The organism is Avibacterium volantium, assembly GCF_900635775.1.
GTDB lineage: Bacteria > Pseudomonadota > Gammaproteobacteria > Enterobacterales > Pasteurellaceae > Avibacterium > Avibacterium volantium.
The window spans coordinates 1,844,957-1,902,627 of sequence record NZ_LR134167.1; the positions used below are offsets into that span (position 1 = coordinate 1,844,957).

General features: G+C 40.1%; 44 protein-coding genes and 1 pseudogene (2 of these 45 running past the window's edge). 28 read left to right on the plus strand and 17 right to left on the minus strand.

Translation table 11 applies throughout. The features are described from left to right. From ELZ61_RS08750 to ELZ61_RS08775, 6 genes are all read right to left on the minus strand, one after another. On the minus strand, positions 1-1,040 hold the 5' portion of the coding sequence (locus ELZ61_RS08750; RefSeq protein WP_277870318.1) for a DegT/DnrJ/EryC1/StrS family aminotransferase. Its footprint begins 34 nt before the window's first position; only the first 1,040 of its 1,074 coding nucleotides appear in the window; it begins with the start codon at positions 1,038-1,040; its stop codon lies beyond the left edge, outside the window. After that, entirely contained in the window at positions 1,040-1,615 is a 576-nt protein-coding gene (locus ELZ61_RS08755) for an acyltransferase (RefSeq protein WP_094933687.1), read from the minus strand. The genes ELZ61_RS08750 and ELZ61_RS08755 overlap by 1 nt, the downstream gene beginning before the upstream one ends. A gap of 2 nt (positions 1,616-1,617) precedes the next feature. Next, positions 1,618-2,895, minus strand: coding sequence for a Vi polysaccharide biosynthesis UDP-N-acetylglucosamine C-6 dehydrogenase TviB (gene tviB, locus ELZ61_RS08760; RefSeq protein WP_179255218.1), 1,278 nt, complete (start codon positions 2,893-2,895; stop codon positions 1,618-1,620). Between the two features lie 14 nt (positions 2,896-2,909). Further along, on the minus strand, positions 2,910-3,950 hold the full coding sequence (locus ELZ61_RS08765; protein ID WP_126372995.1) for a Gfo/Idh/MocA family protein: 1,041 nt from the start codon (positions 3,948-3,950) through the stop codon (positions 2,910-2,912). Between the two features lie 154 nt (positions 3,951-4,104). Next, on the minus strand, positions 4,105-4,251 hold the full coding sequence (locus tag ELZ61_RS10855; protein WP_126372997.1) for an IS3 family transposase: 147 nt from the start codon (positions 4,249-4,251) through the stop codon (positions 4,105-4,107). Positions 4,252-4,603: 352 nt separating this feature from the next. Further along, positions 4,604-7,795, minus strand: a complete 3,192-nt coding sequence (locus tag ELZ61_RS08775; protein ID WP_126372999.1) for a VPA1262 family protein — start codon at positions 7,793-7,795, stop codon at positions 4,604-4,606. Positions 7,796-7,870: 75 nt separating this feature from the next. Here ELZ61_RS08775 and ELZ61_RS08780 point away from each other — a divergent pair. After that, positions 7,871-8,500 (plus strand): annotated as a pseudogene (locus ELZ61_RS08780) (IS1595 family transposase). Positions 8,501-8,527: 27 nt separating this feature from the next. Here ELZ61_RS08780 and ELZ61_RS10745 read toward each other — a convergent pair. The 3 genes from ELZ61_RS10745 to pntA all read right to left on the minus strand — a co-directional run bounded on the left by ELZ61_RS10745 (position 8,528) and on the right by pntA (position 12,107). Beyond that, on the minus strand, positions 8,528-8,914 hold the full coding sequence (locus ELZ61_RS10745) for a hypothetical protein (protein WP_206750009.1): 387 nt from the start codon (positions 8,912-8,914) through the stop codon (positions 8,528-8,530). Positions 8,915-9,113: 199 nt separating this feature from the next. Continuing rightward, complete coding sequence (gene pntB, locus ELZ61_RS08785; protein ID WP_126373001.1) at positions 9,114-10,565, minus strand: Re/Si-specific NAD(P)(+) transhydrogenase subunit beta; 1,452 nt, start codon at positions 10,563-10,565, stop codon at positions 9,114-9,116. 12 nt (positions 10,566-10,577) lie between these two features. Further along, positions 10,578-12,107 carry a Re/Si-specific NAD(P)(+) transhydrogenase subunit alpha gene (gene pntA / locus ELZ61_RS08790; RefSeq protein WP_126373003.1) on the minus strand — a complete coding sequence of 510 codons (1,530 nt, stop codon included), beginning with the start codon at positions 12,105-12,107 and terminating at the stop codon, positions 10,578-10,580. A gap of 362 nt (positions 12,108-12,469) precedes the next feature. Between pntA and ELZ61_RS08795 the strand changes: the two genes are divergently transcribed. The 4 genes from ELZ61_RS08795 to sfsA all read left to right on the plus strand — a co-directional run bounded on the left by ELZ61_RS08795 (position 12,470) and on the right by sfsA (position 17,835). Continuing rightward, positions 12,470-13,570 (plus strand): siderophore-interacting protein, encoded by a 1,101-nt coding sequence (locus ELZ61_RS08795; protein ID WP_164550732.1) that lies wholly within the window; start codon positions 12,470-12,472, stop codon positions 13,568-13,570. Positions 13,571-13,590: 20 nt separating this feature from the next. Further along, positions 13,591-15,795: a TonB-dependent receptor gene (locus tag ELZ61_RS08800; RefSeq protein WP_164550733.1), complete on the plus strand. Its 2,205-nt coding sequence runs from the start codon at positions 13,591-13,593 to the stop codon at positions 15,793-15,795. Between the two features lie 5 nt (positions 15,796-15,800). Continuing rightward, complete coding sequence (locus tag ELZ61_RS08805; RefSeq protein ID WP_126373009.1) at positions 15,801-17,009, plus strand: MFS transporter; 1,209 nt, start codon at positions 15,801-15,803, stop codon at positions 17,007-17,009. A 109-nt stretch (positions 17,010-17,118) separates the two neighbouring features. Then, positions 17,119-17,835, plus strand: a complete 717-nt coding sequence (sfsA, locus tag ELZ61_RS08810) for a DNA/RNA nuclease SfsA (protein WP_126373010.1) — start codon at positions 17,119-17,121, stop codon at positions 17,833-17,835. Between the two features lie 184 nt (positions 17,836-18,019). Here the strand turns inward: sfsA and ELZ61_RS08815 are convergent, their stop codons facing one another. Both ELZ61_RS08815 and ELZ61_RS08820 read right to left on the minus strand, forming a co-directional pair. Then, a complete protein-coding gene (locus ELZ61_RS08815) occupies positions 18,020-18,715 on the minus strand; it encodes a GNAT family N-acetyltransferase (protein WP_126373011.1) in 696 nt (231 codons plus the stop codon). A 283-nt stretch (positions 18,716-18,998) separates the two neighbouring features. Further along, positions 18,999-20,627 carry a sulfatase family protein gene (locus tag ELZ61_RS08820; protein WP_103853207.1) on the minus strand — a complete coding sequence of 543 codons (1,629 nt, stop codon included), beginning with the start codon at positions 20,625-20,627 and terminating at the stop codon, positions 18,999-19,001. 300 nt (positions 20,628-20,927) lie between these two features. On the opposite strand from ELZ61_RS08820, the gene tyrS reads away from it, so the two are divergent. From tyrS to hflX, 11 genes are all read left to right on the plus strand, one after another. After that, positions 20,928-22,127, plus strand: coding sequence for a tyrosine--tRNA ligase (gene tyrS / locus ELZ61_RS08825; RefSeq protein WP_126373013.1), 1,200 nt, complete (start codon positions 20,928-20,930; stop codon positions 22,125-22,127). 176 nt (positions 22,128-22,303) lie between these two features. Next, a complete protein-coding gene (locus tag ELZ61_RS08830) occupies positions 22,304-23,233 on the plus strand; it encodes an aminoimidazole riboside kinase (protein WP_126373015.1) in 930 nt (309 codons plus the stop codon). A gap of 11 nt (positions 23,234-23,244) precedes the next feature. After that, positions 23,245-24,696: a glycoside hydrolase family 32 protein gene (locus ELZ61_RS08835; protein WP_126373017.1), complete on the plus strand. Its 1,452-nt coding sequence runs from the start codon at positions 23,245-23,247 to the stop codon at positions 24,694-24,696. Between the two features lie 59 nt (positions 24,697-24,755). Continuing rightward, a complete protein-coding gene (locus ELZ61_RS08840) occupies positions 24,756-25,004 on the plus strand; it encodes a type II toxin-antitoxin system HicA family toxin (protein ID WP_126373019.1) in 249 nt (82 codons plus the stop codon). Next, positions 25,001-25,342, plus strand: a complete 342-nt coding sequence (locus tag ELZ61_RS08845; protein ID WP_103853212.1) for a type II toxin-antitoxin system HicB family antitoxin — start codon at positions 25,001-25,003, stop codon at positions 25,340-25,342. The genes ELZ61_RS08840 and ELZ61_RS08845 overlap by 4 nt, the downstream gene beginning before the upstream one ends. 94 nt (positions 25,343-25,436) lie before the next feature. Then, on the plus strand, positions 25,437-25,913 hold the full coding sequence (tsaE, locus tag ELZ61_RS08850; RefSeq protein ID WP_126373021.1) for a tRNA (adenosine(37)-N6)-threonylcarbamoyltransferase complex ATPase subunit type 1 TsaE: 477 nt from the start codon (positions 25,437-25,439) through the stop codon (positions 25,911-25,913). A 50-nt stretch (positions 25,914-25,963) separates the two neighbouring features. Continuing rightward, positions 25,964-27,310 (plus strand): N-acetylmuramoyl-L-alanine amidase, encoded by a 1,347-nt coding sequence (locus ELZ61_RS08855; RefSeq protein WP_126373023.1) that lies wholly within the window; start codon positions 25,964-25,966, stop codon positions 27,308-27,310. A 22-nt stretch (positions 27,311-27,332) separates the two neighbouring features. After that, positions 27,333-29,294 carry a DNA mismatch repair endonuclease MutL gene (gene mutL / locus ELZ61_RS08860; RefSeq protein WP_126373025.1) on the plus strand — a complete coding sequence of 654 codons (1,962 nt, stop codon included), beginning with the start codon at positions 27,333-27,335 and terminating at the stop codon, positions 29,292-29,294. Continuing rightward, a complete protein-coding gene (gene miaA / locus ELZ61_RS08865; RefSeq protein ID WP_126373027.1) occupies positions 29,294-30,220 on the plus strand; it encodes a tRNA (adenosine(37)-N6)-dimethylallyltransferase MiaA in 927 nt (308 codons plus the stop codon). The genes mutL and miaA overlap by 1 nt, the downstream gene beginning before the upstream one ends. Before the next feature lie 105 nt (positions 30,221-30,325). Beyond that, the gene (hfq, locus tag ELZ61_RS08870; protein WP_103853217.1) at positions 30,326-30,619 is read left to right on the plus strand and encodes an RNA chaperone Hfq; all 294 of its coding nucleotides are present in this window, start codon (positions 30,326-30,328) and stop codon (positions 30,617-30,619) included. A 2-nt stretch (positions 30,620-30,621) separates the two neighbouring features. Next, a complete protein-coding gene (gene hflX / locus ELZ61_RS08875) occupies positions 30,622-32,013 on the plus strand; it encodes a ribosome rescue GTPase HflX (protein WP_241969685.1) in 1,392 nt (463 codons plus the stop codon). A gap of 21 nt (positions 32,014-32,034) precedes the next feature. Here the strand turns inward: hflX and ELZ61_RS08880 are convergent, their stop codons facing one another. Next, on the minus strand, positions 32,035-32,979 hold the full coding sequence (locus ELZ61_RS08880; RefSeq protein ID WP_126373029.1) for a sigma 54-interacting transcriptional regulator: 945 nt from the start codon (positions 32,977-32,979) through the stop codon (positions 32,035-32,037). Positions 32,980-33,171: 192 nt separating this feature from the next. Between ELZ61_RS08880 and ELZ61_RS08885 the strand changes: the two genes are divergently transcribed. The 6 genes from ELZ61_RS08885 (at position 33,172) to ELZ61_RS08910 (ending at position 41,281) form a co-directional block, all read left to right on the plus strand. Beyond that, positions 33,172-33,936, plus strand: coding sequence for an ABC transporter ATP-binding protein (locus tag ELZ61_RS08885; protein ID WP_126373031.1), 765 nt, complete (start codon positions 33,172-33,174; stop codon positions 33,934-33,936). 9 nt (positions 33,937-33,945) lie between these two features. Beyond that, positions 33,946-34,818: an ABC transporter substrate-binding protein gene (locus tag ELZ61_RS08890; RefSeq protein WP_126373033.1), complete on the plus strand. Its 873-nt coding sequence runs from the start codon at positions 33,946-33,948 to the stop codon at positions 34,816-34,818. Beyond that, positions 34,812-36,755, plus strand: coding sequence for a Fe(3+)-hydroxamate ABC transporter permease FhuB (gene fhuB, locus ELZ61_RS08895; protein ID WP_126373035.1), 1,944 nt, complete (start codon positions 34,812-34,814; stop codon positions 36,753-36,755). Before ELZ61_RS08890 ends, fhuB begins: the two co-directional genes overlap by 7 nt. Before the next feature lie 244 nt (positions 36,756-36,999). Beyond that, complete coding sequence (locus ELZ61_RS08900; protein WP_035687185.1) at positions 37,000-37,797, plus strand: DUF4198 domain-containing protein; 798 nt, start codon at positions 37,000-37,002, stop codon at positions 37,795-37,797. 67 nt (positions 37,798-37,864) lie between these two features. After that, on the plus strand, positions 37,865-39,934 hold the full coding sequence (locus tag ELZ61_RS08905) for a TonB-dependent siderophore receptor (RefSeq protein WP_126373037.1): 2,070 nt from the start codon (positions 37,865-37,867) through the stop codon (positions 39,932-39,934). Positions 39,935-40,027: 93 nt separating this feature from the next. Next, entirely contained in the window at positions 40,028-41,281 is a 1,254-nt protein-coding gene (locus ELZ61_RS08910) for a DUF2254 domain-containing protein (protein ID WP_126373040.1), read from the plus strand. A 57-nt stretch (positions 41,282-41,338) separates the two neighbouring features. Here ELZ61_RS08910 and malM read toward each other — a convergent pair whose 3' ends face one another. The 3 genes from malM to malK all read right to left on the minus strand — a co-directional run bounded on the left by malM (position 41,339) and on the right by malK (position 44,962). Next, the gene (gene malM, locus ELZ61_RS08915) at positions 41,339-42,226 is read right to left on the minus strand and encodes a maltose operon protein MalM (RefSeq protein ID WP_126373042.1); all 888 of its coding nucleotides are present in this window, start codon (positions 42,224-42,226) and stop codon (positions 41,339-41,341) included. Between the two features lie 194 nt (positions 42,227-42,420). Further along, positions 42,421-43,692 carry a maltoporin gene (locus ELZ61_RS08920; protein ID WP_126373044.1) on the minus strand — a complete coding sequence of 424 codons (1,272 nt, stop codon included), beginning with the start codon at positions 43,690-43,692 and terminating at the stop codon, positions 42,421-42,423. 151 nt (positions 43,693-43,843) lie between these two features. Next, positions 43,844-44,962: a maltose/maltodextrin ABC transporter ATP-binding protein MalK gene (gene malK, locus ELZ61_RS08925; protein WP_126373046.1), complete on the minus strand. Its 1,119-nt coding sequence runs from the start codon at positions 44,960-44,962 to the stop codon at positions 43,844-43,846. Between the two features lie 365 nt (positions 44,963-45,327). On the opposite strand from malK, the gene malE reads away from it, so the two are divergent. The 3 genes from malE to malG all read left to right on the plus strand — a co-directional run bounded on the left by malE (position 45,328) and on the right by malG (position 49,056). Next, positions 45,328-46,518, plus strand: coding sequence for a maltose/maltodextrin ABC transporter substrate-binding protein MalE (gene malE, locus ELZ61_RS08930; RefSeq protein ID WP_126373662.1), 1,191 nt, complete (start codon positions 45,328-45,330; stop codon positions 46,516-46,518). A 97-nt stretch (positions 46,519-46,615) separates the two neighbouring features. After that, positions 46,616-48,157, plus strand: a complete 1,542-nt coding sequence (malF, locus tag ELZ61_RS08935; RefSeq protein ID WP_126373048.1) for a maltose ABC transporter permease MalF — start codon at positions 46,616-46,618, stop codon at positions 48,155-48,157. A gap of 8 nt (positions 48,158-48,165) precedes the next feature. After that, entirely contained in the window at positions 48,166-49,056 is an 891-nt protein-coding gene (gene malG / locus ELZ61_RS08940) for a maltose ABC transporter permease MalG (protein WP_126373050.1), read from the plus strand. 157 nt (positions 49,057-49,213) lie between these two features. On the opposite strand, the gene malT is transcribed toward malG, so the two are convergent. Beyond that, positions 49,214-51,892: an HTH-type transcriptional regulator MalT gene (gene malT, locus ELZ61_RS08945; RefSeq protein WP_126373052.1), complete on the minus strand. Its 2,679-nt coding sequence runs from the start codon at positions 51,890-51,892 to the stop codon at positions 49,214-49,216. Positions 51,893-52,067: 175 nt separating this feature from the next. Here malT and glgP point away from each other — a divergent pair, with 175 nt between their 5' ends. Further along, complete coding sequence (gene glgP, locus ELZ61_RS08950) at positions 52,068-54,464, plus strand: glycogen/starch/alpha-glucan family phosphorylase (protein WP_126373054.1); 2,397 nt, start codon at positions 52,068-52,070, stop codon at positions 54,462-54,464. Between the two features lie 55 nt (positions 54,465-54,519). Then, positions 54,520-56,592, plus strand: coding sequence for a 4-alpha-glucanotransferase (gene malQ / locus ELZ61_RS08955; protein WP_126373056.1), 2,073 nt, complete (start codon positions 54,520-54,522; stop codon positions 56,590-56,592). A gap of 46 nt (positions 56,593-56,638) precedes the next feature. Here malQ and ELZ61_RS08960 read toward each other — a convergent pair whose 3' ends face one another. Then, positions 56,639-57,199 carry a YtfJ family protein gene (locus tag ELZ61_RS08960; protein ID WP_126373058.1) on the minus strand — a complete coding sequence of 187 codons (561 nt, stop codon included), beginning with the start codon at positions 57,197-57,199 and terminating at the stop codon, positions 56,639-56,641. Positions 57,200-57,368: 169 nt separating this feature from the next. Here ELZ61_RS08960 and ELZ61_RS08965 point away from each other — a divergent pair, with 169 nt between their 5' ends. Next, positions 57,369-57,671 carry the 5' portion of a zinc ribbon domain-containing protein YjdM gene (locus tag ELZ61_RS08965; RefSeq protein WP_126373060.1) on the plus strand. 27 nt of this gene lie beyond the right edge of the window, so only the first 303 of its 330 coding nucleotides appear in the window; it begins with the start codon at positions 57,369-57,371; its stop codon lies off the right edge, out of view.

Sequence of the window (57,671 nt, forward strand, 5' to 3'; positions counted from 1 at the left end):
ATAGTTAAATAAGGATGCATCGGTAAACTCATTACTTCTTGGGCAACCCTATCTCCAACAGGCAAAATTGCATTAGGATCTGCTACAGCAGGCTGTTTATTAAGTGGAATAGGATAATGTACCGCAGTAGGTATTCCTGCCGCTCTTAATTTTTCTTGTACTTGCTCCCGATTGTTGATCCTAATAGTATATTGTGCCCATGCACTAATATTATGAGACTCAACAAATGGTGTGTTATTTATCCCTGCTTCATTCAAAAGTGCGGTATAATTTTCAGCAATTTTGTTTCTTAAGTAGATCTCTTCCTCTAAAATTTCTAGTTTAGGTAATAAAATTGCAGCTTGTAACGTATCAAGACGACTATTTACCCCTACCCGAATATGATGATAACGTTTATCCTGTCCATGGCGTGCTATTTGACGAATGATTTTAGCTAGTTCATCATCATTAGTAAAAATAGCTCCACCATCACCATAACAGCCTAAAGGTTTACTTGGAAAAAAACTGGTACAAGCTATCGTTGATAAGTTACATGACATCCTTCCCTTATAAGATGCACCAAAGCTTTGTGCAGCATCTTCAATAACAGGTAAGTTATATTTTGCCGCAATCGAATTTATCGCATCAAAATCTGCACATTGCCCATATAAAGAAACAGGAATAATCGCTTTAGTTTTATTCGTAATAGCTTCTTCTAATTTTGTCGGATCCAGGTTATAAGTTTTAGGATCAATATCAACATAAACAGGTTTTGCGCCTAATAACGCAACAGTCTCGGCGGTTGCAATATAGGTAAATCCTGGCGTAATTACCTCATCACAACTCGAAATCCCTAATGCCATTTGAGCAATTTGTAAAGCATCTGTACCATTTGCAACGGAAATACAATATTTAGCCCCCACAAAATGTGCTAACTTTTCCTCTAGTTCTATAACTTCTGGCCCCAAAATATATTGACCATGGGATAATACTTTCTGTATATTGCTGTCAATTTTATCTTTTATTCTTTTTTGTTGTACAGCTAAATCAATGAATTGCATTATAGTTTCCTTAATTTATTATCTATAAGTTGATACTGCTCTCCCGTATGGGGGCAAGAAGCTATGGCATTTCCTCTCAAAGGAAGTGCTAACTGCTCTCCATATTCACTCATCCAACCTATTTGTTTTGCTGGCACCCCAACCATTAATGCATAATCAGGAATATCCTGCTTAACTACTGCCCCAGCTCCAATAAAAGCATACTTTCCAATCGTTACTCCACAAACTATTGTGCAGTTAGCTCCTAGGGTAGCACCCTTTTTTACTAGTGTTGTACGATATTCGTTTTTTCTTTCTATTAATGAACGAGGATTATATACATTAGTAAAAACCATACTTGGCCCACAAAATACGCCATCTTCTAAATGTACATTATCATAAACAGAAACATTATTTTGTATTTTACACTGGTTACCAATAGTCACTTTATTTCCAACAAACACATTTTGTCCTAAAGAAACTTTTTCACCAATAACAGCGCCTGCACAAATATGGGTAAAGTGCCATACTCGGCAATCTTTACCAATCTTAGCACCATCATCAATAATAGCAGTTTCATGCTTGAAATAATTCATATTTATAACCTAATATCAGAATCACCTAATGGCAGAACATATTTTACATCATAAAGAATATGAGAATCTTTACCTAAAGCTCGAATAGCCTCTTTTCCCATTAATTTTGTTGAACTATGATCAACAGCTAAAATAATCGCATCATAATAATTTTGTTTCAGCTCTTGAATAAGCTCTATGCCATATTCTTGTTTAACTTCTTCAGAAGATGCCCAATTATCATATACATCAACTTGCATATTAAAATCTTGCAACTCCGTAACAATATCAATGATCTTAGTATTGCGAACATCAGGACAATCCCCTTTGAAAGTAAAGCCTAAAATTAGTACTTTTGCCTCATCAATTTGGATTTTCTGACGAGCCATTCGTTTAACTAATTGAGTTGCAACATATTCTCCCATACCATCATTGATTCGTCTGCCTGCTAAAATAACCTCTGGTCTATAACCCACTTCCTGGGCCTTATGTGTGAGATAATATGGATCAACACTAATACAATGGCCTCCTACTAATCCAGGCTTAAATGCCAGAAAATTCCATTTAGTCCCAGCGGCTTTTAATACTTCCTCTGTATCAATATTTAGTCGATTAAAAATCTTTGCAAACTCATTAATTACAGCGATGTTTAAATCTCTCTGTGTATTCTCAATAACTTTCGCTGCTTCAGCAACTTTAATAGATGATGCTTTATGGGTCCCTACTGTAACAATGCTACGATAGACCTGATCAATAAAATCAGCCACTTCTGGAGTTGAACCTGAAGTAATTTTCACAATTGTTGTCAAACGATTTACTTTATCGCCTGGATTAATGCGTTCTGGACTATACCCAGCATAAAAGTCCTGATTAAATTTTAGCCCTGATTTTTTCTCAATGATAGGAATGCAAACTTCTTCTGTTGCACCGGGATAAACTGTCGATTCAAAAACAACAATATCTCCTCTTTTAATAACATCTCCTAATAACTGAGATGCTTTTTGTAATGGCAACAAATCAGGTATTTTATCTTCAGTAATTGGAGTAGGGACAGTAACAATATAGAAATTGCAATCTTTAATTTTTTCTATATTAGATGTGTAATTTAAAAGAGTTGCTTTTTGTAGCTCCTCTTTGGAACATTCTAATGTTGAATCATTGCCTGATTTTAGCTCATCTACTCTAGATTGTTTAATATCAAAACCAACTGTTGGATATTTTTGCCCAAACTCAACAGCTAATGGTAACCCTACATAACCTAACCCAATAATTGCTATTTTCAATTGCTCTATTTTCATCATTTATATAATCCAATCTATAAATTTAATGGTAAACCAATCTCTTTCTGATCCCTTGCCGAACGATAAATAGCAATTAACAACTCAAGAGATTTTAACCCTTCTCTACCATCTGTTTCAGGCTCAGCTTTTCCTCTTAAAACATCAGCAACATTTTGAAAGTAAGGCGGATGTCCAAATCCATACACAGATGTAGTTTCATAATTAGCAGCAGAAATCTCTCTGTCATAAGGTTTTACATCTTCAAAATTCCATTCTTGGATATCATTTACGGCAACACCACCAATTTTAACAGTACCTTTTTCTCCTAAGATAGTAATAGAACCTTCTAAATTTTTAGGATATGTACACATTGTAACAGACATAGAACCTAGCGCACCATTACGCCATTTTATATTAACAACCCCCGTATCTTCAACTTCTATATTACGGTGCGTGGTTGTCATTGCTTGAATTCTTTCAACAGGACCAACTAACCAATGCAATAAATCAACATAGTGCGTAGCTTGGTTCATGAAAGCTCCACCATCCATATCCCAAGTGCCAGACCACTTCGCTCTATCATAGTATTCTTGCGGTCTCGTCCAAAAAACATTTACCTGAACCATATAAATCTGTCCAAAACGTTGCTCAGAAATTGCTCTTTTCAGAAGTTGTAATGTAGAATTTCTACGATTTTGTTTAACTATAAAAAGCTTAACATTCGCTTTATCGCAAGCCTCTATCATAGCTAATCCATCAGCAAATTTTGTTGCCATTGGTTTTTCTGAAATAACGTTCACACCATAATTGGCTGCCAAAATTGCTTGTTCTGAATGTATTCCACTAGGTGTACATAATGTAACTAGATCTAGCTTCTCGCTAGCTAACATTTCACTAAGCGATAAATATCCTGGAACAGAGTACTCTAGTTTGTGCTGCTCTAAGATTTGCGGATCTGTATCACATACTGCAACTAATTCATATTCATCAGATAACTTCAAAATCGAACCAAAATGATTTTTAGAAATTCTACCGCATCCAACAACAGCTATTCTTATTTTTCTATTTTCAATCATTTACTTTTCTCCAATAAAATTTATGTTATGCCTATGCTATATAACTTGTTTTCTATTTGCGATAAATAGTATACCTACAATGGCTTTATCTATCTATTACTATTTAGCAAAAATAAAAAGAGAGTCCTCGCCCATCTCTCCAAAAAACTAAGCCTTAGGAAGTAAAATATTGAGCTCTGTATTGCACTGGACTCAAGTTGTTTAATGCTGGTTTAATCCGTAGCTCGTTATAATAGCGAATATATTTGTGCAGAGTCATCCCTAGCCCCGCGACATTAGCAAAGCGATTCGGGTAAAACATTCCGGCTTTACAATGGTAAAAAACACTCTATCCCCGTATAATCATAGCTATTTGCTTTACTATTCACTCTCTAAATTACCTTTAATAAGCCTTTTTCATCCACCAATATTTCATGCCATGTAGCTAGTTGATAAAGATAGCCTTGGCCACTTTCAATTTTGTCTGCAAAAATTTCACTGCTCTCTTGAGCTACATAATAGTTAATCACCTCACTAATTTTTAGATAAAACAAGCCGAATGAATTAGGAGCATTTCCAGTAAATTTGTGTTAGAACGGACTGTTAATTCAAGCACAAAAAAATTATCTTCATTTTATTACCCCCCCTGATAGTTTAATAGAGCACCTTAATTTTTAAGATTCATTATAGTATTTCAGCAAATCTTTTTCATTACTTGAACCATAATCGGTCAACTTGTATCTTAAGCTAAGGTTCAATAATAACTCTTGAAACTCTATTAAACTAACCTGAATTGACTCTGACATTCTGTATTTTAATATTCTATTGAAGATTGCTAATATCCATAAACTCACTTTAAATGCATTAATATATAAAGAGTAATTAATGGATCTTGATAACGGCTTTCTAATGACTCTTACGACTAAATTTATAATTTTCTTAAATCTAGACAAAATAATCTTCTGCTCTGTTTCTGATAGTTTTAAGAATAAATAGACAACTTCATCAGAAAACTTTCCTTCGGTCATTTCTCTAAAATCAACATAACCATCCCTATCTTTTATAGTTTTATTCCAATAACCTTCCAAATCTTTAAGCCAGACATCCATTATTTGATAATATGTAATCAGTTTATATTCAATCATGGGCTCTAATATACTTTTCAGAACCCAACAATATTCATGATATAGTTTTCCCAACCTTCCTCGTAAGATATTTAAAATTTCTTCAAACCGCTCTTTATTAATTGAACTCTTATTCAAACTTTCTATAAATTTAGATAAAAATAAGGAATGAAACTTACCTTGTCTAAAAACTGATTCTCTAATAAACCATAGCAATATTTTAGGCTTATCAATTGTAGGATGTTCATATATGATTTGACAAACTTGCCTCTCATCAATCTTATTATCAGAAAAGAGAGAGAAAATCTTCATAATCCCTATCCATTGAAGAAAGTGGTGCTGGCTTTTAAAAAGAGTAATCCAATTATCCAAACAATCAAAGTCCATAGAGATATATCTTAGTGCATCTGTAATTAATGCTCTTTGCCTACAATTTTTATAGTTAAATTGTAGTAATTGATTTTCTAACCATCCAATTAATGTTTTAGAAGAAAGACACCAAAGTATTTTTATAGCAAAATAATCAGCATAAGAAATCTCATTAGGCTCATATTGAAAGACTCGTTCAGGATGCTCATTACAAATGAGTTTTTCGAAACTTATATCTAAATATCTCTTTAAATCTAGTACAGTATTCTTATCTCTCAAACTCAAAGCATTTTTTCTTGCTGGATTTAAGTAGACTAATAATTTATCAACCAATGTTGATGAAATATTTCTCGATCCAACATCATACCAATATCCCCCTCCAGGAATATGAGCCAATAAAGTTCCAAAAGCATCCCACTCCTCAATGAAATTCTCCGATGAAAAAGGGTCACTAAAGAATATTGAAGGTATATCAGTATATTTTTCCCTATAATCTGTGAATTCTAATTCAACCTCTGATAAATGTTTCTGTAACACATCGCCAGATAAGTTTTCTAATTCTGATTTATTCCACCATTTTGCTAAAACCCAGCCTAATTTTGAAAATTGATATGGGGATAGAGTATCAAATAATTTCCTTTCGTATCTACTTTTTGGTTGATAAGTTGTTGAATCAAAAATAGCTATGTCACTAGTTATCTCCTGAGCTTGTATTAATTCATCAACATAAGAAAAAATAGGATATAACACATCTAATGGAATTTCTGTAACTAATAATGGATTATTCTCATTAGCACGTTGTATTGAATTTGATAGATGATAACCAGCCAAAGGTAGGCCATTTTTTTCACGAATTAGAATCATCCGATCATGTAATTTTTCAAGCCCTAAAACTTTTAATCTTACACAGCCTACTGTTTCAGCCCAACTCTCACATTGTTTTACTAAATGAGTAATTCTATCTTGTCCTTCTTTGGTTTGAGATGTAAAAACAATGTAATTTCCATCTGAAAAACCTAGCCTATTTAGTAAATCAATTCCTACATTTTCCATAAATGGATCAAACCAAGCAATTTGAGCATTAGGATATTTTTCAAATACCTTCTTTAACCAAGCGACTAATTCAAGGCGACTTTCCCCATAAAATGATAATTTCGGAAAGAAATGGGAGTTAGATGAGATAGGCAGTATTTTTTCTAAGTAATTTTTTATCTCAATATTAGCATCAAACCACGGATCTTTATGATCATTATTAACTGAAAATTCAGAACGATGATAATTTAGTCTCTCTATAGAAGTAAATTCTTTTACTTTGTGAAGCGATGACTTAGGTACCCCTTGCTCTAGCCAAGGATCATTTGTAGAGTTTGAAATATTTGAGATAAAATTGCTTTGGAAGTGCATGCTCCGCACAAAGAGTTGCCCCTCTTGAACCAAAAGAGTACATCTAGAGCCATCTTTCTCAAATATTTCAAGTATATAAGAATTAAATATATCATTACTAGAACTATCTATTTCAAACTCTAATTGATAAGGATACTCAGAAATTGTAAATTCTTTTATTGAGGCAGATAATAAACTATCTCCACTAAACGTTTTTAATATAGCCAATAAAGGCTTATCAGATAATTTTTCATAAATCTTTAATGTATTCTTTTCTTTTAATTCTAAATAAAATTTCTTTTTTTCTTGGTTATTAATGCTTGGAGATAATAAAAACTCAAGATCTCCTAACCGCCATGAATCTATACCTGCAATGTCAATATCTTCATTTGCTAGCTTTTCATTAATCATCTTTAATACTTGTTTAGTAATTGAACTATCCAATGTATTCCAGAAATTGGTTTTATTAGGCAAGCTAATAGCTGCACTATTACAGCTGACCTCTGAACTTGGGCTTACTTTGGTAGTATCCCAAACATAGTTTTTCCTTGGTGGAAGATGCATCACAGGCCTAATACAGCAAGGAAAAGATAATTTCAATAAGCGTAAAATAGGTTCTAATTTTTTGTCTATAGTAGCTTCAATTTTAACTGAAATATCTAAAAATGACTGTTCCTGAAGCAATCCTTTTACTAAAATAGTCAATTTCTCCGCTGATGTCAGAAGCTGGATAAAAATAATCCTTGCTTTAATACCCTTGATAGATATAGGTTTGTTATGCTTTGATAGATCTGATTTCCACCGATTATCTTGGTGATCATAAGAAAGAACTCTCCCATATAACCATTGATAGCTTATGCTATGAGGTTCTTCTAACTCTAACACCCAGCCTTGAAAACAAACAGCTTCATTATTTCCATGGAAAAGCTTATCCAGCCTTTTATCATTAAGAATTTTTTGTATAAATTCATTTTGTATTGATACCATCATAATTATTCCCTCAACAAAAACTTCCTAATATATTTAGGGGCTGTATTAGATTAGCAGTTATGTTAGTCTATAAAAATGAAAATAACTCATTGTAAACTCAAGAAATCTATACAGAGAAAACTGCTCAAGTTTTTTGTGTTTGAAGTAACAGCCCACTCTTGCGAAAATTTACTAGAAATTCCCCCAATTCAGCAACCTTAGTCTATCACAAAATCAGGGGGGTGATTAGCTACCATTTGGTTCAAGATACCAATGACGTTTTTATGGGTAAAGTTGAACTAGATGAAAGCCATTAAAGGAGCTAGGCGCTAAGGATAAAACAGCTGTTTTTGTATGCTGAAACGAGATGAAAAAGTCTATACCGTTGTCGTTGAAAATACTAAGACAGATACATTACTCCCTGTTATAGAAGCAAAATTATGCCTGATAGTATTGTTTACACCGATTATTATCACAGTTACGATTGTACTAGATGTGAGCGAATTTAAGTATTTCAGAATTAATCACTCAACCCACTTTGCCAAAGCAAAAAATCACATTAATGAGATTGAAAGTTTCTGGAATCAGGCTAAAAGAGAGCTAAGAGAATATAGCGGAATTGATAAGAAATCCTCTCCGGTATTCTTGAAAGAATGCGAATCTCGGTTTAACGCTGGAACAGTAAAAGAATCGCTAAAAATGCTGCAATTTTGGTGTAGAATTTAAGGCTTATCGAATACAACCCATTATTTCTTATCTTAATTGTTTTCTTCTTACTGCACATTCTAATTTATGAGTATATAAAAACAATTTTTTCATTTCATTAATAATTATAGGAAAGCCTATAATAGTGATAAACGCCATATATACTTTAGCCTCAAAATACTCTCCAACACTAAAATGTTCTTTAAGGAAAAATATTTTCATCTCATCTAAACTAAATGAAAGCAATACAGTGCAGAAAAGTAAATTAATAATAAAAGGGAACGTAATAAGTGCTATAATAAAATATCTACAAGGAAAACTTTCTCTAAGCTTATCTCCCGCATACAATCGAATAAAAGATGTTCCAGAAAATATGATTGAGTAAACTGATAACATGACTAGCAATCTAAACTTATTGTCCCCATCACTCTCCATAAAATATAAGAAAATAATACAGAGATAATAAATAACAGAAGCAAAAATAGTAAATTTAATATCAGATATAAACTTAATAACCTTATATAAATTATTTTTTATATAGTATTTCAGAATTTCCCCCTACATACTCTAATTTTGAAAAAAAACCGCACTTTCCCAAAAGTGCGGTCAAATTTTAACACATTTTCAGCAATCCCTACAACGCCTTCAAAATATCATCAACACGCTCTTTCGCATCGCCGAAGAGCATTTGGGTGTTTTCTTTGAAGAATAATGGATTTTGTACGCCTGCGTAGCCCACTGCCATTGAGCGTTTGAAGACCACCACGTTAGCGGCTTTCCACACTTCTAGTACTGGCATTCCTGCGATTGGGCTGTTTGGATCGTCCATCGCCGCTGGGTTTACAGTGTCGTTTGCACCGATCACCAATACGACGTCCGTATCCGCGAAATCATCGTTGATTTCGTCCATTTCTAATACCACGTCATAAGGCACTTTGGCTTCAGCGAGTAACACGTTCATATGCCCTGGTAAACGCCCAGCCACTGGGTGAATACCAAAACGCACGTTCACGCCACGATCACGCAATTTTTGTGTGATTTCAGCCACCGGATATTGTGCTTGCGCCACTGCCATTCCGTATCCCGGTGTGATGATTACAGAGCTTGCGTTTTTCAGCATTTCTGCCACTTCTTCGGCTGTCGTTTCACGGTGTTCACCTTGCTCTTCATCACCACTTGCCACTACATCATTACCAAAACCACCCGCGATAACGCTGATAAATGAACGGTTCATCGCTTTACACATAATGTAAGAGAGGATTGCACCTGATGATCCCACCAATGCCCCTGTTACGATCAAGAGATCATTATTCAGCATAAAGCCTGCCGCTGCGGCTGCCCAACCTGAATAAGAGTTCAGCATTGACACCACCACTGGCATATCCGCCCCGCCGATTGAGGCAACCAAGTGCCAACCGAAAGCAAGCGCGATGACCGTCATCAATAGCACTGGGAAAATATTTTCTGGTGAGCTTAAAAACGCAATCATTAATAAGGCAGAAACCACTAACGCTGCTAAATTTAATTTATGGCGATGCGGTAACATTAGCGCTTTAGAGTTAATAATGCCGCGTAATTTACCGAATGCGACCACAGATCCTGTAAAGGTTACCGCACCGATAAAGATCCCTAAGAACACTTCCACATTGTGGATTGTGGCAAGGGTTGCTTGTTCTGCATCAAAGGCAGCTTTCGCATTTTCTAATGCGGCTTTGCTGATAAATGCTGTACCTTCTGGCGCAACAAATTCAGGGGTAACGTGTAAGCCAAAGCTGTTAAAGCCAACTAACACCGCTGCAAGACCAACAAAGCTATGTAGAATTGCTACAAGTTCTGGCATTTCGGTCATTTCTACTTTTAATGCACGTTGGATACCAATCACCGCGCCAATCGCCATAGCGATTAAGATCCAAATTTGCCCTGAAGTTTGTGGGCCAAAAATGGTTGCGATAAGGGCGATGGTCATACCCACAATGCCATACCAACAACCTGCTTTAGCAGTTTCGTGTTTAGAAAGCCCTGCTAAGCTCATAATGAAAAGTAATGCCGCTACAATATATGCAGCCTGTACTAAACCTTCTGACATTGCTTTTTCTCCTTAACCTTTTCTAAACATTGCAAGCATACGTTGGGTAACTTTAAAGCCACCAAAGATATTGATACTTGCCACTAAAATTGCAATAAACGCGAGCAGGCTAATAAAGAAACTGCCTTGGGCAATTTGCAATAATGCGCCCACAATGATGATGCCCGAAATCGCATTAGTTACCGCCATTAATGGCGTATGCAACGCGTGGCTCACATTCCAAACCACATAGTACCCCACCACACAAGCAAGCACGAATACGGTGAAGTGTGATAAGAATGCCGCAGGCATTACTGAGCCTAGCCATAGGAACAACACGCCAATTGCACCCATAATGCCATATTTCACGCGTGGGTCTTGTGGTTTTTCTTCTTTTTTCTCAACCACCACTTCCACTTTTTGCTGTGGCTGGGCTGAAACTTGAATTGGTGGTGCTGGCCAAGTGATTTCACCCTCACGAATCACAGTTACGCCACGCAATACTACATCATCAAAATCAATGTTGATGTTGCCATCTTTCTCTTTGCATAATAATTTGAGCAAGTTCACTAAATTTGTGCCGTAAAGTTGAGAAGATTGCGTTGGCAAGCGAGCTGGGAAATCCGTATAGCCGATAATTTTCACTTGATTAGGCGTAACGAACACTTCACCCGGTTTGGTATATTCGCAGTTACCGCCTGTTAATGCGGCTAAATCCACAATCACCGAACCCGGTTTCATTGAATCCACCATTTCTTTGCTGATCAAACGCGGAGCAGGTTTACCTGGGATCGCAGCGGTGGTAATAATAATGTCCACTTCTTTCGCTTGTGCAGCATAAAGTTCCATTGCACGGCGGTTAAATTCTTCCGACATCACTTTCGCATAGCCATCACCTGAGCCACCTTCTTCTTCAAAATCAATTTCTAAGAAGTCTGCGCCCATTGATTTCACTTGCTCTTTCACTTCAGGACGAGAGTCAAAGGCACGCACTATCGCCCCAAGGCTATTTGCTGTACCGATTGCAGCCAAACCAGCTACACCCGCACCAATCACCAACACTTTCGCCGGTGGCACTTTACCCGCTGCAGTAATTTGCCCCGTGAAGAAGCTACCAAAGGCATTCGCCGCTTCCACCACAGCACGATAACCAGAAATATTCGCCATTGACGAAAGGGCATCTAACGCTTGCGCACGTGAAATACGCGGCACCGCGTCCATTGCTAACACATTGATTTTCTTAGCTGATAATTTTTGCATTAAGGCTTCATTTTGGGCTGGCCAAATAAAGCTGATCAGGGTTGCCCCTTCTTTAATTAACGCAATTTCCTCATCAGTTGGCGGATTCACTTTCATAATCACATCGGTATTCCAAACCTCTTGTGCTGTGCCGATTTTCGCGCCTGCATTAATAAATGCCTGATCTTCAAAACTTGCTTTAAAACCTGCATCGTGTTCAACTAGCACTTCAAAGCCAAGCTTTAAAATTTGCTGAACAGTCTTTGGCGTTGCCGCCACACGGGTTTCATTATCAAGCAGTTCTTTAGGTACACCAATTAACATAATGTTTCCTTCAAATTGGTTGATGATAAAATCTGGAAAACCACGCTTTCCAGCCCATAAATGACAATAGTCAAAACCGCCCTAACTGTACCACTTATTCTAGATAACATACAAAAAGATTTTACATATTGCATCGAAAAAATTTACCGATAAATCACTCCACTATTTAGATTCATCGTGTTACTTAAGGGTAACGATGGATAATGTTTTGATGCAATTTTTACCGAAGTTCTATTTCCAAGCAGGAATCCACAAGCCAAGTTCAGCCCTTTATCGATCTTATGCTTGATAAGTAGTCTCATTTATTGACATTAAAAATAATAATAATTATCATTAATAAAAAATATTGTATGGAATATCAAATGACAAGAACGCAGATTGCCAATGTCGATGAAAAATTAGACATAATAGACCATTTAAATCAGGATCATTCTGATGAATTATTAGTTATTGCAAATTACTATAGCCAGAATTCAAATTATACAAAAGCTCGTATTGCTGATATTTTTGAGGAAGGGGTGATTATTGATCTTTTTCATATTGATCAGGGACAATCGCAGCTTTATATACCATTCAAAATTAAAGGCTCTCTTGAAGAAAAAATTCTCTATCTCGCGTATTACGCTCTAACCAAGCTGGGAGAAAATCTCAAACGTAACAAACGGCAATTCTTTACCGTAAAGGGGAAATCAAGACCTTCCAAAAATATTATGCGCATTATTATCAATGGAACAACCCCCTTCCCAGAGTATTATGCCGCCTACACCTATGGTTTTGTATTAAAACAAATCAATCGTCCTAAAGAAATTCATTCCGATAAGAAGAAAAAAGGATTTTTTATGCGAGGAATGGATCATTTGTTTATCTGGCTATTACGTATCTTAAATTCTAAAAACAGAATGAAGCTCATCAAGCACATAAATAGAGATATACGTTTATATACCTTACGCTCCTCTACCAAAAATGATGAGGGTCAATATACCCAAGGAGCTATCGATATTTATTTACATGGCGATACGCCAGGTAGACGCTGGGTTGAACAGCTTAAAGAGGGAGATATCATTTTTAGTCGCTCAAAGCTACCAGATAAACACCCGCATTTACGTTCTGGAAAAAACGTGTTGATCGGTGATGAAACTGCCTATCCAGCATTAGCCGGTATTCTAGAGTTATGGAACAATCCAACCCCACCCGTTGTGTTAATTTTAATGAATCATCCTGAAGAAAAGGCTTATTTTAAAGATGTACCAATGCCTGAAGGAACAGAATTGCACTATTTAATTTATGCCGAGAAAAAACAATCTGAATTAGTCATTGAAGAGCTAAAAAAGTTGAGCGATTTCACGGGGGCTTGGGGAGGATTAGAACGGCGTGAAGCACAAAAAGTGCGGCATTATATTCGCCATATTTTTTCTATTGATGGAACGAAGAATCACATTAAAGGGTATTGGGAAATAAAATAGTATCAGTGAAGGAGAAAAACGTGAAAATTAATACCGCACTTTTATTATCGTTGGCAACATCTCTCACATCAGGCACGGTGTTCGCTGAAACAAAATTAGAAAATAATAGTTCTACCGCTGAAGGCGAAGAGTTAGAACCTATTTTCGTATATTCAAGAGGCGTAAGAGAATCTAGATTAGATACGCCATTTGCTGTTGATGTGATAGACAAACAAGATATCAAAGTTAAAGATACACAAAATGTATTAGAGGCACTATCCTCCTTACCGAGCCTTAATATCCATAACGGTAATAATGCTGCAACAACCTCCATTTGGATCCGTGGCGTGGGCTCTCTCACAAACACCAGTATGGACGATAATTCTGTAGATATTGTGGTTGATGGCATAAGCAATGGCAAATCTGGGCTAGCTCGCCCTTTACTTGATGTTGAGCGAATTGAAGTGGCTAAAGGCCCTCAAGGAACGTTATTTGGCACTAAAGCAGAAGCTGGTAGCGTTATGATAAAAACAACGGATCCTAAGCAAGAATTTGAAGCCAACATTGGTGTTAATGCAGGTAATCTGAACTTACGAGGAATCAATGGGTTACTTAATGTACCGATCTCTGAACAATTTTCATTCCGATTAGCTACTCAACTTGAGCGTTTTGATGACTATATAAAAGATGCCGATACAGGAAAACCACTAAATAGAAAAACGAATGAGGCGATACAAGCCAAACTGCGTTGGAACGATGGAGAATACAATGATGCAATTTTAAGTGTTTATCACGATCAACGTAAAAACTTTTTACCGATTATTCTTTCTGAACCCTTTTCTTTTAGCACACAAACAAACGGATTACCGCATAATGCGTACCGTAAAAATTCGGGCATTTCATTGAAATATATGCATGGCTTTGATTTTGCTGTTTTAGAATCCACCACTGCATACCATTATCACCGTGCTAATGTTAATCGACCGTTAAGACCGCTTGATATGCTAGGGGTTTTCTATAATGCAGCAAAGATTCCACAATCGCTACACCCCATATTAGATCAATATTATTACCAAAATAAAAATAATCGCCAAAACGTTAATGAACGGGTAAAACAATTCTCGCAGGAATTAAAATTCACCTCAGAAACTAATTCGGGATTAATTTGGGTAGCTGGGGCATATTTTGAAAAAAGAAAACGCAATTTTACTTATGATGCCATTCGCAGTACTCAACAATTATCACCTGCTGTCTTACTTGGTAATGATCCATTTAATGCCATTATTGATCGTGATTTTGACTATGAAACCAAAGCACTTTTTGGCGAGTTAACTTTCCCACTAACCGAAAGCTTAAAAGCCGTTGCCGGGGCTCGATATAGCCATGAACAACTAAATTATCGTGCAATTTATATGCCAAATGCTGATTTTGCGAAACCTTCTTATACGGAAAATCATAAAATCAGTGATAACTTCTTGAGTGGTCGTCTAGGATTTAACTATGCTCTAACCTCAGAATGGCGACTGTATGCGATACAAAGTCTAGGAAATAAATTTGGTGGATTTGCTGATTATGGTACGAATATTGCATACGGTAAAGATAACCAGCCTTATAAATCGGCTAAAGTGATTAGCTCTGAAATCGGCAGTAAATTTTTGACAAATAATGGTAAATTTGGATTTGATGTCTCCTTATTTAACACCAAAGTTAAAAATGACCATATTACCATCACCCTATATCCCTCCTATTTAACTGGTACTGCAAATGCAGATACTCGTTCTAGAGGCGCTGAACTGGGAATATATTGGCAACTCGCGGAGCAGTTAAAACTAAAACAAGAAATCACTTACTTAGATACCAAAGTTACAAAAGTACCTGCAACAGCACGCCATATTACCGCAAAGGGAAACCGCTTACCGCAAGCCGCTAAGTGGAGCGGTGCATTATCCATTGCATATGAATCGAAACCGTTCAACTTCGGATTTATGGGGGAATCACAGCTACTAAGCGATCTATCCATACGCTATGTCGGTAGCCGTTATGCACAGCCTGACAATGTACAGAAATTAGGTCATTATATGTTGCTTAATCTTTCTATAGGGTTACAAAATAAACATCATAATATTTTATTTTGGAGTAAAAACTTAACAAACCGCAAATATCACGCATTTGGTATTATGCCAGGTTATGCTGGGCTACCCTCTAGTGGTCGCACATTTGGTGTAAATTATAGCTATACATTCTAAGGAAAATGATGACAAATAAGCACAATACGTTGACTTGGTCAATGCTGATTTCCTTGTATATGACCCAATACATTGGCATTTCCTTTGCATTGACTGCCTCAGTTGTTGTTCTCCGAGTTTCAGGATTCTCGTTGGATAAACTCGCACTGCTTAACTTGATAGCACTTCCGATTGCAGGAAAATTATTTTTTGCCTTAGTGGTTGATCATATACGCACCTTTTTCCAAGGAATGTACCGTGGCTGGCTAATCATCGCACAAAGTTGTATGACAATTTTATTAGCCATTTCTAGTTTTTTTGAAATTACTCAGCATTTTTCTATCGTATTAGTGCTATTTCTTTTGTACAGTGTGATGACCTGTATCCAAGATGTTGCCATTGATGGGTTAGCCTGTAAAATTTTTGTAGAATCCGATCGCCAAAAAGCAAATGCACTACAATACGCCAGTAATTTATTTGGAAATATTATTGGCGGAGGCATAATATTAATGTTCTACAATACGCTCCAGTGGCAAGGTTCGCTATTCGTATTATCTGCCCTGACTGCAATCTCAGTCGTTCAACTTATTTTTTATTACGAACCAGAAGCAGAAAAAGTGGCGTACAAAGAAAGTCGCACCAAATACCCTCTGATTGCACAAATGACTGCTTTTATGAAGGCTAATAAAATGTGGTTTTTCCTTCTGCTTATCTTACCAAGCGGATTCAGCTCAGCATATACGCTCATTAACCCAATGTTAGTTGATGCAGGGTGGTCTATCGCGAATATAGGTATAGCTACAAAAATTTATGGCTCAATCATAGGCGTATTTTCAGCCTTACTAATCATTCCTTTAATCAAACGTTTTGGGCGAATTAAAGCACTACAATATTTGTTAATATTACAAACGTTGCCATTACTCTGCTTACTGATGCTTACGCAACAAAAAATAGAAATATTAACAGCTTATGGCGTGATTGGCTTATATTCTCTTATCCAGCCTGCCTTATTAGCTTCAATAAGTACGGTTATTATGGATAAAGCCGCCCCAATGCAAGCTAAAGCCACGTTCTTCTCATTACAACTCAGTGTTATCGTCATTATGGGATTTATTTATGCAACGATGGCGATGTCTTTTGCCGGTCAATACGGTTATTTCCCTGTATTACTTTCATCTATTGCACTCAATCTGATTGCTGCGATATTTACCTTTAATTTTAGTTATGGCAAATAAAGCATACATAATAGATATAAAATTTACGCCTCAAAAGCACCGCACTTTTTCTTTTTCCCCCAACTGCAAAATGATACACTTCAGGCTTTTAGATCAATTAGGAACAAAAATGCAATTACCTTCATTAAAATCTGCAACACTCATTCGCCGTTATAAACGCTTTTTGGCTGATGTAGAGCTGGCAAATGGCGAGGTGCTGACGATTCACTGTGCTAACACAGGGGCGATGACAGGCTGTGGCGAGAAAGGCGATACCATTTGGTATTCCACCTCCGATAGCAAAACCCGCAAATACCCCCATTCGTGGGAACTCACCCAGCTCAAAAATGGGCAAATGGTGTGCATTAACACGCACCGTTCCAATCAGCTCACCCTTGAAGCCTTGCAAAATAAGCAAATCAAAGAATTAGCCGCATACAACAAAATTCTGCCTGAAATGAAATATGGTGAGGAAAACAGCCGTATTGATTTTTTGCTTAAAGGCGAAGGATTACCCGATTGTTATGTGGAAGTGAAATCGGTAACGCTGGTAAAAGGCAATCTCGGAATGTTCCCTGATGCAGTAACAACCCGCGGGCAAAAACACTTGCGTGAATTAATGGCGATGAAAAAGCGCGGGCATCGTGCGGTGATTTTTTTCGCGGGCTTGCACAACGGTTTTGATCATTTCAAAGTGGCAGAATACATCGATCCTGAGTACGCCAAATTGCTCAGCCAAGCGATAAAAGAAGGGGTTGAGGTGTATGCCTATGCAGGCGAATTTGAATTTTCGGGTCAAATTCCTACCGCACTTTCTTTGACCCATTGCGTGCCTTACATCGAATAAAAAATATTGAGAATTATTTTCATTTATCTGTTGACTTTGTATTTGAGAACTATTATCATCTAACCATTCAAACAATAATAGATAATCACTCCAACACTTTAGTGCCTCTCCCCCCCACAGAAAGAGGCACTTTTTTTATGCGTAAAACTAAACTAATAAGTGCGGTCAGATTTTGGTAGAAATTTTAACAATCTTGTAACGAACGCAACTGACGACCTGTTGCATCAAAATTATCAAGTGAAAGCCAACGCTTAAATTTAGGTTTCATTGCCTGCCATTCTTCTTGCAACATTGAAAACCACGCGGTATCACGGTTACGCCCTTTATACACTAGCGCACGCCTAAAAACCCCCTCAAATTGAAAGCCAAGGCGCTTCGCCGCATTGAAAGACGGCTGATTTAGACTATCACATTTCCATTCGTAACGGCGATATTGTAGGGTTTCAAACACATATTGCATTGCTAAAAATTGGGCTTCGGTTGCAACACGGGAATGTTTAAGGCTTTCTGAATAAATCACCCAGCCCATTTCGATAGTACGATTTTTCGGGTCTATTCGCATTAAAGAAAATAGTCCAACGGCTTTTTGTGTAGCTTTATCAATAATCGCCAAATAATAGGGATCTGAAACGCTTGCCCATTGTTGCAAAAGTTGCCGTGCGGCTTGTTCGTTAGGTTGCGCATCAATAGACAAATAAGTCCATTGGCTTTCAGGGCTATTTGGCCCAAAAAAATCATAAATATCGCTAAAATGACGAGATACACAAAGCCGTTCCAAACGACAATATTGCCCTTCTAACGTTTGAATATTCGGCAACTCTCCCACTGTAAAATCTGCAATAAGTTCACCGATAGGTTGACCGAGATGGTTAATTGGCATTGTACTCCCTCATAAAAATAGGCGTAACACCTGTCATAATTGATATACTTGATGTTAAAGCTTTAAATGCTAATTTCAATACAGCTGTCGTACTGCATAATGACTTGTTTTATTGCACAACCTCTGGTTGTGATAATACTGTCGATAGCCTGAAAACTTTCAATTAAGCCAGTTAAAAAATCTTTCAATTAATACCGCACTTTTAAAAAGTGCGGTGTTTTTTTAGCTTTTTTGTATAACTGTGGAATGTCAAAACAACACTCAGCCATACAGCATTGTGATATTACTTATCCACAACAAGCACACTTTTACTCAAACGTAATTGTTTCTGTAATTCAAGCGTTACCTTATGTGCTTTCTCCCAATCTTTCTTCGTTAGTAATGGGCGAATTTCCCGTAAATAAATTTCGGTACTTGTTTCCCCTGTATGATGTTCGTACCCCAATGGATGGCTACGCCAACGTTGAGGATCAATTAACACATCTTGAGAATAAAAAGGATCAGAATTATTTTGGATATGCTTGTCTAATTTCGCACGTAATTCCCGCTTAATCTCTCGATAATTTGGATCATTTGCTAAATTACGTGTTTCACCGCGATCATTGACCATATCATAGAGCTCTTCTTCCTCGTCCTCTTTGTAAAGCACATATTTAAACTCATTTGTTCTTAACATTCGTGCGGGTTGAAGATCAAGATTTCGATCCGTATTCCAATGGGCAACAACATATTCTCGCCACTCTTCGGTCGGTTTATTTTGTAATAACGGTAACAAGGAACGACCATAAATCGGATTAGGAACGGTTAACCCTACATAATCACAAAGTGTTGGCAATAAATCACATAAGGATACCAGCTCTTTTTTATGCTGATTTTTTTGAATATCTGGCCCGAGGAAGGTAAAAGGTACATTCATCGCTTCTTCATAAAACCAATTCATTTTTGTAACAAGCCGATGAGCGCCCATTGCATCGCCGTGATCAGAGAAAAAGACAATGAGCGTATCATCATAAAGCCCGTTTTCTTTCAATGCATTAATAACTTGCCCAATATAATTATCCGCAAGTTCCGTATAGTAATAATAAGCTTTAAGATATTGTTGAAAATTCTTTTCATTCCATTTGCCTGCCTGTTTTACTCTTGTATGAGTACAGCAAGCATATTGAACAGCTTTTGGTCGATTAATTAAATCTGATTTTGTATCAAAATTATCTAAAAGCTCAGGCAATTCGCCGATCCCTTCAATATCGCCGTGTTCTCCTGCAAATTTGCCTACCCAGCCGTTAATATTATGCGGATTATTGAATTCAACCGCTAATAAAAATGGTTTTTTCTCTTTTCGTTGATTCAATCGATTAATAAATTTTAAGCTTTCCTCTAAGCAATATACATCTTCTTTAGTGTCATAATTCACAGGAAAAGCGGGTTCAGCGGGAAAATCTTTTTCAATTTGTTCCGCACTAATAAAACCTCTCAACGCACCGTGATCATGGCGTTTTCCAAAATGGTAGCATTCATAGCCCGCCTCACTAAAAATGGATCCCACGGTTGCCAATGTTTCAGGAATATCCGCATTATCATTGGCAACAACTCCCGTATGATGAGGTAAACATCCTGTCCAAAAGCTCGATCGCGAAGGCGCACATAGCGGATAACTACAATAAGCATTCTCAAAACTGACACCTTGAGCCATTAACGCATCAATATTCGGCGTTTTTACGACCTTATTTCCATATCCCCCAACCGCACGTTTAGCTAGCTGATCAGCGGTAATAATGACAATATTTTTAGCATTTAATAATTTTTCGCCTTCATTACTACAGGTATCCTTAGCCATAGTTTCTGGCATTACCACCATACCAGCAGAACCTAATGCGACATTACGAATAAATTTTCTACGTGTAATACTCATCGTTCCTCCAAGATATTTAAGTGAAACCCTGTAGAGAATGATATGACACTTTTCATTTTAAAACTGTGAAATAGCTCACACAAAATAAAACATAAAATTATTTTTTTTGAAAAAATGATTCAAAAAAATACTTTAATACGATGCAGTAACACCATCTTCTTTTAATAACACTATGGCTATACTTTTGCTACAAAGATTTCAACGACACGTCTTTATTTCATAGATTTCATTTGAATATTGTTTTTTCCTATCTATAATAATGAAATTCAAGAAAATAATTTACACATATAGGATACCTCAATGACTGATCTTTCACCTTTGCTTGCCGAGCAGCTTGCTGAGCTAAAACGCGGCACAGATCAACTTTTTTCAGAACAAGATTTAATCGACAAACTTAAAGAAAACCGTCCGTTACGCATTAAATTAGGGGCTGATCCAACCGCACCCGACATTCATTTAGGGCATACGGTAGTGTTAAATAAATTGCGTCAATTCCAAAATTTTGGGCATCACGTTATGTTTTTGATTGGGGATTTCACCGCAACCGTGGGCGATCCTTCAGGTAAAAACGCAACCCGTCCGCCACTTTCTCGCGAAGATGTGTTACGCAATGCGGAAACCTATAAAGAGCAAATTTATAAAATTTTAGATCCTGAGAAAACGGAAATCGTGTTTAACTCCGATTGGCTTGGGGAATTAGGCACGGTGGGAATGATCCGCTTAGCATCAAATTATACCGTCGCACGAATGTTAGAACGTGATGATTTCAAAAAACGTTTCACCAATAATCAGCCGATTGCCATTCACGAATTTATTTATCCGTTGTTGCAAGGCTACGATTCTGTGCATTTGAAAGCGGACGTGGAATTAGGCGGCACAGACCAAACGTTCAATTTGCTGATCGGGCGTGAACTGCAAAAATCAGACGGTCAAAAACCGCAAGTGGCAATCACGCTTCCGTTGCTCGTGGGCTTAGACGGCGAGAAAAAAATGTCGAAATCCCTCGGCAACTACATTGGGGTGAACGAAGCGCCAAATGAAATGTTCGGTAAAGTGATGTCAATTTCCGATGATTTAATGTGGGATTGGTATGATTTGCTTTCTTTCCGTCCATTAAGCGAAATTGCTCAGTTCAAACAAGAAGTGGCAGAGGGACGTAACCCGCGTGATATTAAGGTGTTATTAGCGAAAGAAATCACTGCTCGCTTCCACTCCGAAGCCGATGCAGACGCCGCAGAGCAAGCCTTTATTAACCGTTTCCAAAAAGGGGCGATCCCTGATGAAATGCCAGAATTTACCTTTGAGGGCGAAATTGGGCTAGCCAACTTGTTAAAAGAAGCGGGGCTTGTTAGCTCGACTTCCGAAGCCATTCGTATGGTAAATCAAGGCGGGGTAAAAATTGACGGCGAAAAAGTAGAAAATGCCAAAGCCATTATTTACGCCTCCACTGCCGTTTATCAGGTGGGTAAACGCAAGTTTGCTCGCGTAACGGTGAAATAATCCTTTTAAAGATAGGCGTATGAGAATACGCCTTCTTTTTACCCGCAAGCTAAATGGATTTTGCAAATCCTTGAAAGATCAGCAACATTTCCATATAAAAACGCAACGTAATAAAACGTAAAATAAAAGTGCGGTAAAAAAATTAGCCATTTTTAACATTATCAATAGGTGGAATTATGTCAGAAAAAATTTGGGTATTAGGCGATGCGGTGGTGGATTTAATCCCCGATGGCGAACAGCATTATTTACGCTGTGCCGGTGGCGCGCCAGCCAATGTGTCAGTGGGAGTAGCACGGCTCGGCGGTGAAAGCGGTTTTATCGGCAAAGTGGGCAAAGATCCCTTAGGCGAATTTATGCAACAAACCTTGCAGCAAGAAAAGGTGGATACCACTTTTATGACCTTAGATCCCGCGCAACGCACTTCTACCGTGGTAGTGGGGTTAGATCAAGGCGAACGTAGCTTTACCTTTATGGTTAATCCAAGTGCGGATCAATTTTTGCAAGTTTCTGAATTACCAACCTTTTCGCAAGGGCAATGGTTGCACTGCTGTTCCATTGCATTAATCAACGATCCTTCCCGCACGGCAACCTTCACCGCGATGAAAGCGATTCGCCAAGCGAAAGGCTATGTATCTTTTGACCCAAATTTGCGTGAAAGTCTATGGCAAAGCCTTGATGAAATGCGTGAAGTGGTGATGCAAGCGGTCGCTTTAGCTGATGTGCTGAAATTTTCGGAAGAAGAACTCACTTTCCTAACCCAAACCGACAGCCTTGAAAAAGCCTTTGAAAAAATCACCGCACTTTATCCGCAAAAGCTGATTATCGTTACCCTTGGAAAAGCGGGCGCGTTGTATCATTTCAAAGGGCAAAAAGACATTGTTGCGGGCAAAGCGTTACAGCCTGTGGACACTACGGGGGCAGGTGATGCCTTTGTGGGTGGCTTGCTCGCGGGGCTTTCGCAAAATCCTGATTGGCAAAATAATCACGCCGCTTTAGTGAAAATCTTACGCCAAGCCAACGCCTGCGGTGCGTTAGCCACCACAGCAAAAGGCGCGATGTCTGCCCTACCGAACCACGAACAATTACACGCATTTTTAAGCGAATAAGGAGAATGCCAATGATCATTTTCAATGAAGGGAAATACAAAAGCCTTTACGCCGCCGAGCAAGGCGAGTTAGAAAAAATCGCTCAAACCGTGGCGCAAGATCAGGATTTTCGCCCTGTTTATCATCTTGCACCACCAACGGGCCTGCTTAACGATCCGAACGGTTTGATTTTTGATGGCGAAAAATATCATCTTTTCTATCAATGGTATCCCTTTGATGCCCTACACGGAATGAAACATTGGCAGCATTTCATCACGCAAGATTTCCAACAATTTAGCCAAGCAGATTTGCTTGTGCCTTGCGAATTATATGAAAGCCACGGCTGCTATTCGGGTGGAGCGGTGTTAATTGATGACAACATTGCGGTGTTCTACACAGGCAACACCAGACGCCCAAGCGATAATCAGCGCGTGCCTTATCAAAATCTGGCAATTTTCAGCAAAGACGGAAAATTATTAAGCAAGCGCCCGCTTATCGAACAAGCGCCACAAGGCTACACCGAACACGTTCGCGATCCCAAACCGTTTCTCACCAAAGACGGCAAAATTCGCTTTATCTGCGGTGCGCAACGGGAAAATCTCACCGGTACAGCGCTCGTGTTTGAAATGGATAATTTAGCCGGCACCCCACGTTTATTAGGCGAACTTACCCTACCCGCTTTCGATAATCAAGGCGTGTTTATGTGGGAATGCCCTGACTTATCGCAAATGGGCGATAAATCGCTCTTTATTTGGTCGCCACAGGGCAAAGCGCGTGAGCGCGAGCAATATCAAAATAATTACCACGCGGTTTATGCCTTGGGTAATCTTGATGATCGCCAATTCCACGCAGAACAGATTGCAGAACTGGATCAAGGCTTTGATTTCTATGCGCCACAAACCTTTTCTGGCACACAAACAATGCTGTTCGGCTGGGTGGGGTTGCCGGATTTAACTTATCCAACAGATTGCTATAAATGGCACTCAATGCTTTCAATGCCACGTCAATTACGCTTACAAAACGGCAAAATCTATCAGCAACCGATTGAAAATATTTATAAAAATCTCACCGCACTTCAATCTATTACGGTTGAAAAAGAGGCTGTGATTGCAGATTTAGATCGTGCTTATCTCAAATTTGATGCAAACGCCCAACCGTTCAGCCTGAAATTCTTTAATAATGCACAAAATCAGCATTTAACCCTAAGTTATGACGGCAAGTTGCTCTGCCTAGATCGCAGTCAAACGGAACAAACAGATTCAATACAGGCATTAGGCGAAAAACGCTATTGTGAAATCAAAAACTTACACCAAGTGGAAATTTTCTTCGATCGCTCCGTGGCTGAAATTTTTCTCAATAACGGCGAAAAAGCAATGACCTCACGCTTTTTCATCTGCACGAGAGAAAATCAACTTTGTACAGATAAACCGCTTACATTACAGGTGGGGTATCCAAAGAAAATTGAGGTTGATTATACAAAATAGCAAATAGATCTGTTTTTTTAAATTTATGTAACTATAATTAGTATCAAAAGGATGGATAGATGGGAAAATCTGAAAAATTATTAGAAAAATTAGCTAATGCTAAAAATACCTTTATTTGGACAGATTTACTCACCTTATTAGCTCGGTTAGGCTATGAAAAACGTGAAATGGCTGGCTCTCGCGTTAGATTTTACAACGCAGAGCTTGATCACTTAATCTTGTTACATAAACCGCACCCTGAAAATTACATCAAAGGTGGGGCGTTAAAATCAGTGAAAGATGGATTAAAAGGAGTGGGATTACTATGACATTACTCAAATACAAAGGTTATGTTGGCACCATAGAAGCAGATTTAGAAAATAATGTGCTATTTGGCAAATTGGCATATATCCGAGATGTGGTTACCTACGAAGCGGAAACCTTGCCACAATTAGAGAAAGAATTTCAAACTTCTGTGGATCTGTATTTGCAAGATTGCCAAGAGCTTGGGCGAACGCCTGACAAACCTTTCAAAGGCGTATTTAATGTGAGAATTAGCGAAGAACTTCACCGTAATGCCGTGTTAGCGGCGGGTGATCTTAGCTTGAATGCCTTTGTTGCCGAAGCAATTAAAGAAAAAGTAGAGCGTGCTGGCATTACAAATTAATACAATCTCGCATCATTCCCCCTACAAAATGCAATAAAAGTGCGGTACAATTCCGCACTATTTTTATCTAAAATTAGCCAATCACCGAGAAAATATGGAACAGTTTAATCAATATATTCCTGATGAAATCACAATGTGTCGCTTTGGAGCGAAATTAATGCAAATTGTTAGCCAAATGGCGACAGAGAAAGGCATTGTGATTTATTTAAACGGTGATCTTGGCGCAGGGAAAACCACCCTAAGCCGTGGAATGATCCAAGGGTTAGGCTATGAAGGTAAGGTGAAAAGCCCAACTTACACCTTGGTGGAAGAATATCATTTAGCGGGAAAATCCATTTATCATTTTGATTTATATCGTTTAAGCGATCCCGAAGAATTAGAATTTATGGGCATTCGTGATTATTTTAATGCACAAAGTATTTGCCTGATTGAATGGTCTGAAAAAGGGCGTGGTTTACTTGCTGATCCTGATTTGATCATTCAAATTGATTATGTTGATGACGCACGCAATCTCACTTTGCACGCCAAAAGCAAGCAAGGCGAGCAGATTATTCAACAGCTCATCGCATAACTGATTAATGACGCCATTTAACCTAAGCTATTTTTTTGTGAAGTTTTAGAATGAGAAACCTTTACCGATTTATTTACCTTTTTTTCTTATGCGGATTTGTCGCCGTTTCAAACGCTTTCGCCAATGTTTGGACGATCGCCATTGATCCCGGACACGGCGGAAAAGATCCCGGTGCAATTAGCCGTACCCAACACATTTATGAAAAAAATGTAACGCTTTCTATTGCGCGAGAACTTAAAGCCTTGTTGGATAAAGATCCCAATTTCCGCGCGGTACTAACGCGCAAAGGCGATTATTATATTTCTGTGCCAGAACGCTCAGAGATCGCGCGCAAATATAAGGCGAATTATTTGGTTTCCATTCACGCCGATTCTTCCGTTTCCCCTGATTTACGCGGTGCGTCCGTGTGGGTGCTATCCAATCGCCGTGCCAACAGCGAAATGGGGCAATGGTTAGAAGATCACGAAAAGCGTTCTGAGTTATTAGGCGGCGCAGGTTCGGTGCTAGCTTCACATAAAGAGAAATATTTAGATCAAACAGTGCTAGATTTACAATTTGGTCATAGCCAACGTGTGGGTTATGAGCTTGGTTCGATTGTGTTACGCCGTTTTGCCAAAATCACCACCTTAAGTCGTAGCACGCCACAACACGCTAGCCTTGGCGTGCTACGTTCTCCTGATATTCCATCGATTTTGGTGGAAACAGGCTTTTTATCCAATCCTGATGAAGAGAAAAAACTCAACTCGCTGGCTTATCGTAAAAAATTGGCAATGGTGATTTATGAAAGCTTGGTGGATTTCCGCCGCCGTAATGTGAAAAGTGAAATTAATGTTGCTAAAACGCCTGCGGTAAATAGTAAAAATGAAAGTGCGGGGCAAAATTCGCAAGAAAAATCCAATTCAAACAAAGATCTACCAAAAGATAGTGGCATTCGCCATAAAGTAAAAAATGGTGAAAGCCTTGGTGGATTGGCGGCTAAATATGATGTCAAAATGAGCGATATTATCGCCTTAAACAAGCTCAAACGCCGTGAATTATGGATTGGTGAAACCATCAAAATTCCTGACAATGGCAAAAATAGCAAAGCTGCAACAAATAAAGCCGAGCCGAAAAATAGTAAAACAACAAGCAAAACAGAAAACAAAAAAGCAGATAATAAAAAGACAGATAAGTCAAAAACCGACAACAAAAAAGCGGATAAAACTGCAAACAAAAATACCAAAAACGAGAATAACGGAAAAGACAAAACTCCGCCGAAATTCCATACAGTGAAAAAAGATCAAACCTTGTATGCGATTTCGCGTGAATATAATATTCCTGTGCCAACGCTGTTAAAACTCAATCCAAAATTGAAAAACGGCAAAGTACAAACAGGACAAAAAATTCAGCTACGTTAGGGCTGTTGATATAGGAACGCCAATGCCAATTCAAATTCTGCCACCGCAACTTGCTAACCAAATCGCTGCCGGCGAGGTGGTGGAACGTCCTGCGTCTGTGGTGAAAGAATTAGTGGAAAACAGCCTTGATGCGGGCGCGAATAAAATCCAAGTAGATATTGAAAACGGCGGCGCAAGCCTAATCCGTATTCGCGACAACGGCACAGGTATTCCGAAAGACGAACTTTCCCTTGCTCTTGCACGCCACGCCACCAGCAAAATTGCGAGCATTGAAGATTTAGAAGCCATTCTAAGTTTAGGCTTTCGTGGCGAGGCATTAGCAAGTATTAGCTCAGTTTCACGCCTTACGCTCACCTCGCGCACGGAAAAGCAAAAAGAAGCTTGGCAGGTTTACGCTCAAGGGCGAGAAATGGAAACCACTATCAAGCCAGCTTCTCACCCTGTTGGCACCACCGTTGAAGTTGCTAATTTATTTTTTAATACGCCTGCCAGACGTAAATTTTTACGCACCGATAAAACGGAATTTTCCCATATTGATGAAGTGATTCGCCGCATCGCGCTTGCCAAACCGCATATTGCTTTCACGCTTACGCATAATGGCAGAATCGTGCGTCAATACAAAAGTGCGGTGGATTTTTCGCAAAAATTAAAGCGCATTGCTGCCATTTGCGGCGATGAGTTTATTGCTCACGCTCTGCATATTGATTGGAAACACGATGATTTGCACCTTTCTGGTTGGGTGGCTGAACCGCATTTTAAGCGTTCGCAAAACGATCTCACTTATTGCTATGTGAATGGGCGAATGGTGCGCGATAAAGTGATCACCCACGCCATTCGTCAAGCCTATGCTGATTATTTAGGCGCGGAAGAATACCCAGCTTATATTCTGTTTATTGATATTAACCCTAACGAAGTGGACGTGAACGTTCACCCCACCAAGCACGAAGTACGTTTTCAGCAAGCCCGTTTAGTCCACGATTTTATCTATCAGGGTGTACAAAATGCCTTACAAACGAGCTTTGAATTAGGGCGTAATGAGATTGCTGCGCAACACATGTCGCCCCCTGAAACCGCCACACAACGAGAAGAAAAAACTTTCCAAGTGCAAGAGCCACAAGGCTTATGGCAGCCTAATCAGGGTTCGGTAAACCGTGCAGCAGCAGGAAGAAATATTTTTCAGCCAATGCCTGATTATTCAGAACGGAATGAGCAGAACACAGCAGGGAAAAGCATCGCTGAAAAAAATACGCCAAAAGCGTCAAAAGAAAGTGCGGTAGAAAAATCCGCAAAATTTACCCCGCACTTTGAGCATTACAGCAAAACGCCTGCGGTATCCCAAAAGGAACGTCAAGCTTATGGTGAATTGCTACAAACAGGGGAATCGCAACAAAGCACGCGAACGGCTGCACCGAGCAATATTCAGTCTGCGCCTGAAATGCCCCTTACACAATCTAACCATATGCTACGCACCTTAGCCTTAGTGGAAAATAAGGCCTTGTTGTTACAGCAAAATCAGCAATTTTATCTGTTACCAATTAAAAAATTACAACAAACGCATATTCAATTAAGCCTGCAGCAAAATAATGTGCCGCAGCAAGCCTTGCTGATCCCCATAATGTTTCGCTTGGACACGGAACAACAAGCCCATTGGCAGCAACAAAAAGCGTTCTTTGTGCAAGCCGGTTTTGATTTTAATGAAAATCTTGCCCAGCATCGCATCAGTTTAACCAAAGTGCCGAGTTGTTTGCGTCAGCAAAATTTACAGCAATGTGTGGGCAATCTGCTCAATCAAAATGTGGATAATTTCACCCAATTTTTAACCGCACTTTGTCAGCAATTGGATTATGCGGAAATTAAGATTTTCAGCGATGCGGTGAATTTACTCAGTGAAACAGAACAACTGGCTCAGCAACAGGCAGAATTTCATTTATCCCAGTTATTTATCACCATTAATTGGCAAATCTATTTAGAGCAGGAACAGTAATGTCAGCCAAACCTCGCGCGATTTTCTTAATGGGGCCAACGGCCTCGGGCAAAACAGACTTAGCAATCAAATTACGCCAACATTTCCCGGTGGAAGTGATCAGCGTGGATTCTGCTTTAATTTATCGTGGAATGGATATTGGTACGGCAAAACCCAATGCGGAAGAACTAACTCTCGCCCCGCACCGTTTGATTGATATTAAAGATCCGAGCGAAAGCTATTCTGCGGCAAATTTTCGCCAAGATGCGTTGCGTGAAATGGCGGACATCACGGCGCAAGGCAAAATTCCTTTGTTAGTGGGCGGTACAATGCTCTATTACAAAGCCTTGCTTGAAGGGCTTTCGCCGTTGCCATCGGCTGATGAAAATTTGCGTCAAGAAATTGAGCAAAAAGCGGCTCAAATCGGTTGGAATGGCTTGCATCAAGAGCTGGCGAAAATTGATCCTATTTCTGCGCAACGCATTAATCCTAACGACAGCCAACGGATCAACCGTGCGCTAGAAGTATTTTATCTCACAGGCAAATCGCTCACCGAACTCACTGAGCAAAAAGGCGAAGCACTGCCTTATGAGATCACGCAATTTGCCATTGCTCCGCAAGATCGCCAAATTTTGCACCAACGCATTGAACAGCGTTTTCATAAAATGATCGAGCAAGGCTTTCAACAAGAAGTGGAAAAACTCTATCAGCGAGGCGATTTGCACGCGGATTTGCCGTCCATTCGCTGTGTGGGCTATCGTCAAATGTGGGAATATTTACAAGGCGATTATGATCACGATGAAATGGTTTTTCGTGGCATTTGTGCCACTCGTCAGCTCGCGAAACGGCAAATTACTTGGCTACGAGGCTGGAAATCGCCCATCACTTGGCTTGATAGTTTAGCGCCAGAAAAATCCTTCCAGCAAATGACGCAAACGTTAAAATAATTAAATCTCAGTGATGACAACAGGCGTGATTATTGCTATATTGAGCCACGGAGACGATTTTTGTTCCCATAAAACCCTATAACTAATATAAGAAGGAAAATAACGATGGCAAAAGGACAATCATTACAAGATCCTTATTTAAACGCATTACGCCGCGAGCGTATTCCTGTATCCATTTATTTAGTCAACGGCATTAAATTACAAGGACAAATTGAATCCTTCGATCAATTTGTGATCTTATTGAAAAACACCGTAAACCAAATGGTTTACAAACACGCAATTTCTACGGTTGTGCCTGCGCGTGCGGTTTCTCATCACAATAACCAAGCTCACCAACAACAGCACAATGCAAACCAAGAAGTTGTTGCAGAAGCAGCCGCAGACGCACAAGCTGAATAATTTTGGATAATCCAACCATTTCAAGCTTATTAGAACAAAGCACAATAGAAAAAAGTGCGGTAGAAAATTTAGACGAAATTTCCACCGCACTTTCGCCTTTTCCTCAATCTCTCTCATCACCAAATCCACTTCAAGATCGCGGCATTATTATGCAAGCGTTTTTTTCTGCGGATAAAAATCTGGACGATTTGGCTGAATTTCAGCTTTTAGCAGAATCCGCTCAGGTCGAAATAGCCACCATTATCACCACCAGCCGTGCTACACCGCAAGCGAAGTATTTTATCGGCCAGGGCAAGGCGGAAGAAATTGCCCAAGCGGTAAAAGATCACAACGCCAATGTGATTTTGGTAAATCATTGCCTTACCCCTGCGCAAACGCGAAATTTAGAAAGCCTTTGTGAATGTCGTGTGGTGGATCGCACGGGGCTGATTTTAGATATTTTTGCTCAGCGTGCACGATCTCACGAAGGGAAATTACAAGTCGAGTTGGCTCAGTTAAAACATCTTGCCACCCGTTTAGTACGGCGTAAAACAGACTTAGATCAGCAAAAAGGTGCAGTAGGCTTGCGTGGCCCAGGGGAAACGCAACTAGAAAGCGATCGCCGTTTGATCAAAGTTCGCCTTGCTCAGTTGCAAAATCGCTTGAATAAAGTAGAAAAACAGCGCAATCAAAATCGTCAAACCAGAAAGAAAGCAGATATTCCAACCATTTCCTTAGTGGGCTATACCAATGCTGGCAAATCTACGTTGTTTAATTTGCTTACCAATGCAGAAGTTTATGCGGCGGATCAGCTTTTCGCCACCCTTGATCCCACCCTGCGCCGCCTAAGTATTCCCAATATTGGCACAACAATTTTGGTGGACACCGTAGGCTTTATCCGAGATCTGCCGCACGATTTGGTTTCTGCCTTTAAATCCACACTACAAGAAACCACGGAAGCCAGTTTGTTGTTGCACGTTGTAGATTGTGCCGATGCACGAAAAGAAGAAAATATCCACGCGGTGAACGAAGTTTTGCAAGAAATCAATGCGGATCAAGTGCCGACCTTGCTGGTTTATAACAAAATTGATCAGGTGGAAAACCTTGCGCCACATATTGAATATGATGAGCAAAATCGCCCTGTTGCAGTGTATATTTCCGCCCATTTACAACAAGGCATTACCCTATTATTCGATGCCATTCGACAAAAATTAAGCAAAAGCATTGTGCAACTACAGCTTTGCTTGCCGCCGCAAGCGGGCAAAATTCGCCATTGGTTGTATGAAATGGATTGTATCCGTGAAGAAAAAATCAGTGAGCAAGGGGAATTTTTGCTGAAGGTGAATATCGAACAAAGCGAATGGCAAAAATTATTGAAAAAACAACCGCACTTATCGGACTATGTAAGCAAATAAACAAAGCCTTTCTGCGGCTTGCTATTTCCCAATGCCGTATTGTTTTAATTTATTGGCGATGGCGGTGTGTGAAACGCCTAACCTGGAAGCCAGCTTTCTAGTGCTTGGATATTCTTCATAAAATTTCTGCAGCACCATTGCTTCAAAATTATTCATAATTTCATCAAGGGTTTGATTGCCAAATTGTTCAATGCTTGGCAACGGAATTTCTTGTTCCACCAAGTGTAAATCGGCAATAGTCAGCTGATTATTTTCAGCCAATGAACAAGCGCGGTACAAGGCGTTGTGCAACTCCCGCACGTTGCCTGCCCAAGTGTAATGGGTAAGATAATTAAGAAAGGCTTCATCAAAGTGCGGTGCAGAAATGCCCAATTCTTGGCTGATTTGCTGAACAAACATTGCTGTTAGCTGTGGAATATCTTCTTTACGCTCACGCAGCGGGGGAATGGTTAAACTCAGCACATTCAAGCGATGAAATAAATCTTCGCGCATTTTGCCTTTTTCCACATAATGGCTAAGGGGAATTTGCGAAGTGCAAATCACGCGCACATCAGCATAATGCTCTTTTTCCTCGCCTACGCGGCGAAACGTGCCATCATTTAGAAAACGCAACAATTTTGCCTGTAAGCTCAGTGGCAATTCCGCCACGCTATCAAGCAACACCGTGCCGCCGTTGGCATATTCAAAAAAGCCTTGGCTTTCCGCTTGTGCATTGGCACGTCCAAACATTTCGCTTTCAGCATCTTCACTTGGCAGCCCCGCGCAATTCACCGCAATAAATTGATTTTTTCGCCGTGGACTATAAAAATGACAGGCTTTCGCAATGAGATCTTTGCCTGTTCCCGTTTCACCTTGAATCAGCAAAGGCGCGTCTAGCAAGGCAAATTTTTTGGCTTTTTCCACCACTTCTTGCATTTTGTGGCTTTGCGTAACCACCTGTGAAAAAAGATCTTTTTCTGCTGACATTGCTTGCTCTCCACGCCATTTTTTGATGAAACTGGCAAGTATTGTAAACTTTTCCGTAAAAATGGAAAGAAAAATTTACAATTTTAATCGTCTTTTAAGATACCCATTTATTTTTAAGAATACATCTATTGAAATGATAACGGTTATCAATTAAAATCCACTACCTTTATTTTATTCGCCGTAGGAAATCTTGTGTTTGAATTAGATTCAGTGTCTTTTGCGTTACCTGAAAAAGTGTTGTTGCAGCCTATTTCACTGCAATTCGGCACAGGAAAAATCTATGGCATTATTGGGCCAAATGGTTCGGGTAAATCTACCCTGATTAAACTCTTAGCGCGTCAGCAATTTTCTTCGAGCGGTACGTTGCATTTCGCTAATCAACCTATTCAACAATGGAAAAACAAAGCCTTTGCCCGTGAAGTGGCATATTTACCACAATATTTGCCGAACGCACAAAATTTAACGGTAAAAGGGCTGCTACAAATGGGGCGTTATGCGTGGAATGGGCTGTTAGGACGTAATCCTAAACAAGATGAGCAAGCCATTCAAAATGCCCTTGAGTGGACGAATATGCAAGGCTATGCCGATCAATTTGTGGATACTCTTTCCGGCGGTGAACGTTCTCGCGTCTGGCTTGCAATGTTGTTGGCACAGCAAAGCCGCTTTTTATTATTAGATGAACCCTTGGCGGCATTGGATATTGCCCATCAAGTGGAAGTAATGCAACTTATCCAAAAGCTGGTGAAGCAGCTCAATTTAGGCGTGATCATTGTGATCCACGACATCAATCTTGCCGCACGTTTTTGTGATGAACTCATCGCCTTACAATCAGGCAAATTATTAATGCAAGGCACGCCACAAGAAATTATGACCCCGCAAACCCTTGAGCAAATTTATCATATTGATCTGCAAGTGCTATCCCACCCTGTGGATCAGGTTCCAGTGGCGTTCTTTTAGGGGGCAATAATGAAAAAATATGCTTACTTATTGCACGCCCTTTGGCTTATTGTTACTTTGCCCGTGTTTGCAACACCAAAGATTGCCACCTTAGATTGGACGATCGCCGAAACCTTGCTCGGACTAGGCGTAACGCCCGTTGCCGTAGGGGATAAACAAAGTTATCAGAACTGGGTGAGCGAACCTGCGTTACCACAAAGTGCGGTGGATTTAGGCACAAGATTACAACCTAATAAAGAATTATTGGCACAACTTGATATTGAAATTTTCCCCAATAGTGATATGTATTTCGCCACCGCACAAGCTAATTTGCCTTATTTGTCCAACGTAAAAACCTTGGATCTCGTTAATTTCTACCAAGCAGGCGATTTTTGGCAAAATCAACTTCAAGCAACACGCCAACTTGCCAATGTGGTGGGGGCGGATTCCACGCCGTTAATTCATCAAACCGAAACCCTTTTTGCCGCACAAAAAGCCTTGCTCACCCCATTTCAAGCACGCCCGTTGTTAATTGTGCAATTTATTGATGGTCGTCATTTGCGTGTTTACGGCAAACAAAGTCTGCCCGGTGTGGTGCTAACCCAACTTGGACTACAAAATGCGTGGCAAGAAGCAGTGAATTTATGGGGCTTTAGTCAAATCAGCCTCAATCAACTGGCACAATTCCCTAATGCGAAGCTCGTGGTGATAAAACCCTATCCTCAGAATGTGCCAACTGAACTGGCAAATAACAGCTTATGGAAGCAGTTACCCTTGGCGAAAGATCCGTTGATTTTACCCGCTATCTGGACATTCGGGGCATTGCCCTCCGGTCAGCGTTTAGCGGTGGCATTAAGTCAAGGGTTGCAAAATGCCCATAAGCAGGGAGAAGCACAATGGTAAATTGGCGTATCCCCTCGTTAGTGATGAGCTTAGCCTTAATCGCCTCTGGACTATTGGCGGTGTTGCTATGGCTTTCATTGAATGAAATGAATGATCCTGAGATCAACCAATTATTAATTTTTAATTTCACCTTACCCCGTGTGCTAATGGCGATCTTAGCAGGGGCGAGTTTGGGGGCGGCGTCCTTACTATTACAACAAATAATGAACAATCCCCTTGCCTCAGACAGCACCCTCGCCGTAAGCGGTGGCTCGCAATTCGCGTTGTTTGTCACCACTTTATTTTGCCCGAGTTTATTGCAAATCGGCATAACGCCCGTTGCCTTTGCTGGGGCATTGTTCGCTTTGGGCTTGGTGTTATTCCTTGCGTGGCGACAAATGCTTTCGCCGTTGCTTATCGTGTTGGCTGGGTTGGTGGTGAGCTTCTACCTCGGAGCATTTTCTTCGCTGTTAATTTTATTTTATCCCGAAGAAAGCCGTGGCTTGTTGGTGTGGGGCAGTGGCTCATTGGTGCAAGAAAGCTGGTATGACAGCCTTACCTTGTTGCCCCTTTTATTGCCTGCGATCGTGGGAATGCTGTTGCTCAGCCCCGCCTTACAAATTTTGCAACTGCAAGAAAGCAACGCTCAAAGTTTAGGCGTGAATGTGAAAAAAATCCGCTTGCTTGGTGTGTTACTGGCGGCGTATTTGGTGGCAATAATCGTCAGCCGAGTAGGAATGATCGCCTTTATCGGTTTAGCCGCCACCACCATTGCACGCCAATACCGCAGTGCGGATTTCCGAACTTTATTGTGGCGAAGTGCCTATTTTTCGGGCGTGCTGTTATTAATCGCTGATTTAACCTTGCAACTGATCGAAAAACAATGGGGCGCAGGCTTGCCGACTGGCTCGGTTACCGCATTATTCGGTACGCCGTTGCTGTTGTGGCTAGTGTTTCGTCATCGCCAACAATATGGGCGAGTGGTGGACAGTTCACCCCTTGGGCAAAATGCGTGGAAAAAAACATCATCAAAAAGCACCGCACTTTATTTACCGCTGTTTTTGGCTGCCGCGTTAGGCTGTTCTTTATTTTTAGCTCAAGGTGTAAACGGCTGGCAAGTTTACTTAGATCAAAGCCTGTTCAACTTGCGTTTCCCACGCCTTGCCTATGCCCTTTGTGCAGGCATAATGCTCGCTTTGGCGGGAACGATCTCACAACGCTTAAGCCGCAATCCAATGGCAAGCCCTGAATTACTGGGTATTACTTCCGGCGTGAGCTTTGGCGTGTTATTAGCGATTTTTGTTGCAGGGGCGAGCGTACTTAGCCAATATGTGTTATGGGGGGCGTTGGGAGCATTATTGATCTTAGGATTAATCTGGCTTATCAACCGCCGCAACGGCTTGCAACCTGATCAAGTGTTGCTCACAGGAATTAGCATTTCCGCCTTATTTGACGCCGTGCAACGCATACTTATCGCCAGTGGTGATCCCCGTGCGTGGCAATTATTAAGCTGGGGATCGGGTTCAACCTATTATGCCACTGAGGAAGTAGCCTTGCCGATTCTCGTTATCGCCCTTGCGTTGTTCGCCTTGAGTTTTGTATTTTGTCGTTGGCTGGATTTGTTAAGCCTCAATGCCAACGTCGCCCAAGCGGTGGGGGTGAACCTCACCCAAGCACGCGGGATTTTATTTTTATTTGCCATTGCCTTAACGCTCTGTGCCACCTTGATTGTCGGCTCGCTCAGCTTTATCGGCTTGCTCGCTCCCCATTTGGCATACAGCCTTGGCTTCCGCCACAGCAAAAACCAACTGTTGGCGGCAGGCTTATTAGGGGCAACGGTGATGATTATGGCGGATTGGCTCGGGCGACAAATATTGTTCCCTTACGAAATCCCTGCGGGCTTGGTTGCCACCTTGCTCGGTGGAACGTATTTTTTATGGCTGATGAAAAAAATCTAGCCATTGGCTTGACGGGAAAAGGCGTGCGTAAGCCTTGTTTTGCTGAACGTATCGGCTTCACTCAATGAAATTCGCTGTAATGCAAGATATTGTTCCAAAAGCTAAAAAGTTATCGCCGTTTGCTTTCAACGGTTGAAATTGAACGGCAATATGGCGGAATTTTACACCGCACTTTGAAAATAGAGGTAGAAAAGTGCGGTCAGAAAATTCCACGTTTTTTTATTTACAAAATAGGAGACATCAAATGAAAAAACTCACTCATCTCGCCTTAGTATGTGGCTTGGCGTTCCCTCTGGCAGGGCAAGCACACGATTTATGGGCATATGCACAACAAGCGGAAGCGGGCAAAGATTTGCTTGCGGTGCTTGGCTATGGCGATCGTTTTCCTGAAGGGGAAAAAATTGCTGAGGGGCGTTTAAATATTTTAAATCCGCTGGTGTTGCACAGTGCGGACGGCAAAAGCACTACCCTCACCCAAAAGGGCGAAAATTTTCACTATGTAACCACCAGCCCGTTGGCGAAAGCGGAATACAAAATTTCGGGCAGCTATAAACCGACATTTTGGTCGAAAAATGACAACGGCTGGAAGCGTGAAAATCTCACTCAAATGAAAGATGCCAATTACTGCGAAGAATCCAGTATGTTCGCTTCAACCTATGTGAACACGGGCGTTGATGTGAGCGACTTTGCCATTGCCCCAGTGGGATTACCGTTGGAAATCGTGCCATTGGTTGATCCAACCACGCTAAGCCCGATGGAAGTATTCCCCGTACAAGTGTTGTATCAAGGTCAGCCAGCAAAAGGCGTGAGCGTGATCGGCACAACCAACGAATTTACCAAACTTGATGAAAAAGCCGTTTACGATCACCGTGAACCGCAAGCTTTCTCTGGCAAAACGGACGCTCAAGGCAAGGTGAATTTCATTCCTGCTTTAGCGGGGACTTGGAAAATCAAGGCAATTTATGAAATGGATTACCCAGATCAAAAAGTGTGCCAAAAACGTAAACTTTATAGCACTTATACTTTTAAAGTGAACAAATAATTTTATTTTCGTGGGGCGGAAACGCCCCTTATTTAAGCTGTAACTTGTAGTAAATTAAGGACTATTTATGCCAAAAGCTGTTTTTAAATTATCCCTTTTATCCACCGCACTTTTACTCGCCTCGCAAAATCTTTGGGCGGAAGAGTTGGAGGCGATCACGGTAGAAGCGGGATCGATGTACCGTATGGGTGAAGTGCCGATTTATCAAGCTAAATCTGCAGTTTCCCTTTCTCGCGAACAACTGGATCAACAAAATATTACCAAAGCCGATGAAATCGGGCGTTATCAGGCGGGCTTTGAAAACCAAGTGTTTGGTGAGGATACCAATACCAACTGGTTTAGAGTGCGTGGTGCGGAGGTTACGCAAGCGATTGATGGTTTACCAATGGCAAGCTATGGCTTTTTTACCCCTTATGTAAACACCTTTGGCTTAGAAGCGGTGGAAATAACCAAAGGTGCAGACGCAATGACCTTCGGCGCAGCAAACTCAGGTGGTTTGATCAACTATGTCACCAAGCGTCCGCATAACGATCAAATTGGCAAAGGGGAATTTACCCTTAACGCTGGAAATCATCATCAATATGGTGTCGGCGTAGATTATACAGATCGCATCGGCAATAATGATGATCTGCGTTATCGCTTAGTGGGTGCATTTTCGTCTAAAAATGGACAATGGGACGCAACAAAAAATAAAACCGTTTATTTCGCACCATCTTTGGAATGGGATATTTCTGATCGCACTCGTTTAACCCTTTTAACCAGCTATCAATTTGATAAAGGCGTGCCAAGCTCGAATTTCTTGCCACAAGAAGGCTCGCTCGTGCCGTTCCCTGATGGTAGCTATATTGGGCGTTCCACCAACCTTGGCGATCCTGTCAATGATCGTGAATACAACCGTCAATACAATATCGGCTATGAATTTAGCCATCAATTTGATGATAATTTAAGTTTTGACAGTAGCTATCGCTACACTTATGCCAATAACTATCACCTTGGTTCTTATGCTTATCCTTCCGCTTATAATGCAGACTGGACGCCAAAAGCACCAAGTGCGGCAGGTTATGAATTGGCTCGCGGTGTCGTATTTAATGACGGTACATCTATTTCTCATACTCTAGATAATCATCTCACTTGGAAATATAGCAACGATTGGCTGAAAAATACCTTGGTGATGGGAACAGATTATCGTCAGCAAAAAGTGAAAGCCTACTATACCCTATTTGGCAGCACCTCTGCGGTAAATTTAAAACAAGCTCGTTCAGGCTATAATCAGGCACAAACCATCAATGCCCCTTATACCTATATCACTGCTCGCCAACTTGGGCTTTATTTACAAAATCAAAGCCGTTTTATGGATAGCCTTGTGTTAAACCTTGGGGTACGCCACGATCGTGCGAAACAAGATGAATACACATCTTCACAAAAAATCAGCAATACGTCTTATTCTGCTTCATTAATGTATGAAGCGCCATTCGGCTTAAATCCATATTTTAGTTACAGTGAATCCTTTAATTTACCAGTGGGATTAAGTGGCAATCAAAAACTTTATGATCCAAATATCACTCATCAATACGAAGTGGGGATCAAATATTTGCCAGATTGGTTAAACGGATCAATCACCGTTGCTGCTTTCAAAGCTAAAGATAAAGGTGCGTTAGTGTCGAATGGTTTAGGTAAAACAGTGAGCAATGCCGATCCTGTGCATCGCAAAGGGGTGGAAGTTCAAGCCGATGTGAATGTAACTAACAACTGGAATATGGGCTTAGCTTATACCTATTTGAAATCAATCACTCGTAAAGAGAGCGGCGATGTGCGTAACCCATTAATTCCAAAACATACTTTTGCTGTGAAAACCGATTACACCTTTGATAACGGCGCATTAAATGGTTTAACGGTGGGCGCAGGCGTACGTTATATTGGTAAAAGTGTTACTTCACAAAGTTCACTTTATTCAGGAAAAGAAGTTCCTTCTGCTACTGTGGTAGATCTAATGGCACGCTACGCATTTGATTCTAACTGGATTGCTCAGTTAAATGTAGAAAATGTCGGCAACCGCCGTTATATCGCAGGCTGCGATTATTACTGCTACTACGGTGCTGAGCGTAATATCAATGCTTCTGTGTCTTATAAATTCTAACTATCTATAATCTTAGGGCTGATCTCTCAGCCCTTTTTCTTTCTGCGCAAAATCTGCTATGGTAAGCATTTCTCTCTCAATATAGGAAAACGGATGTTAAGCTATCTTAAAGAGCATTTTTTTACCCTAATTTTATGGCTAAAAAAACCAAGTAATGGGTTATGGCTCACGCCAATTTTAGGTGCATTATTTGCCGTGTTTTTGGCGCTTTTCTCTGCGTTTATTAAAAATAAAGCATTGCCGATAGATATAATACCTGATATTAACGAAACATTGCTCAATGATATTCTCAGCATTATGGCATCGAGTATGTTGGCGGTGAGTACCTTTTCCCTGTCTATTATGGTTTCCGCTTTTTCGTCTGCTTCTAACGGCGCAACGCCAAGAGCCACAGAATTGGTGATGGGCGACAATACCACTCGCCTTGCCATTTCAAGTTTTATTTCCGCCTTTGTGTATGCGGTGATTGCCAAAATCACGCTCGGAATGGGGTATTACAACGAAGCAGGACGATTTGTGCTGTTTGTTGGCACGATTTGCGTGCTGATTTATTTAATCACCACCTTAATTACTTGGGTAAGCGCTTTATCGCAACTCGGGCTATTAAATAATACCTTAGAAAAAATTGAAACGGCTTCACAACAAGCCCTAAATAATTATTGGCAACAGCCCAATATGGGGGCGAAATCCCTTGATAAAATCCGCTTTACTTATGCGATCCACGCCCATAAAACAGGCTATTTAAGCCATATCAATATGCAAAATTTGCAAGATTTTGCTGACAAAAATGAATGCGAAATTGACATTGCCATTCAGCCGGGAAAATTGGTTTATACGGATATGCCACTGGCTTATGTCAATAAATCCATTGAAGAAATGGCGCAGCTGCAAGAAAATTTTATCATCGAAAACAACCGCTCTTATGCACAAGATCCGAAATTTGGTTTGATCGTATTAAGCGAAGTGGCGCAACGTGCCTTATCTCAAGCGGTGAACGATCCCGGCACGGCAATTAAAGTGATTAGCGTTTTATTACGCTTACTACTTGATAGCAAAGCTGAAAAGCAAACGGTGAAATATGATCGTCTGGCAATGTTAAATCTCAATGAACAAGAACTTGTTTTGCAACCTTTTACGCCGATTTGTCGTGATGGGAGCGCAATGTTAGAAATTCACATCAAAGTACAAAAAGCGCTCGCGGTGCTACGAACACAATCAGACAACCAAGCCATTCGTGAAGCAGCGTTCAAACAAGCCAAAATAGATTTAGACTATGCACTAAATGGGCTTTCTCTTGAAAGCGAGAAAACTCAGATCCAAGCTTTGCATCAGGATTTATTTCATTAACAACATAAAAAAACTGCACCTATTGGTGCAGTAAATAATGAAAAAGACAGATAAGAATTATTTTGCAGAAACTTTCTGTAAAAATAACTTTCTCGGCGTTGTTAATCCCAATTTTTCAGCTTCATTAACAAGGTTTAAGGCTCGGTTAATATCTTTTTGTTTTAATGCTTTGAGAACGGCTTGATTAAAATAAGCTTCTGTTTCCTTTTCAACTTTTGCATTATTTCCATTTGTTATATTCTGTGATGATTGTGTTGTCGTTTGATTTGCAATTACAGTGCTTGCCGTAGGGGCTTTTTTCTCCACGCCTAAAATTTGATTTAAACCGATAAAATTCGTTCCATTTGCAGATTGGAAATTGATCGTGAGTTTGCCATTTAAACTGTGAGCAACTTGAATATCTGCAATCGCAGGTGGTTGTTTACCCGTGGCTTTAGCAAATAATTTTGAAGGGTGAGGAACAAGCGTTTGTTTCGCCAAATCCGCTTTTGTGGTGTAAATTAATAAATAAAGTGTTCCTTGGTTCACTGGCGTTAAATTTAACGTCGCGACTAAGCGATTGGGTTTTAGCCCACGTTCTTCTTGTAATTTGAAATAGCTGGAATCATAATGTGCGGCAACATTGAATTGGCTATCCAACACCACCACATTCGGAACAAAAACTTGCTGATTTTGCACCGCACTTTCAATTTCGATTTCTATCGTTCCTTGGTTAGCAGGTAAGCGGTATGCAATAATAGGGCTTTCAATTCCAGCAAAAGGAAGCATAAACACTTGTTTTTGTACAGCATTCAGTTCTATCTTTACTTGCTGCGGTAAGACGACATCTTGCCAATGTAATTGTGTTAGACTTTTCGCTGGCAAAGAAAATTCTTCTGCCAAAATAGGACGCGTTGTTAAAAGGGTTGCAGCAAAAAGTGCGGTCAAAAAAATTCTCTTTTTCATTGTTACCTCGTTTGGAAAAAGCCTGTTTATTGTTGGAACTAGGCAAGCAAAAGTGCGGTGATTTTTTCGCAATTTTTGCTTGCCTATGCAGGGTGCTAAACCGCTTTCATTTTCATAAAATCTGATGTCACCTATTATTACAGCTTCGTAAGCAACTGGTTGTATAAGAATGAAATTAATTTAGCTATTTGACATTACCACCAAGCCTCAAATTGTACGCCTGCGATAAATTCACCATCTTTAGCTTTATAACCTGCATCAGTGCGTTTTTGGGTGTTAAATTTATCATTCCAGTGAGCATAAGTCCCGAACACGCGGATTGCTGGTCTTGCCCAAATGCTGCTACCCGCTTGCCATTGCTGTGCTAGGGTGTATTTCATTAACTGATTTTTCAACCCTGTTTGCTGATCTTTAATGCGATCATAACCCACTTCAACCAATGTACTCATTGTATCTGTCCATTTATACATTGGACGGATACCTGCGGAATACCAAGTTTTTCCTTGTTTATTGTCTAAATCAGTTTTTTCATAAATTAATGCATACATTAATTCCACTTTATCTGATGGAGCAACAACACCTTGATTGATTAAGCGAAGCATATGTCCTTTATTAGCATTTGATCCGCCTTGTGAATGCCCTGTACTCCAAGAGGTCATCGCGTCAGTGGCATATTGCACGGTGAATTTATTGAAACCGCCGAAAAATTCTCCTTGAGTATGTTCTAAGGTGAGCATATAGCCATTTTTACTTGCCCCTTCTACTCGACTGGCATGATTTTTGGTGTGAGAGTTGCCATAATCTAGCCCGATTTCTAATTTTCCGTTTTTGTTCACTTCAAGATCGGCAAGACGCACATCGAAAACATCGTTATATACATCTTTCTTTTTATCGAGAGTGGACTCCCATTTTTTCGTAATTGGGTTGTAGTTCCAGCCATAAGCGCCACCTTCTTCTGTGTTTCGGGTTACGGCAAAAGAGAGTTTCCCGATACCGACATCAATATTTTCAACCCCAGCACCTGGCCCTGAAATATCCCAATAATAGAAGTCATTAAGATGCACATCGTGACGTTGGTAAAAACGTTTACCTGCCCATAATGTCGCGTCTGGTAGGCTGTCAAGGAAGTTTTTAAATTGAACGTTAATTTCACGCAACGCGGGCGTTGTAGTTTCCCAATCACCCTGTTGGTTCACGGAATAAGCAAGGTTGGAATCTAAATAAATAGATTTATTGCCTTCATTGAAAAGGGATTGCCCTAGTTTAAATTCCGCATAGGTTTCTGCTTCATTACCTAAACGATATTTTGAACCACCACCGTTTACGGTGAAAGCAGTCTGCTCACCGCCACCTGATGTCCAGCCAATACCTGAACGAGCATAACCGTGGAAATCAACGGCATTCGCACTCAGTGCGATAAAATTTGCTGCAATAATGGTTGCAATGCGTGTTTTTGCGTTTTTCATAATCGACCTCACTTGAAAATAATTTAGGTTAGGAAAAGGAAAATATCGCCGTTTGATTTCTTAATAAGTGGGATAGCTTCAGTTTTCTGTATCGCTTTATACTGCTGGCTGCTTCGTCTTACTATGAGATTAAACGGTGATAAAAGCGTTTCTACACACCTTTTTCTTTAAAAAGCCTTGGGCAGGCTATGCCATTTTCTTTGAATAAATGACAACGTTCTGGCACGATCCCAATATCAAACTCTGCGCCTTCATCCACTAGCACCACATCATTTTGGCGATAGACTAATGTAGGCTGTTTGATTTCAGGGATTTCTAGGTGAATTTGCGTTTCATTACCCAATAACTCGACTACTTGAACTTTACCTCGCAAAGTCACTTCGGCGTTTTCGGAAGGAACAAGATGCTCTGGTCGAATACCAAGGGAAAGGTTATCTCCCACTTTCACACCATCACCGCGGACAGGAATCCAAAAGTTATGGTGATTGGCATCAGGTAATTCGACTCTGACCCGCTCATTTTCAACGCCAGTTACTTTAACAGGCAAAAAGTTCATTTTTGGTGAGCCAATAAACCCAGCGACAAAACGATTCGCTGGATAATGATAAAGTTCAAGTGGTTTACCCACTTGTGCAATTCCGCCAGCTTTTAATACTACGATTTTATCCGCAAGAGTCATCGCCTCCACTTGATCGTGGGTAACGTAAATCATAGTGCGGTTCAATTTTTTGTGTAATTTGGAAATTTCCACCCGCATTTGTACGCGTAATGCGGCATCAAGATTAGAAAGGGGTTCATCAAGTAAAAAGACTTCAGGCTGAGAAACGAGAGTTCTGCCAATCGCCACCCGTTGTCTCTGACCGCCCGATAAGGCTTTCGGCTTGCGATCGAGCAAATGGGCGAGTTGTAACACTTCTGCCACTTGATTTACCCGAGCCTCACGTTCCGCTTTGCTCACCCCAGCCAGTTTTAAGCCGAAAGACATATTTTCCGCCACATTCAAATGAGGGTAAAGGGCGTAAGATTGAAACACCATTCCTATGCCTCTTTTGGCTGGCGGCACATCATTCATTCTTTTTTCGCCGATGTATAAATCCCCTGTGCTGATGTCTTCAAGCCCTGCGATCATTCTAAGTAAGGTGGATTTTCCACAGCCAGAAGGTCCAACAAAAACGACAAATTCGCCTTCATCAATTTCTAAATTAATGTCCGTTGAAATCTGTACATTGCCGTAGGATTTACCCACATTGCGTAAGGATACCTTTGCCATATTTAACCTCGTTTTGCATTTTTATCCGAAAGCTTAGGATAATTCAATGTGCCGTATCTTCCCCTATTCATTTATAAAAAAAATCCTCCTTGACGGATTTTTTTAAGGATTAGATGGAAAAATCGGCTGAAAATGATGTTGTGTGTTGAAAAGGACAATTTGGCGAGCTTTTGTGATAGCGATCACATTTTCTTCTTTCATTTTTGTGAGCTTGCTCACAGAAATAGAAAAAACTTGTCAGAACAGGCTGATTTTTTAAAAGGAGGAGATGGGGGGAGGATAACAAATTGTAAAATTTACGCATAATGAAGCAGAAATCCTTATTACCCACTCACAATCAGGAGCGTAGTATTATGAAAAAAGTGATGAAAAAAACCTTATTGACTTTCACCCTAAGCACCATTGCCAGCCTTGTTTTCTCAGGGGCGGTAATGGCGAAAATGAGCGAAGGAAAACTGGTGATTTGGATCAACGGCGACAAAGGCTATAACGGCTTGGCTGAAGTTGGGAAAAAATTTGAAGCGGATACAGGCATTCCCGTGTTAGTAGAACACCCTGATAAACTAGAAGAAAAATTCCCACAAGTTGCCGCAACAGGCGATGGACCCGACATCATTTTCTGGGCACACGATCGCTTTGGTGGCTATGCACAAGCAGGATTGTTAGCCGAATTGCACCCTAGCCCTGACTTTAAAGAAAAATTTGCCGATTTCGTGTGGGACGCACAAACCTATAACGGCAAAGTGATCTCTTACCCTGTGGCGATTGAATCCCTTTCGTTAATCTATAACAAAGATCTTATCAAATCCCCACCTAAAACTTGGGAAGAAGTTATTGAAGTGGATAAAAACTTAAAATCCCAAGGAAAAAATGCCATTATGTGGAATCTTGCTGAACCTTATTTCACTTGGCCTGTGGTGGCGGCTAATGGTGGCTATGCATTCAAATTTACCAATGGACGCTACAATCCTACAGATATTGGTGTAAATAATGAAGGCTCACAACAAGGCTTACAATTTGTAGTTAATTTAGTCAAAGATAAAGTGATCAATCCTGATATGGACTATTCCGTTGCGGAGGCCAGTTTCAACAAAGGAGAAACCGCATTAACCATCAATGGACCTTGGTCGTGGGGTAATATTGAAAAAAGCGGTATTAATTATGGCGTAGCTGTGCTCCCAACTTTAAATGGCAACCCTTCTAAGCCTTTTGTTGGTGTATTAAGTGCTGCAATTAATGCAGCAAGCCCAAATCAGGATCTTGCCGTTGAGTTCTTAGAAAATTATCTTTTAACCGATGAAGGCTTAGAGGCAGTGAATAAAGACAAACCATTAGGCGCTGTTGCATTGAAATCTTATCAAGCGAAACTTGCTGTTGATCCTCGCATTGAAGCGACAATGACGAATGCAAAAAATGGCGAAATTATGCCAAATATTCCGCAAATGTCCGCGTTTTGGTATGCCGAGCGCAGTGCAATTATCAATGCGGTAAATGGTCGTCAAACGGTGAAACAAGCTCTTGATGAAGCTCAGGAAAGAATTTTAAAACAACAATAATGTTCTTAGGGGAGAATTACTCCCCTTTTACCTAAGCGCTAAATCTAAGCGTTAATAAAAGTGCGGTGCTTTTTTTCACAGTTTTTTGAGGTGTAGTATGCGATCATCATTTTTAAGCCCCAACCTAACTCAGCGACATTTTGTCAGATACCTTTTAATTATTGCTATTTTACTGCTAGATTTTTATGCGGTAATGTTGATGTATTCCCAAGGTGAGTATCTTTTTGCGATTTTAACCCTCGTAATCCTTACCTCTGGCGTGTATATTTTTAGCAGTCCTAAAGCCTATGCGTGGCGTTATGTCTATCCTGGTATCACGGGAATGATCATCTTTATTTTGTTTCCATTGGTCGCCACTATCGCCATCGCATTCACTAATTACAGCAGCACAAACCAACTTTCATTTGAGCGTGCGTTAAACGTTTTAACCGCTCAGAAATATTTATCTGGCGAAAAATATGATTTCAAGCTCTACCCACAAACTGAAGGAAAATATCAAATTGGTTTATCTCATAATGGCGAATATTTTCTTTCTGAACCCGTATCTTTAGCACCTGCACAAGTTCATTTAACTCAGCAAGAGTTACCTGACATTAATACCGCTCCGCTGAAAACCATCACGCAAAATCGCCAAGCCTTACAAGCGATGACTTTAATCTTGCCGAATGGTTCAGCATTAACAATGAGTTCATTGCGTCAATTTTCGGCTCAAAGCCCACGCTATCGTTATGATGAAACCACACATCAACTCATTAATAACGAAAACGGAAAAATCTATTTAGCCAATTTTGAGACGGGCTTTTTTCAACAAATTGACTCTCAAGGCAACTGGCTTAAGGAAACGTTAGAACCTGGCTTCACTGTTTCTATCGGATTCGCAAATTTCATTAAAATTTTCACCGATGAAGGCATTCAAAAACCTTTTATTCAAATCTTTATTTGGACGATTGTGTTTTCAGTGTTAACAGTTATTTTCACCGTAATTTTAGGAATGATTTTCGCAAGTCTTGTGCAATGGGAAGCGTTGAAAGGCAAGGCAATTTATCGTCTTTTATTAATTCTGCCTTATGCCGTTCCAGCATTTATTTCCATCTTAATTTTCAAAGGGTTATTTAATCAAAGTTTCGGTGAAATCAATATGATCTTGAACCAGCTTTTCGGCATTCGTCCTGAATGGTTTAATGATCCCTTCTTAGCGAAAGTAATGATTTTAATCGTAAATACTTGGCTAGGTTATCCTTATATGATGATCTTGTGTATGGGCCTCTTAAAAGCGATTCCAAACGATTTATATGAAGCTTCAGCAATGGACGGCGCTTCAACTTGGCAAAATTTTAGCAAAATTACTGTGCCATTATTGTTAAAACCGCTAACTCCCTTAATGATCGCCTCGTTCGCCTTTAACTTTAATAATTTCGTGTTAATTCAATTATTAACCAATGGACGACCAGATATGATCGGCACAACAACACCAGCAGGGCATACGGATCTTTTAGTGAGCTACACTTACCGAATTGCATTTGAAGGCGGCGGTAGCCAAGATTTCGGGCTCGCTGCTGCCATTGCAACCCTCATTTTCTTATTAGTCGCAGGGCTTGCTTTATTAAATATCAAAGCCACAAAAATGAAATTTGACTAGGAGGCATTATGGCTATTGTTCAAGCAAAATCCTTACGATATCGCCTATGGGCAACCCATTTTTTCTTAATTGCGTTTATTGCGTTAATAATGTTTCCATTATTGATGGTGGTTGGCATTTCTTTACGTCCAGGAAATTTGGCACTTGGAGATATTATTCCGCACGAAATCTCTTGGGAACACTGGAAACTCGCCCTCGGGTTTGATGTGGTGCATTCCGATGGCACTATCACCCCACCGCCGTTTCCCGTATTACTTTGGCTTTGGAATTCTGTGAAAGTGGCAACCCTCACCTCTGTTGGGATTGTTGCACTCTCGACTACTTGTGCTTACGCCTTTGCAAGAATGAAATTCAAAGGCAAAAAAACGCTATTGCAAGGAATGCTCATTTTCCAAATGTTCCCTGCGGTGTTATCCCTTGTCGCCTTATATGCCTTGTTTGATCGCCTAGGGCAATACATTCCGTTTCTCGGTTTAAACACACACGCTGGCGTGATTTTTGCCTATCTCGGTGGCATTGCATTGCACGTTTGGACGATCAAGGGATATTTTGAAACCATCGATGGCTCACTAGAAGAAGCTGCTGAATTAGATGGTGCAACGCCGTGGCAGGCATTCCGCTTGATTTTGCTTCCGCTTTCTGTCCCTATTTTGGCGGTGGTGTTTATTTTATCTTTCATCGCAGCTATTACAGAAGTGCCAATCGCCTCACTGCTCTTGCGTGATGTGGAAAGCTATACCCTTGCGGTAGGTATGCAACAATATCTTTATCCTCAAAACTATTTATGGGGCGATTTTGCCGCCGCAGCTGTGCTTTCCGCCATTCCTATCACTGCTGTCTTCTTATTGGCACAACGTTGGCTTGTGGGTGGGTTAACTGCAGGTGGGGTAAAAGGCTAAACCAATTAAAATAAAAAAATTATAAAAAATCTGACCGCATATTATTTTCCTTAAGAATAAAAAGTGCGGTCTTTTTTCTAATAAAACTTTAAAAAATTCCACCGCACTTTGCTTGTAAGACTTGCCAACTTTAAATGCCTTGTAAAAACAATAATCACTAGCTATAGCCCATTAATTTCAAAAGCTCTCGCGTGTATTGGATCGCTTCATTACGATTTGCCACACCTAATTTTTGATATAAATTACGAATGTGCGTTTTAATTGTGGTAATCGCGACTTGTAATTCATCAGAAATTTGTTCGTTACTATATCCCGAATAAATTAACCCTAGTACTTGCCATTCCCTTTGGGTGAGAGGGCTAATTTTTAATAAGTCTGGCACTTGCGGATTTTTTAGTAAATTTTCAACAAATTCCTCATCAAAATGGGCAAACTTATGGCGATAGTATTGATTAATATGACGCAAAATAAATTGTGCTTTATGTGCAACTAATTCATCGAGGGTATTTTGTGCAAGTAACTGACGGATTTGTTGTGCCATTATTTCTCCTTCCAAAACAAAGACGCTGATAAAATTGGTCTGCTTGGTGAGGCTAAGCCCAAGGCTAAGATCAGCCATTGCCGCCTCTTTGTTATGGGTGAGAAAATGTAGGCGATTACGTAAAATTAACGCACGATTTAAATCACTGATAAATTGCAAATTTTCCGCCGTTTGGATTAATTTATCCAAAATATTTTTGGCTTCGTCATAATCACCAATAAGCATTTTTGCCCGCGCAATATTACGCCATTGAACTTGGCTGAAATGATTGGTATCCGTGCTCGGTGGTTGGTTTTGAATCAACCAATTTTGAGCTGCTTGACTATTATTGGTCATTTGCCATAACACGATTTTGACCTGATCAGCGTTGGCGTTCCAATCGTTGTGGTAATGATGTGCGTTTTGTAGTTGAGTGATTTTTTCTAGCTGTCGAGTGGCGTTATCTATATCGCCTCGAACAAGAGAAATTTTGCATAAAATCGCAAGGCATTGCAGCTTTGCCTTTTCGCTATCTAACACTGAAATTCCCGCTGTTGCCATAGCTTCAGCTTTATCTAAGTCATACCAATCCCACAAAATTTGTCCTTTCAAACGGAGCAAAAATTCATACATTGGAATTTGCTGTAAGTGGTTTTCTTTCACAAACCGCGAGGCTTTATTTAGCATATCGTAGCCCGCTTGCAAGAAACCTTGTGCAATCAAAATCTCAGACTGTTGTAGCAATGTCCATAATACATTATGAGATGTGTGATACTGACGAGCCATTTTTTCCGCTTTTTGTAACATTGTAATGGCATCGGCGAAATTGCCTTTAACGTGCCACGCCTCGCCAATAATGGAGGTGGCAACAATTTTGGCATAGTGGGCATTGTCGGCAAGGCGATTTAATGCGTTGGAGGCAAGTGAAAGTGCGGTGTTTTCATCGCCTGAATTTATGGCGACTTGGGCGAGCAACACGTCAAATTCCGCTTGATTTTCAGGGCTGAGATCGATGTTCTGTTGCTCAAAATGGGCAAAAATGCCAGCCACTTCACTATGCCGATGTTGGCTTTGGGCAAGCCACGCTTTTAATAACACCAGATTAGGGTAGGCGGCAAGCCATGTATCATCAAGATGTTCTAGACTTTGTTCTAATAATTTGAGTTCCCCTTGGTGGAATAATTGCCAGCCGTTTTGCGATAAAATTTGCAACAGTAATTGTTTGTTTTCTAATAAGCTAGCGTGGTAGAGGGCTTCGGTAACATAGCCTTGTGCGAGCCAACCTTGTGCCGCTTGTTGGTGCAAGGTGGGCATTTCATTTGCCAACTCACGTTGGCTACAATGGGCTAAGAAGGAGGCAAAAAGCGGGTGAAAACGCCACCAATTATCATCGCTTTCCATTCGTTGTAAAAATAGCCCTTGTTTTTCTAGCCGTTCTAAAATAAATCGGCTCTCTGTTTCGCCCGTTACTTCAGTCACAAGAATTTCGTTCATTGAACGCAGAATAGAGCAACGCAAAATAAATTGTCTAGTCGCTTGAACCACAGGGGCAAGCACTTCGTCATTTAAGTAATCATTGATGTGAAAACTATGATGGGAAAGGCGTTTGGCAATATCTTGTAGAGTACTTCTCTGCTGCTTGGCAGAAAGGCTGATGAGTTGTAACGCCGTCGGCCAGCCCTCCACCTCATCACAAAGTGCGGTAATTTCTTGTTCCGTTAAGGGATCTTCTAAACGAGATTGGAAAAACGCAATACTTTCTTGATGAGAAAAAGGCAGTTGATGGGCATTAATTTCTAATAATTGTTCTTGCACTCTTAAACTGGCTAAACCTAATGGCGGCTGAGAACGTGAAATCAAAATGAGCGTCATTGCAGGCGGTTGATGTTTGATCCAATATTTTAATGCGTCGTGAATTTCTTCGTTTTCAATTAAATGATAATCATCAATCACCAGATAAAATGGCTGTTCGTAGGAAGCAAGATTGACCAACAACTGATTAAACAGTGAAAACAAATTGGAATAGGGCGGATTGTCTTCATTGTGAATGTGGTTGTTGGTAGCTCTCGCTAATGCCGCACAAAAGTAGCCGGCAAACCGCTCCGTTTGATTATCGCTTTCATCTAAAGAATACCAACCTAGATGCGGTTTATCCTTTGCCCATTGAGAAATCAATGTAGTTTTGCCATAACCTGCGGGAGCGGTAATCAGTACTAAAGGATAATCTGAAGCCTGTTCTAGCAAGGATAGTAAATTGGTTCTGGTTACGCTATTTTGTAGGCGGTAAGAACAAATAAGTTTTGATGGAATTAACATTGTTAATAACCCTTTTGTTGATGAAAGATGTCTTTTGGAGTTCTCCTCCCCCAAATAAGAAATTACTTCCTACTCGTCATACTGACAAGATTATAGCAAGGAGGATTTATTTTTTCTCCTGCCGAGCATAATAAAACAAGAAGAATGTTTAATTTATGCCTTAAAAGGAGTTTTTATGTCTATTTCTCATACAAATGAAATGGCGTTATTTGATAATAATGTACAAAAATACTGCCGTTTTTTTGAACTCGCCTCACCGCAACAATTTACCCTTGAGCAATGGTATCAAGTCATCGCTCGTACGGTGCTTGAAATGGCATATCACAAGCCGCAAGGCAAGGTTGATGAGCAACGCCATATTAATTATCTCTCAATGGAATTTCTCATTGGCCGCCTCACGGGAAATAACCTGATGAATTTGGGCTATTACGAGGACATCAAAGCCTATTTAGCCCAATATCAAGTTGAACTGGTTGATGTCCTCGAGCAAGAACGTGATCCTGCTTTAGGCAATGGCGGACTTGGACGCTTAGCCGCCTGTTTTTTAGATTCCATGGCAACGCTAGGGCAAGCGGCGACAGGCTACGGGCTGCATTATCAATATGGGCTGTTTAAACAGGCGTTCCAAGACGGAAAACAAGTAGAAAGTGGCGATGAATGGGGAAGAAATCAATATCCTTGGCATCGCTATAATCCAAGCAAAACCCAACAAGTGCATTTTGGCGGAAAAGTGGTGGCAATCGAGGGAGATCGCTATGAATGGCAACCCAAATTAACCATTGAAGGCAAAGCTTTTGATCTGCCGATTGTGGGCTATCAAAATGACGTAATCCAACCGCTACGCCTCTGGCAAGCAGACAGCCCACAATCTTTTGATTTAAACCAGTTTAATGAGGGCAAATTTGTCGCAGCGGAAAAAACCTTAATAAAAAGCACCGCACTTACACAGGTGCTATACCCGAACGATAATCATCGTGTAGGACAACAGTTACGCTTAATGCAGCAATATTTCCATTGTGCTTGTTCTGTGGCTGATATTCTTTCTCGCCATTTAGCACAAGGCTTCTCGCTAGAAGAATTTCCGAAACGTCAAGTCATTCAGCTTAATGACACACACCCAACCCTCGCTATCCCTGAATTAATGCGAATTTTACTTGATGAGCATCAACTCACTTGGCAACAAGCGTGGTCTATTTGCCAACAAAGTTTCGCTTACACAAACCATACTTTGCTCCCAGAAGCACTAGAGCAGTGGGATCAACGCCTATTCAAACAATTATTGCCACGCCACTTTAAAATTGTGGAAAAAATTAATCACCTTTTCCATCAACAAGTGAAAGCACAATTTGGCGATGATGCCAAAGTATGGGAAAAACTGGCGATTTTGTTTGATTACCGAGTGAGAATGGCAAATCTTTGCGTAGTGAGTTGTTTTGCGGTGAATGGTGTTGCTCAAATTCATTCTGATTTGTTGGTTAGTCAGCTTTTCCCAGAATATCACCAACTTTTCCCAACAAAATTCTGCAATGTTACCAATGGTATTACCCCAAGACGTTGGATCCAACAAGCCAACCCTGCATTAAGCCAGTTGCTCGATCAAACCGTCAAAGGCGATTGGAAAAAAGATCTTGAGTTACTTCACCAAGTGGAAAATGTGGTTGATGATGTCAACTTCCGCGAGGCTTATTGGCATATAAAACAGCAAAACAAAGCGGCTCTTGCCAGAGAAATTGAGCAAACGCTTAGCTTATCAGTCAATCCAGATGCGATTTTTGATGTGCAAATTAAGCGTTTCCACGAATACAAACGCCAGCATTTGAATTTATTAAATATTATCGCCACCTATCAATGGTTAAAAGATAATCCGAATAAAGATTACACGCCAAGACTCTTTGTTTTTTCAGGCAAAGCGGCACCGGGCTATTATTTGGCGAAAAATATTATTCACGCCATTAACAATGTCGCAGAGATCATCAATAACGATAAACAGATGAAAGATAAGCTACAAGTGGCGTTTTTACCTGATTATCGTGTATCGCTAGCAGAAAAAATTATCCCTGCAGCGGATATTTCCGAACAAATCTCAATGGCAGGGAAAGAAGCCTCAGGGACAGGAAATATGAAGCTCGCATTAAATGGCGCATTAACCTTAGGAACCCTTGATGGAGCCAATGTTGAAATTGCTGAAATGGTAGGACAAGAACACATTTTCCTCTTTGGACATACTGTTGAAAGTATTCAAACACTATTAGCAGAAGGCTATTCGCCGAAAACTTACTATCGCAATGATCCTGTCTTAAAAAATGCGGTGGATTTTTTAGCCAAAGGCAAAGCCAGCAAGGGGGATAAAACAACCTTTAATCTGATGTTAGACAGTCTACTCGAGCACGATCCTTTCCTTGTTTTTGCTGATTTTGAGAGCTATCGACAAGCTCAAGAGCGTATTGGTCAGGCTTATTTAGATCGTGACGCATGGCTACGCAGTGCCATTTTAAACACAGCACGACTTGGAAAATTCAGCTCAGATCGTTCTATCCGTGACTATCAATCACGCATTTGGTTAAAAAAATAATGGATTGGCCACGCATTTTTATGCGTGGCAGCACGATAAAACAGGAAGCAGTATCATGAAAAGATTAACAAAGCGGTTTCAACAAGCTGGCATAATGCCTTATTTCTACAACGAACAAGGGATAAAAAAAACAGCTAGCCTCCAAACGCAACATCAATTATTCAACGCATTTTCAGGTAATACCCATTCTTATTCGGCAATTTTACCACCCGTAAAAATTCTTTACGAAAAAGCACCGCACTTTTTAAAACTCCATCGCACCGATTTAAAGAAAAATTTGCAAGGAAATTGGTGTCTTCAACTTGAAAATCAACAAGGGGAAATCACTGGGAAAGTAAAACGCAATACCATTTATTTTCCTCAAAATTTGCCGTTGGGCTATCACGATTTAACCTTAGCAATAGGAACAAAAACCTATTCTTGCCGTATTATTATTGCCCCAAAACGTTGTTATCAACCTCAAGAAATGGTACAAGGTAAAAAACTTTGGGGATCATTTATCCAATTATATAGTTTAAAATCTGAGCATAATTGGGGCGTTGGTGATTTTGGCGATCTTAAACAATTTTTGCGTGAAATTGCCGCAACTGGCGCGGATTTTGTTGGGCTAAACCCCATTCACGCTCTTTTTCCTGCTAACCCTGAAAGTGCTAGCCCTTATAGCCCATCATCAAGAAGATGGCTCAATATTCTTTATATTGATCTCAATACATTGCCTGAATTTCAGCAAAGCCAGCCAGCACAGCAATGGTTTCAGCAGCCACAAATTCAACAAACTTTAGAAAAATTACGCACAGCAAGCCATATTCAGTACAGAGAAGTCATGGCATTAAAACTCGAAGGGCTACGACTTGCTTTCTCTTTTTTCCAACAACAGGCAAATTCTGATCGCCAAGCTGATTTTGAGCAATTCCTCCAACAAAAAGGGGAAAGCCTTATTATTCAAGCCACCTTCGACGCACTACACCAACATTTAAGCGAAGGATTCCCCGAACAATGGGGTTGGAATTATTGGACTACGCAATATCAGGATTATCATAGCGAAACGGTCGCACACTTCCAGCAAACCCACCAAGCAGACATTCGTTTTTATGCGTGGTTACAATTTATTGCGGAAACTCAGCTCAAAGAATGCGATGAACTCTGCAAAACCTTAAAAATGCCTATCGGGCTTTATCGCGATCTCGCTGTTGGCGTTTCCGATCAAGGCGCAGAAACTTGGTGTGATAAGCAACTTTATTGCTTAAAAGCCAGCATTGGCGCTCCACCTGATATTTTAGCGCCACAAGGGCAAAACTGGGGCTTATCGCCGCTCAATCCACATATTTTGCAGCAGCGTGCCTATCAGCCATTTATTGATCTCGTACAATCAAATTTGAATCATTGTGGTGCACTGCGTATCGATCATATTATGTCACTGCTTCGACTATGGTGGATTCCTAAGAATAGACAAGCACAAGACGGGGCATATATTCGTTATCCTGTTGATGATCTGATCGCCATTCTTGCCCTAGAAAGTCATCGCCACAAAGCGCTTATTATCGGGGAAGATCTGGGTACAGTTCCGAAAGCCATCGTGAGTAAACTCAAAAACGCGGGGATTTTATCTTATAAAGTATTTTATTTTGAATTTGATGAACAAGGAAAAAGCCGAGATTTAGCCGATTATCCTTATCAGGCAATGACAACCTTAAGTACGCACGATCTGCCAACTATTGATGGTTATTGGCGAGGCTATGATTTTGAGCTTGGACAGCGTTATGGCATTTATCCAAATGAAAAAATTTTAGCCATATTGCAACAACAACGTCAGGAAGCTAAAGCCAAAATTTTAGCTCGTCTAACAGAGGCGGGAGTTGATCCTGATCAGCCAAAAGATTTATCCTCCCCAATTAGTAAAAAATTTAATCATCAACTACAAACCTATGTGGGGAAGGTGGAAAGTGCTTTGCTAGGGCTTCAACCTGAAGATTGGATAAATATGTCTGAACCCGTAAATATTCCGGGAACAAGCACCCAATATCCTAACTGGCGAAGACGACTAAGCCAGAATATCACAGAGATTTTTAATGATCCTGAAGTTCAGCAACTTTTACAGAAAATAAATACTTGCCGAAAACCGCATTAATTCTATAAAAATAGCCGATTAATCGGCTATTTTTTCAAAATGATTATTAATTTTTCAACAGACTGTTGACTAAACTCAATACTTCATCAATCTGTGCAGAAGAAAGTTTCCCCTCGTGAACAAACTTCACTTTGCCGTTTTTATCCAACACTACGATCAAACTTTCTTTCTCTTTTAATTTCCACGCATTTTTCACTGCACTTTGATTATCCAGCACAATTTGGCTATGGGCATTTTCTTTTTTCGCTTTTTCAGCGCTGCTCCGCACAAAAGCGCCCGTGCCAAAAATCGCATCATCTGCGTTGATAATATTTGTGGTTTGATATTGCGTACCATCAAAATGTTGCGCTTTAATTGCGTCCATTAAGGCTAAATTTTTTTCTTTTACTGCGCTTCGCCCTGCAATATGCTGCAACACTCGAACCTTACCTTTAAGCTGGGCAGATTGCCAAGGTTTTGCAATAATCTCTTGATTTTTAACCACAAGCTCGCCTTTATTCGCTACGCTTACCGCAGGGAGCGTTGCATTCAGTTGCAGATTGTGTGCCTGACTATAAGCACTGCTTAATAATGCGCTAAGCCCAAGTAATAAAACTGTTTTTTTCATTTTGTTCCTCACTAAAAAGCCCTTAGTTTAGCGAAAATTCCCCTTTCTGACATCTTAAAAATCATTACAGCGAAAGAGATTTGTTTGTTATACTTCGCTCTCACCCCAGTTATTCAATCAGAAAAAACATAACTGATTGTTTATATTGAAATTTATATAAGAGGAAAAAATGGAACAAACAACCTGCCCAAAATGCCAAGGCAAATATGTGTATCACGATGGTTTAAATTTTGTTTGCCCTGACTGTGCTTATGAATGGTCTGGCGAGGAAGAAAATGACACAGAAGAAAAAGTGGTAAAAGACAGTAACGGCAATCCACTACAAGACGGCGATAGTGTGATTTTGATTAAAGATTTAAAAGTGAAAGGTTCATCTATTGTGTTGAAAAAAGGCACAAAAGCCAAAAACATTCGCTTAGTTGATGGCGATCACGATGTCGATTGCAAAATTGACGGTCAAAGTTTCTCATTA

Coding starts and splice junctions, on each gene's coding strand:
- ELZ61_RS08755 (WP_094933687.1), bottom strand. CDS start 1,615: ATGAATTATTTCAAGCATGAAACTGCTATTATTGATGATGGTGCTAAG.
- tviB (WP_179255218.1), bottom strand. CDS start 2,895: ATGATGAAAATAGAGCAATTGAAAATAGCAATTATTGGGTTAGGTTAT.
- ELZ61_RS08765 (WP_126372995.1), bottom strand. CDS start 3,950: ATGATTGAAAATAGAAAAATAAGAATAGCTGTTGTTGGATGCGGTAGA.
- ELZ61_RS10855 (WP_126372997.1), bottom strand. CDS start 4,251: ATGTTTTACCCGAATCGCTTTGCTAATGTCGCGGGGCTAGGGATGACT.
- ELZ61_RS08775 (WP_126372999.1), bottom strand. CDS start 7,795: ATGATGGTATCAATACAAAATGAATTTATACAAAAAATTCTTAATGAT.
- ELZ61_RS10745 (WP_206750009.1), bottom strand. CDS start 8,914: ATGGAGAGTGATGGGGACAATAAGTTTAGATTGCTAGTCATGTTATCA.
- pntB (WP_126373001.1), bottom strand. CDS start 10,565: ATGTCAGAAGGTTTAGTACAGGCTGCATATATTGTAGCGGCATTACTT.
- pntA (WP_126373003.1), bottom strand. CDS start 12,107: ATGTTAATTGGTGTACCTAAAGAACTGCTTGATAATGAAACCCGTGTG.
- ELZ61_RS08795 (WP_164550732.1), top strand. CDS start 12,470: ATGACAAGAACGCAGATTGCCAATGTCGATGAAAAATTAGACATAATA.
- ELZ61_RS08805 (WP_126373009.1), top strand. CDS start 15,801: ATGATGACAAATAAGCACAATACGTTGACTTGGTCAATGCTGATTTCC.
- sfsA (WP_126373010.1), top strand. CDS start 17,119: ATGCAATTACCTTCATTAAAATCTGCAACACTCATTCGCCGTTATAAA.
- ELZ61_RS08815 (WP_126373011.1), bottom strand. CDS start 18,715: ATGCCAATTAACCATCTCGGTCAACCTATCGGTGAACTTATTGCAGAT.
- ELZ61_RS08820 (WP_103853207.1), bottom strand. CDS start 20,627: ATGAGTATTACACGTAGAAAATTTATTCGTAATGTCGCATTAGGTTCT.
- tyrS (WP_126373013.1), top strand. CDS start 20,928: ATGACTGATCTTTCACCTTTGCTTGCCGAGCAGCTTGCTGAGCTAAAA.
- ELZ61_RS08830 (WP_126373015.1), top strand. CDS start 22,304: ATGTCAGAAAAAATTTGGGTATTAGGCGATGCGGTGGTGGATTTAATC.
- ELZ61_RS08835 (WP_126373017.1), top strand. CDS start 23,245: ATGATCATTTTCAATGAAGGGAAATACAAAAGCCTTTACGCCGCCGAG.
- ELZ61_RS08840 (WP_126373019.1), top strand. CDS start 24,756: ATGGGAAAATCTGAAAAATTATTAGAAAAATTAGCTAATGCTAAAAAT.
- ELZ61_RS08845 (WP_103853212.1), top strand. CDS start 25,001: ATGACATTACTCAAATACAAAGGTTATGTTGGCACCATAGAAGCAGAT.
- tsaE (WP_126373021.1), top strand. CDS start 25,437: ATGGAACAGTTTAATCAATATATTCCTGATGAAATCACAATGTGTCGC.
- ELZ61_RS08855 (WP_126373023.1), top strand. CDS start 25,964: ATGAGAAACCTTTACCGATTTATTTACCTTTTTTTCTTATGCGGATTT.
- mutL (WP_126373025.1), top strand. CDS start 27,333: ATGCCAATTCAAATTCTGCCACCGCAACTTGCTAACCAAATCGCTGCC.
- miaA (WP_126373027.1), top strand. CDS start 29,294: ATGTCAGCCAAACCTCGCGCGATTTTCTTAATGGGGCCAACGGCCTCG.
- hfq (WP_103853217.1), top strand. CDS start 30,326: ATGGCAAAAGGACAATCATTACAAGATCCTTATTTAAACGCATTACGC.
- ELZ61_RS08880 (WP_126373029.1), bottom strand. CDS start 32,979: ATGTCAGCAGAAAAAGATCTTTTTTCACAGGTGGTTACGCAAAGCCAC.
- ELZ61_RS08890 (WP_126373033.1), top strand. CDS start 33,946: ATGAAAAAATATGCTTACTTATTGCACGCCCTTTGGCTTATTGTTACT.
- fhuB (WP_126373035.1), top strand. CDS start 34,812: ATGGTAAATTGGCGTATCCCCTCGTTAGTGATGAGCTTAGCCTTAATC.
- ELZ61_RS08900 (WP_035687185.1), top strand. CDS start 37,000: ATGAAAAAACTCACTCATCTCGCCTTAGTATGTGGCTTGGCGTTCCCT.
- ELZ61_RS08905 (WP_126373037.1), top strand. CDS start 37,865: ATGCCAAAAGCTGTTTTTAAATTATCCCTTTTATCCACCGCACTTTTA.
- ELZ61_RS08910 (WP_126373040.1), top strand. CDS start 40,028: ATGTTAAGCTATCTTAAAGAGCATTTTTTTACCCTAATTTTATGGCTA.
- malM (WP_126373042.1), bottom strand. CDS start 42,226: ATGAAAAAGAGAATTTTTTTGACCGCACTTTTTGCTGCAACCCTTTTA.
- ELZ61_RS08920 (WP_126373044.1), bottom strand. CDS start 43,692: ATGAAAAACGCAAAAACACGCATTGCAACCATTATTGCAGCAAATTTT.
- malK (WP_126373046.1), bottom strand. CDS start 44,962: ATGGCAAAGGTATCCTTACGCAATGTGGGTAAATCCTACGGCAATGTA.
- malE (WP_126373662.1), top strand. CDS start 45,328: ATGAAAAAAACCTTATTGACTTTCACCCTAAGCACCATTGCCAGCCTT.
- malF (WP_126373048.1), top strand. CDS start 46,616: ATGCGATCATCATTTTTAAGCCCCAACCTAACTCAGCGACATTTTGTC.
- malG (WP_126373050.1), top strand. CDS start 48,166: ATGGCTATTGTTCAAGCAAAATCCTTACGATATCGCCTATGGGCAACC.
- malT (WP_126373052.1), bottom strand. CDS start 51,892: ATGTTAATTCCATCAAAACTTATTTGTTCTTACCGCCTACAAAATAGC.
- glgP (WP_126373054.1), top strand. CDS start 52,068: ATGTCTATTTCTCATACAAATGAAATGGCGTTATTTGATAATAATGTA.
- malQ (WP_126373056.1), top strand. CDS start 54,520: ATGAAAAGATTAACAAAGCGGTTTCAACAAGCTGGCATAATGCCTTAT.
- ELZ61_RS08960 (WP_126373058.1), bottom strand. CDS start 57,199: ATGAAAAAAACAGTTTTATTACTTGGGCTTAGCGCATTATTAAGCAGT.